This is a genomic window from Staphylococcus sp. EG-SA-14 (assembly GCF_017151935.1).
Taxonomy (GTDB): domain Bacteria; phylum Bacillota; class Bacilli; order Staphylococcales; family Staphylococcaceae; genus Staphylococcus; species Staphylococcus aureus.
Map to the genome: position 1 here is coordinate 1 of NZ_JACVZM010000012.1, position 57,671 is coordinate 57,671.

59 protein-coding genes, 2 tRNA genes and 1 riboswitch (1 of these 62 running past the window's edge) are annotated in these 57,671 nt (G+C 31.2%); of the genes, 40 read left to right on the plus strand and 21 right to left on the minus strand.

Annotated features, from left to right (window positions below):
* Nucleotides 1–426 precede the first annotated feature (426 nt).
* The 3 genes from mecA to pepF all read left to right on the plus strand — a co-directional run bounded on the left by mecA (nt 427) and on the right by pepF (nt 4,109).
* A complete protein-coding gene (mecA, locus tag IDG63_RS08260) occupies nt 427–1,146 on the plus strand; it encodes an adaptor protein MecA (RefSeq protein ID WP_001217728.1) in 720 nt (239 codons plus the stop codon).
* Nucleotides 1,147–1,266: 120 nt separating this feature from the next.
* The gene (locus IDG63_RS08265) at nt 1,267–2,253 is read left to right on the plus strand and encodes a competence protein CoiA (protein ID WP_000959289.1); all 987 of its coding nucleotides are present in this window, start codon (nt 1,267–1,269) and stop codon (nt 2,251–2,253) included.
* 47 nt (nt 2,254–2,300) lie between these two features.
* The gene (pepF, locus tag IDG63_RS08270; RefSeq protein WP_000082725.1) at nt 2,301–4,109 is read left to right on the plus strand and encodes an oligoendopeptidase F; all 1,809 of its coding nucleotides are present in this window, start codon (nt 2,301–2,303) and stop codon (nt 4,107–4,109) included.
* 459 nt (nt 4,110–4,568) lie between these two features.
* On the opposite strand, the gene yjbH is transcribed toward pepF, so the two are convergent.
* From yjbH to IDG63_RS08285, 3 genes are all read right to left on the minus strand, one after another.
* Entirely contained in the window at nt 4,569–5,375 is an 807-nt protein-coding gene (yjbH, locus tag IDG63_RS08275) for a protease adaptor protein YjbH (protein WP_000896697.1), read from the minus strand.
* 22 nt (nt 5,376–5,397) lie between these two features.
* Complete coding sequence (locus IDG63_RS08280; protein WP_000214069.1) at nt 5,398–5,763, minus strand: truncated hemoglobin YjbI; 366 nt, start codon at nt 5,761–5,763, stop codon at nt 5,398–5,400.
* Nucleotides 5,764–5,866: 103 nt separating this feature from the next.
* Nucleotides 5,867–6,460, minus strand: coding sequence for a CYTH domain-containing protein (locus IDG63_RS08285; protein WP_000224619.1), 594 nt, complete (start codon nt 6,458–6,460; stop codon nt 5,867–5,869).
* A gap of 185 nt (nt 6,461–6,645) precedes the next feature.
* Between IDG63_RS08285 and IDG63_RS08290 the strand changes: the two genes are divergently transcribed.
* The 7 genes from IDG63_RS08290 (at nt 6,646) to fabI (ending at nt 13,630) form a co-directional block, all read left to right on the plus strand.
* A complete protein-coding gene (locus IDG63_RS08290; protein ID WP_001242102.1) occupies nt 6,646–6,993 on the plus strand; it encodes a UPF0738 family protein in 348 nt (115 codons plus the stop codon).
* 16 nt (nt 6,994–7,009) lie between these two features.
* Nucleotides 7,010–7,645: a GTP diphosphokinase gene (gene yjbM / locus IDG63_RS08295; RefSeq protein WP_001077683.1), complete on the plus strand. Its 636-nt coding sequence runs from the start codon at nt 7,010–7,012 to the stop codon at nt 7,643–7,645.
* Between the two features lie 16 nt (nt 7,646–7,661).
* Nucleotides 7,662–8,471 (plus strand): NAD kinase, encoded by an 810-nt coding sequence (locus IDG63_RS08300; RefSeq protein ID WP_001270834.1) that lies wholly within the window; start codon nt 7,662–7,664, stop codon nt 8,469–8,471.
* The gene (locus tag IDG63_RS08305; RefSeq protein WP_000669923.1) at nt 8,468–9,322 is read left to right on the plus strand and encodes an RluA family pseudouridine synthase; all 855 of its coding nucleotides are present in this window, start codon (nt 8,468–8,470) and stop codon (nt 9,320–9,322) included. Before IDG63_RS08300 ends, IDG63_RS08305 begins: the two co-directional genes overlap by 4 nt.
* Before the next feature lie 20 nt (nt 9,323–9,342).
* Nucleotides 9,343–10,728 carry a magnesium transporter gene (gene mgtE / locus IDG63_RS08310; protein WP_000062407.1) on the plus strand — a complete coding sequence of 462 codons (1,386 nt, stop codon included), beginning with the start codon at nt 9,343–9,345 and terminating at the stop codon, nt 10,726–10,728.
* Nucleotides 10,729–10,737: 9 nt separating this feature from the next.
* On the plus strand, nt 10,738–12,582 hold the full coding sequence (locus IDG63_RS08315) for a monovalent cation:proton antiporter family protein (RefSeq protein WP_000395152.1): 1,845 nt from the start codon (nt 10,738–10,740) through the stop codon (nt 12,580–12,582).
* A 277-nt stretch (nt 12,583–12,859) separates the two neighbouring features.
* Nucleotides 12,860–13,630, plus strand: a complete 771-nt coding sequence (gene fabI, locus IDG63_RS08320; protein WP_000933195.1) for an enoyl-ACP reductase FabI — start codon at nt 12,860–12,862, stop codon at nt 13,628–13,630.
* A 195-nt stretch (nt 13,631–13,825) separates the two neighbouring features.
* On the opposite strand, the gene cozEa is transcribed toward fabI, so the two are convergent.
* Entirely contained in the window at nt 13,826–14,911 is a 1,086-nt protein-coding gene (gene cozEa / locus IDG63_RS08325) for a lipoteichoic acid biosynthesis protein CozEa (protein WP_000933105.1), read from the minus strand.
* Nucleotides 14,912–15,251: 340 nt separating this feature from the next.
* Between cozEa and IDG63_RS08330 the strand changes: the two genes are divergently transcribed.
* The 3 genes from IDG63_RS08330 to IDG63_RS08340 all read left to right on the plus strand — a co-directional run bounded on the left by IDG63_RS08330 (nt 15,252) and on the right by IDG63_RS08340 (nt 18,426).
* Nucleotides 15,252–16,820, plus strand: coding sequence for an alanine/glycine:cation symporter family protein (locus tag IDG63_RS08330; RefSeq protein WP_000570700.1), 1,569 nt, complete (start codon nt 15,252–15,254; stop codon nt 16,818–16,820).
* Nucleotides 16,821–16,964: 144 nt separating this feature from the next.
* Nucleotides 16,965–17,723, plus strand: a complete 759-nt coding sequence (locus tag IDG63_RS08335) for an esterase family protein (RefSeq protein ID WP_000889191.1) — start codon at nt 16,965–16,967, stop codon at nt 17,721–17,723.
* Between the two features lie 193 nt (nt 17,724–17,916).
* Nucleotides 17,917–18,426: a YjcG family protein gene (locus IDG63_RS08340; RefSeq protein WP_000600387.1), complete on the plus strand. Its 510-nt coding sequence runs from the start codon at nt 17,917–17,919 to the stop codon at nt 18,424–18,426.
* 112 nt (nt 18,427–18,538) lie between these two features.
* On the opposite strand, the gene ltaA is transcribed toward IDG63_RS08340, so the two are convergent.
* A complete protein-coding gene (gene ltaA / locus IDG63_RS08345) occupies nt 18,539–19,729 on the minus strand; it encodes a lipoteichoic acid biosynthesis MFS flippase LtaA (RefSeq protein WP_001154224.1) in 1,191 nt (396 codons plus the stop codon).
* On the minus strand, nt 19,707–20,882 hold the full coding sequence (locus IDG63_RS08350; RefSeq protein WP_000258650.1) for a diglucosyl diacylglycerol synthase: 1,176 nt from the start codon (nt 20,880–20,882) through the stop codon (nt 19,707–19,709). Before IDG63_RS08350 ends, ltaA begins: the two co-directional genes overlap by 23 nt.
* Before the next feature lie 432 nt (nt 20,883–21,314).
* On the opposite strand from IDG63_RS08350, the gene IDG63_RS08355 reads away from it, so the two are divergent.
* From IDG63_RS08355 to IDG63_RS08385, 7 genes are all read left to right on the plus strand, one after another.
* Nucleotides 21,315–22,799 carry a UDP-N-acetylmuramoyl-L-alanyl-D-glutamate--L-lysine ligase gene (locus tag IDG63_RS08355; RefSeq protein WP_000340119.1) on the plus strand — a complete coding sequence of 495 codons (1,485 nt, stop codon included), beginning with the start codon at nt 21,315–21,317 and terminating at the stop codon, nt 22,797–22,799.
* A complete protein-coding gene (locus IDG63_RS08360) occupies nt 22,789–23,040 on the plus strand; it encodes a YueH family protein (RefSeq protein WP_000608862.1) in 252 nt (83 codons plus the stop codon). The genes IDG63_RS08355 and IDG63_RS08360 overlap by 11 nt, the downstream gene beginning before the upstream one ends.
* Nucleotides 23,040–24,602 carry a peptide chain release factor 3 gene (locus tag IDG63_RS08365; protein ID WP_001049951.1) on the plus strand — a complete coding sequence of 521 codons (1,563 nt, stop codon included), beginning with the start codon at nt 23,040–23,042 and terminating at the stop codon, nt 24,600–24,602. Before IDG63_RS08360 ends, IDG63_RS08365 begins: the two co-directional genes overlap by 1 nt.
* Before the next feature lie 119 nt (nt 24,603–24,721).
* Nucleotides 24,722–24,829, plus strand: a riboswitch (yybP-ykoY riboswitch).
* Between the two features lie 74 nt (nt 24,830–24,903).
* Nucleotides 24,904–25,707, plus strand: a complete 804-nt coding sequence (locus tag IDG63_RS08370) for a TerC family protein (RefSeq protein WP_000928413.1) — start codon at nt 24,904–24,906, stop codon at nt 25,705–25,707.
* A 218-nt stretch (nt 25,708–25,925) separates the two neighbouring features.
* Nucleotides 25,926–28,250 carry a S1C family serine protease gene (locus IDG63_RS08375; RefSeq protein ID WP_000455278.1) on the plus strand — a complete coding sequence of 775 codons (2,325 nt, stop codon included), beginning with the start codon at nt 25,926–25,928 and terminating at the stop codon, nt 28,248–28,250.
* Between the two features lie 16 nt (nt 28,251–28,266).
* Nucleotides 28,267–29,625 (plus strand): TrkH family potassium uptake protein, encoded by a 1,359-nt coding sequence (locus IDG63_RS08380; protein ID WP_000021865.1) that lies wholly within the window; start codon nt 28,267–28,269, stop codon nt 29,623–29,625.
* A gap of 138 nt (nt 29,626–29,763) precedes the next feature.
* Nucleotides 29,764–31,275: a bifunctional metallophosphatase/5'-nucleotidase gene (locus IDG63_RS08385; RefSeq protein WP_000414185.1), complete on the plus strand. Its 1,512-nt coding sequence runs from the start codon at nt 29,764–29,766 to the stop codon at nt 31,273–31,275.
* Nucleotides 31,276–31,454: 179 nt separating this feature from the next.
* On the opposite strand, the gene IDG63_RS08390 is transcribed toward IDG63_RS08385, so the two are convergent.
* From IDG63_RS08390 to IDG63_RS08400, 3 genes are all read right to left on the minus strand, one after another.
* Nucleotides 31,455–31,543: transfer RNA gene (locus tag IDG63_RS08390), tRNA-Ser, on the minus strand.
* A 2-nt stretch (nt 31,544–31,545) separates the two neighbouring features.
* Nucleotides 31,546–31,620: transfer RNA gene (locus IDG63_RS08395), tRNA-Asn, on the minus strand.
* A gap of 141 nt (nt 31,621–31,761) precedes the next feature.
* Nucleotides 31,762–32,331 carry a competence protein ComK gene (locus IDG63_RS08400; RefSeq protein ID WP_000287265.1) on the minus strand — a complete coding sequence of 190 codons (570 nt, stop codon included), beginning with the start codon at nt 32,329–32,331 and terminating at the stop codon, nt 31,762–31,764.
* A 209-nt stretch (nt 32,332–32,540) separates the two neighbouring features.
* On the opposite strand from IDG63_RS08400, the gene IDG63_RS08405 reads away from it, so the two are divergent.
* Entirely contained in the window at nt 32,541–32,759 is a 219-nt protein-coding gene (locus tag IDG63_RS08405) for an IDEAL domain-containing protein (RefSeq protein ID WP_000876826.1), read from the plus strand.
* An 80-nt stretch (nt 32,760–32,839) separates the two neighbouring features.
* Here IDG63_RS08405 and lplA read toward each other — a convergent pair whose 3' ends face one another.
* Nucleotides 32,840–33,826, minus strand: a complete 987-nt coding sequence (gene lplA, locus IDG63_RS08410) for a lipoate--protein ligase (protein ID WP_000668818.1) — start codon at nt 33,824–33,826, stop codon at nt 32,840–32,842.
* A gap of 198 nt (nt 33,827–34,024) precedes the next feature.
* On the opposite strand from lplA, the gene IDG63_RS08415 reads away from it, so the two are divergent.
* From IDG63_RS08415 to IDG63_RS08450, 8 genes are all read left to right on the plus strand, one after another.
* Nucleotides 34,025–34,201 (plus strand): YkvS family protein, encoded by a 177-nt coding sequence (locus IDG63_RS08415; protein WP_000214898.1) that lies wholly within the window; start codon nt 34,025–34,027, stop codon nt 34,199–34,201.
* Nucleotides 34,202–34,215: 14 nt separating this feature from the next.
* A complete protein-coding gene (locus IDG63_RS08420) occupies nt 34,216–34,818 on the plus strand; it encodes a CPBP family glutamic-type intramembrane protease (RefSeq protein WP_001033865.1) in 603 nt (200 codons plus the stop codon).
* A 314-nt stretch (nt 34,819–35,132) separates the two neighbouring features.
* A complete protein-coding gene (locus IDG63_RS14705) occupies nt 35,133–35,195 on the plus strand; it encodes a hypothetical protein (RefSeq protein ID WP_228764722.1) in 63 nt (20 codons plus the stop codon).
* Between the two features lie 538 nt (nt 35,196–35,733).
* Nucleotides 35,734–35,835, plus strand: a complete 102-nt coding sequence (locus IDG63_RS08430) for a hypothetical protein (protein ID WP_031763719.1) — start codon at nt 35,734–35,736, stop codon at nt 35,833–35,835.
* 9 nt (nt 35,836–35,844) lie between these two features.
* Nucleotides 35,845–36,117, plus strand: coding sequence for a lactococcin 972 family bacteriocin (locus tag IDG63_RS08435; protein WP_001797239.1), 273 nt, complete (start codon nt 35,845–35,847; stop codon nt 36,115–36,117).
* A gap of 43 nt (nt 36,118–36,160) precedes the next feature.
* Nucleotides 36,161–38,125 (plus strand): bacteriocin-associated integral membrane family protein, encoded by a 1,965-nt coding sequence (locus IDG63_RS08440; RefSeq protein WP_000870832.1) that lies wholly within the window; start codon nt 36,161–36,163, stop codon nt 38,123–38,125.
* Between the two features lie 2 nt (nt 38,126–38,127).
* Nucleotides 38,128–38,448: a YxeA family protein gene (locus IDG63_RS08445; protein ID WP_000668627.1), complete on the plus strand. Its 321-nt coding sequence runs from the start codon at nt 38,128–38,130 to the stop codon at nt 38,446–38,448.
* The gene (locus tag IDG63_RS08450) at nt 38,445–39,086 is read left to right on the plus strand and encodes an ABC transporter ATP-binding protein (protein ID WP_000571167.1); all 642 of its coding nucleotides are present in this window, start codon (nt 38,445–38,447) and stop codon (nt 39,084–39,086) included. The genes IDG63_RS08445 and IDG63_RS08450 overlap by 4 nt, the downstream gene beginning before the upstream one ends.
* Nucleotides 39,087–39,173: 87 nt before the next feature.
* Here IDG63_RS08450 and IDG63_RS08455 read toward each other — a convergent pair whose 3' ends face one another.
* Nucleotides 39,174–39,464 (minus strand): hypothetical protein, encoded by a 291-nt coding sequence (locus tag IDG63_RS08455; RefSeq protein ID WP_072361064.1) that lies wholly within the window; start codon nt 39,462–39,464, stop codon nt 39,174–39,176.
* Nucleotides 39,465–39,742: 278 nt separating this feature from the next.
* Here IDG63_RS08455 and IDG63_RS08460 point away from each other — a divergent pair, with 278 nt between their 5' ends.
* Entirely contained in the window at nt 39,743–40,030 is a 288-nt protein-coding gene (locus IDG63_RS08460) for a hypothetical protein (protein WP_000410720.1), read from the plus strand.
* A 5-nt stretch (nt 40,031–40,035) separates the two neighbouring features.
* The gene (locus IDG63_RS08465; RefSeq protein ID WP_000719184.1) at nt 40,036–41,517 is read left to right on the plus strand and encodes a glycosyltransferase; all 1,482 of its coding nucleotides are present in this window, start codon (nt 40,036–40,038) and stop codon (nt 41,515–41,517) included.
* Between the two features lie 88 nt (nt 41,518–41,605).
* Here IDG63_RS08465 and IDG63_RS08470 read toward each other — a convergent pair whose 3' ends face one another.
* Entirely contained in the window at nt 41,606–41,962 is a 357-nt protein-coding gene (locus tag IDG63_RS08470; protein ID WP_000766009.1) for a DoxX family protein, read from the minus strand.
* 487 nt (nt 41,963–42,449) lie between these two features.
* On the opposite strand from IDG63_RS08470, the gene IDG63_RS08475 reads away from it, so the two are divergent.
* Nucleotides 42,450–43,409 carry an ABC transporter substrate-binding protein gene (locus IDG63_RS08475; protein ID WP_001081344.1) on the plus strand — a complete coding sequence of 320 codons (960 nt, stop codon included), beginning with the start codon at nt 42,450–42,452 and terminating at the stop codon, nt 43,407–43,409.
* Nucleotides 43,410–43,454: 45 nt separating this feature from the next.
* On the opposite strand, the gene IDG63_RS08480 is transcribed toward IDG63_RS08475, so the two are convergent.
* On the minus strand, nt 43,455–43,586 hold the full coding sequence (locus tag IDG63_RS08480; protein ID WP_020978112.1) for an SAR1012 family small protein: 132 nt from the start codon (nt 43,584–43,586) through the stop codon (nt 43,455–43,457).
* Nucleotides 43,587–43,649: 63 nt separating this feature from the next.
* Complete coding sequence (locus tag IDG63_RS08485; protein ID WP_000867357.1) at nt 43,650–43,865, minus strand: TM2 domain-containing protein; 216 nt, start codon at nt 43,863–43,865, stop codon at nt 43,650–43,652.
* Between the two features lie 164 nt (nt 43,866–44,029).
* Between IDG63_RS08485 and IDG63_RS08490 the strand changes: the two genes are divergently transcribed.
* Nucleotides 44,030–44,581 (plus strand): GNAT family N-acetyltransferase, encoded by a 552-nt coding sequence (locus IDG63_RS08490; protein ID WP_000620949.1) that lies wholly within the window; start codon nt 44,030–44,032, stop codon nt 44,579–44,581.
* Nucleotides 44,582–44,632: 51 nt separating this feature from the next.
* On the opposite strand, the gene IDG63_RS08495 is transcribed toward IDG63_RS08490, so the two are convergent.
* Nucleotides 44,633–45,571 (minus strand): 1,4-dihydroxy-2-naphthoate polyprenyltransferase, encoded by a 939-nt coding sequence (locus IDG63_RS08495; protein ID WP_000070966.1) that lies wholly within the window; start codon nt 45,569–45,571, stop codon nt 44,633–44,635.
* A 150-nt stretch (nt 45,572–45,721) separates the two neighbouring features.
* On the opposite strand from IDG63_RS08495, the gene IDG63_RS14710 reads away from it, so the two are divergent.
* The 5 genes from IDG63_RS14710 to menB are packed head-to-tail and all read left to right on the plus strand — an operon-like array spanning nt 45,722 to nt 50,378.
* A complete protein-coding gene (locus IDG63_RS14710) occupies nt 45,722–45,826 on the plus strand; it encodes a hypothetical protein (protein ID WP_001791731.1) in 105 nt (34 codons plus the stop codon).
* The gene (locus IDG63_RS08500; RefSeq protein ID WP_223200593.1) at nt 45,792–47,114 is read left to right on the plus strand and encodes an isochorismate synthase; all 1,323 of its coding nucleotides are present in this window, start codon (nt 45,792–45,794) and stop codon (nt 47,112–47,114) included. Before IDG63_RS14710 ends, IDG63_RS08500 begins: the two co-directional genes overlap by 35 nt.
* Nucleotides 47,101–48,774 (plus strand): 2-succinyl-5-enolpyruvyl-6-hydroxy-3-cyclohexene-1-carboxylic-acid synthase, encoded by a 1,674-nt coding sequence (menD, locus tag IDG63_RS08505; protein WP_000526685.1) that lies wholly within the window; start codon nt 47,101–47,103, stop codon nt 48,772–48,774. Before IDG63_RS08500 ends, menD begins: the two co-directional genes overlap by 14 nt.
* Nucleotides 48,761–49,564 (plus strand): 2-succinyl-6-hydroxy-2,4-cyclohexadiene-1-carboxylate synthase, encoded by an 804-nt coding sequence (gene menH / locus IDG63_RS08510; protein WP_000150223.1) that lies wholly within the window; start codon nt 48,761–48,763, stop codon nt 49,562–49,564. The genes menD and menH overlap by 14 nt, the downstream gene beginning before the upstream one ends.
* The gene (gene menB / locus IDG63_RS08515) at nt 49,557–50,378 is read left to right on the plus strand and encodes a 1,4-dihydroxy-2-naphthoyl-CoA synthase (RefSeq protein WP_000184947.1); all 822 of its coding nucleotides are present in this window, start codon (nt 49,557–49,559) and stop codon (nt 50,376–50,378) included. The genes menH and menB overlap by 8 nt, the downstream gene beginning before the upstream one ends.
* A gap of 237 nt (nt 50,379–50,615) precedes the next feature.
* Here menB and sspC read toward each other — a convergent pair whose 3' ends face one another.
* From sspC to IDG63_RS08540, 5 genes are all read right to left on the minus strand, one after another.
* Complete coding sequence (sspC, locus tag IDG63_RS08520) at nt 50,616–50,945, minus strand: staphostatin B (RefSeq protein ID WP_000284457.1); 330 nt, start codon at nt 50,943–50,945, stop codon at nt 50,616–50,618.
* A 37-nt stretch (nt 50,946–50,982) separates the two neighbouring features.
* The gene (sspB, locus tag IDG63_RS08525) at nt 50,983–52,164 is read right to left on the minus strand and encodes a cysteine protease staphopain B (protein ID WP_001089097.1); all 1,182 of its coding nucleotides are present in this window, start codon (nt 52,162–52,164) and stop codon (nt 50,983–50,985) included.
* A gap of 81 nt (nt 52,165–52,245) precedes the next feature.
* Nucleotides 52,246–53,211 carry a Glu-specific serine endopeptidase SspA gene (sspA, locus tag IDG63_RS08530; RefSeq protein ID WP_000676551.1) on the minus strand — a complete coding sequence of 322 codons (966 nt, stop codon included), beginning with the start codon at nt 53,209–53,211 and terminating at the stop codon, nt 52,246–52,248.
* A 527-nt stretch (nt 53,212–53,738) separates the two neighbouring features.
* Nucleotides 53,739–54,893 (minus strand): aminotransferase class I/II-fold pyridoxal phosphate-dependent enzyme, encoded by a 1,155-nt coding sequence (locus IDG63_RS08535; protein WP_000777577.1) that lies wholly within the window; start codon nt 54,891–54,893, stop codon nt 53,739–53,741.
* 195 nt (nt 54,894–55,088) lie between these two features.
* Nucleotides 55,089–56,099, minus strand: a complete 1,011-nt coding sequence (locus tag IDG63_RS08540) for an acyltransferase family protein (RefSeq protein ID WP_000202439.1) — start codon at nt 56,097–56,099, stop codon at nt 55,089–55,091.
* 152 nt (nt 56,100–56,251) lie between these two features.
* On the opposite strand from IDG63_RS08540, the gene IDG63_RS08545 reads away from it, so the two are divergent.
* Both IDG63_RS08545 and IDG63_RS08550 read left to right on the plus strand, forming a co-directional pair.
* Entirely contained in the window at nt 56,252–56,671 is a 420-nt protein-coding gene (locus IDG63_RS08545) for a MarR family transcriptional regulator (protein WP_000278015.1), read from the plus strand.
* Nucleotides 56,672–56,697: 26 nt separating this feature from the next.
* On the plus strand, nt 56,698–56,808 hold the full coding sequence (locus IDG63_RS08550; protein ID WP_001788579.1) for a hypothetical protein: 111 nt from the start codon (nt 56,698–56,700) through the stop codon (nt 56,806–56,808).
* A 69-nt stretch (nt 56,809–56,877) separates the two neighbouring features.
* Here the strand turns inward: IDG63_RS08550 and atl are convergent, their stop codons facing one another.
* On the minus strand, nt 56,878–57,671 hold the end of the coding sequence (atl, locus tag IDG63_RS08555; protein WP_086095873.1) for a bifunctional autolysin. It continues 2,977 nt past the right edge of the window; only the last 794 of its 3,771 coding nucleotides appear in the window; its start codon lies off the right edge, out of view; its stop codon occupies nt 56,878–56,880.

The window sequence follows — 57,671 nt, forward strand, 5'->3', positions numbered from 1 at the left end:
ACGGCACCCTAGGAAAGCGAAGCCATTCAATACGAAGTATTGTATAAATAGAGAACAGCAGTAAGATATTTTCTAATTGAAAATTATCTTACTGCTGTTTTTTTAGGGATTTATGTCCCAGCCTCTTTTTGGTTTTAATTTTACAATAATTGCTTAGTATCTTTTAAATCAAATGTGCAATTGTTAATATAGCTCTATATTAGAGTGTTTTGGATGAAACATTTGCTATGATAAGGTAAAATTAAATTAAGAAAGTGCTTTAATGCTTTAACTGTATAAATCATTTAAATAGTTTTGCTACAACGAATATGTTATTATAAGTTACCAAAATATTTTAGAGAAAGAAATCAAACAAATAAATTGTATTTTGTTTGATGCTTTAATACAATGTGGATACTATTCATCGACTGTAAGGAGTGAGATGATATGAGAATAGAACGAGTAGATGATACAACTGTAAAATTGTTTATAACATATAGCGATATCGAGGCCCGTGGATTTAGTCGTGAAGATTTATGGACAAATCGCAAACGTGGCGAAGAATTCTTTTGGTCAATGATGGATGAAATTAACGAAGAAGAAGATTTTGTTGTAGAAGGTCCATTATGGATTCAAGTACATGCCTTTGAAAAAGGTGTCGAAGTCACAATTTCTAAATCTAAAAATGAAGATATGATGAATATGTCTGATGATGATGCAACTGATCAATTTGATGAACAAGTTCAAGAATTGTTAGCTCAAACATTAGAAGGTGAAGATCAATTAGAAGAATTATTCGAGCAACGAACAAAAGAAAAAGAAGCTCAAGGTTCTAAACGTCAAAAGTCTTCAGCACGTAAAAATACAAGAACAATTATTGTGAAATTTAACGATTTAGAAGATGTTATTAATTATGCATATCATAGCAATCCAATAACTACAGAGTTTGAAGATTTGTTATATATGGTTGATGGTACTTATTATTATGCTGTACATTTTGATAGTCATGTTGATCAAGAAGTCATTAATGATAGTTACAGTCAATTGCTTGAATTTGCTTATCCAACAGACAGAACAGAAGTTTATTTAAATGACTATGCTAAAATAATTATGAGTCATAACGTAACAGCTCAAGTTCGACGTTATTTTCCAGAGACAACTGAATAACGATATTAATTAAGCAACGCACTATGAAAGGAGACTCTTTGGAGTCTCTTTTTTTATTGATTTCAAAAGCTGAAAAAGTAATAGTAGTTAAACTTACGTGTAATATTTTGAGGTGAAGATATGTTAGTAGCTTTAAATGAAGAAAAGGAACGTGTGTTAGCAACTACTGCATTGAGAAAGACACAATATTTTTGTCCGGTGTGTGGCAAGCAAGTTATTTTAAAGCGTGGGCTCAAAGTAATTAGTCATTTTGCACATAAACATTTAGCGGAACAAAAATGTTTTAATAATGAAACGATTAAACATTATAAAAGTAAATTGATTTTAGCACAGATGATACAGCAACAAGGATGTAAAGTAGAGATAGAGCCATTTTTAAAAGAAATAAAACAAATTCCGGATATTTTGATTAATAATAAATATGTTATTGAGCTACAGTATTCGCCAATTCCTTATAAACAGATTCTTCAACGAACGGAAGGTTTAAAGAAAATGGGATATAAAGTAAGTTGGTTATTAAATGATGTTGATTATTGTCATAATAAAGTGAAGTTCAATCATTTTCAAAGTATGTTTATTAATCCAATCACTCGAAAACTTCATACGTTCAATTTAGAGAAAAAACAAATAATGATGTTTCAACAAATACAATATTTAGGCGGGCACAAATATGTCGCTGAAAAAAGGAATGCCAAAATTAGTGAGTTGTTTAATGAGGCGCCTTGTGATTATCATGCTGTTTATAAATTATCAAAGTTCGCAATTAATCAATATATCAAATATTGTCGCTGGCAAAATTCTGTTTTAGAACCCACTTTAAGTGCAATATATCAATTACAGTTAACTGATCAAGAAGTAGTGCACAATTATGGTTATATTTTTCCAGAGCAAATTTATATTGAAAATCATCCAATTGAGTGGCAATTACAAGTTGATTTATGGTTAAAGAATGGAAAAAGCAAATTAGTAAGTGACAATCTTAATTATTTTAAACTGAAAAAGTTTATTGTTGGTCTAGAAAGTAAAACAGCAATTATAGAAAAACTTATTAACAATTATTTAAATATTTGTTCAGATAGAGGTAATGACGTGCAAATTTTGTTCTAAAATGAGAAAATTATATCAATTATATTTTATTAGGAGGTTTACTACATATGAGTCAACAATTATCTAGAGAAGAACAGGAACGTAAATATCCTGAATATACATGGGACTTAACAACAATTTTCAAAGATGATGAAGCTTTTGAGGCTGCATTTAAAGAAGTTGAAAATGAGTTAGGCAAAGAAGAACAATTTAAAGGACACATTGGTGATAGTGCTGAGACATTATACAATGCATTAGAATTAGAAGATACATTAGGTACTAAATTAGAAAAAGTATATGTATACGCGCACCTAAAACAAGACCAAGATACAACGAACGACAAGTATACTGGTATGGAGTCAAGAGCACATCAATTAATTATTAAATTTAGCTCGGCATGGAGTTTCTTAGTGCCAGAGATTTTACAAATTGATGAAGATAAAATTCAATCATTTGTAAATTCATATGATAAATTACAAAAATTCGCATTTGATTTGAAGTTGATTAATGAAAAACGTCCTCATATTTTAGATGCTGAAACTGAAAAATTACTAACAGAAGCACAAGACGCATTATCAACGCCATCAAATGTATACGGTATGTTTAGCAACGCTGATTTAGTATTTGAAGATGCGATTGATAAAGATGGAAATGCACACCCGTTAACACAAGGTACATTTATTAAGTATTTAGAATCAGATGATCGCAAACTAAGAGAAAGTGCTTTTAGAAATGTATATAAAGCATATGGTGCTCATAATAATACGCTTGGCGCTACGCTAGCAGGTGAAGTGAAGAAAAATGTATTTAATGCTCGTACACACAATTACAAAACTGCAAGAGAAAAAGCATTGAGTAATAATCATATTCCAGAAAATGTATATGACAATCTAGTAAAAACTGTACATAAATATTTACCATTGCTACATAGATATACTGAATTGCGCAAAGAATTGCTAGGTTTAGATGACTTGAAAATGTATGATTTATATACACCATTAATTAAAGATATTAAGTTTGAAATGCCTTATGAAGAAGCTAAAGAGTGGATGTTAAAAGCATTAGAACCAATGGGTGAAGAATATTTAAATGTAGTTAAAGAAGGCTTAAACAATCGTTGGGTCGATGTCTATGAGAATAAAGGTAAACGTTCAGGTGGCTATTCATCAGGTGCACATTTAACTAATCCATTTATTCTACTTAACTGGTCTAATACTATTTCAGACTTATACACATTAGTTCATGAATTTGGGCATTCAGCACATAGTTACTTCAGTAGAAAATTCCAACCGTCAAATTCTAGTGACTACACTATTTTTGTCGCTGAAGTTGCATCAACTTGTAACGAAGCACTTTTAAGTGATTATATGGATAAACATCTTGATGATGAAAAACGCTTATTATTATTAAACCAAGAATTAGAACGTTTCAGAGCTACATTATTCCGACAAACAATGTTCGCAGAATTTGAGCATAAAATTCATGCAATTGAAGAAGCAGGTGAACCATTAACGCCAACTAGAATGAATGAAGAATATGCCAAATTAAATAAATTATACTTCGGTGATTCTGTAGAAACTGATGAAGATATTAGTAAGGAATGGTCACGTATTCCACACTTCTATATGAATTATTATGTATATCAATACGCAACTGGATACAGTGCAGCTCAAAGCTTAAGTCATCAAATTTTAACAGAAGGTAAGCCAGCAGTAGATAGATATATTAATGAATTCTTGAAAAAAGGTAGCTCAAATTATCCAATTGAGATATTAAAAAATGCTGGTGTAGATATGACAACACCTGAACCAATTGAACAAGCTTGTGAAGTTTTTGAACAAAAATTGAACGCTTTTGAAAAATTAATGAAAGCTTAGTACTATTGTATTCGCTTACATTATGAACAGATTGTGACAATTTAAATTAAGTACTATTAAAAGGTTGAAATGGTAGAGATAGCATGTTATATTATGAACATGAAATTAATCACATAACAAACATACCCCTTTGTTTGAAGTGAAAAATTTCTCCCATCCCCTTTGTTTAGCGTCGTGTATTCAGACACGACGTTTTTTTATGTTCTTTTTTAATAAGAGGGAAGTGAAGTTGTATAAAAATGTATTAAATATGCACTTTTTATACATTAACGATTCATATATGTCTATTATGTACCAAATTTATAATTTGTATAATTTTCGAACTGGTTAAATTCGAAAAATATCACTAATATATTTAGATCGATGTGTAACATTACGTTCTAATAATTTAATGTTGCAAAATTAAGAGTCAGTAAAAAGACCTCGTTACATTTATGGTGTACGAGGTCTTTAATTTATTTATTTTGATTTGATTTTAGGCATTTTAGATTTCCAGAAATCGCCATCTGGATATTTAAGTTTTTCAATTTTTTGTTGAATGGCTAACTTCTTTAACTCTTTGTTTAAAAGTTTTTCTGGCCATTCATAAATAGTAAGTAATTCTTCCATCGTTACAAGTTGTTGTTGCTGTATATAAGTTTCTAATTTAGGAGGAAGATTCTTTTCGATAGGTTTACCCATCAATTCATTAATTATATAAGTATAGATGTGATATGGGTATAATCCTTCGACTTTTAAACCTTCTTCATGAACATCTTCACTAAAGAAAACGAGAGAAGGGGCTTGTTCGATTTCCATTTCTCTTGCAATATGCAAATCAATTTTCAAGCTTTCGGTTAGTTTACTTTTTTGTAAGTCGTCTTTAAATACTTCTAAATCAATACCTGCATTTTGAATACAGTCACAAATCATTGATTCTGTAATAATATCTCTTTTAGGTATGATTTCATTTTGCATTAAATGTATAAATCGTTCGGCACGTACACGACCTTGTAACTCAGCTGCTTTATAAGCTAGGGCGATGTTATCAAAGTTGGATGTACTTTGAGCTTGGCATTTCGTTAATACTTTTAACGAAGGATTTAATATATGTCTGATACGTATATATTGATTATATTCAATTCTTAATTTGGATAAGATTGCTGATAATTTGAAGCAATCGGAGCTAAATGGATCGAAAAATGAATAAATTTCGATTTTACTTACAGGTGATAGATTAATATCTTCACGACTCTTATTTTCCATTATTCGTAATTCTCCAGCCATGTTTATTCACCTACAATTAATTTTAGGAATTCACCATATGATTAGCAGTTAATCTTAAGCACTCAAATAAATAATCTCCAACACCTTGTGGAAACGCAGCGCGATTAATTGCTGTCTGCATATTTTCTAACCATGCATCTCTTTCAAATTCAGTGATTGTAAAATCCATATGTCTTTTTCTTAGCATAGGATGTCCGTGTTCTTCGGTATAAATGTTTGGACCGCCCAAAAACTGTGTTAAAAATTGTTTTTGTTTACGACTTGTTTCTGCAAAATCTCCTGGAAACAGGTGATTAAGTCGTTCATCTTTTTCTACAAGGGTGTAAAAATAATCAATCATATCGTATAACGCTTCTTTACCAATGATGTCATATGGTGTTGTTGTCATTTAATCACCCATTTTCAAAAATTTACTATTACGAACTTAAGTTAATATATAACTAATATAACATGATTTTAAACATTTGAAAGAAATATGCATATTTGCCAATTTAATTTATATTGTTTGAAAGTGTTTCTTTTTTCTTGAAAAAACGTTGAACTTTATTTAAAGGTTGATGATGTTCGAGGTTTAGTTCGTTTAATAAAGATTGGAACTTTTGTAAACCTTGATTATAGTCTTTAACTTCGAACTCTAACTCATAATCCGCAGTATCGAAATACTCACTTTTATCTAAAACGAGTAAATCACCTTTATATTTAGTTTCTTGGCGATATGTCGTTAATGCACCAAGTATTGATAAAGTTGTATCTTTTACACCAAACTGTTCAACTATAATTTGACGAATGTCATCTGGAAGATTGTCGTTTGAAATAATCAAGTTCATCTCTGGTTTAATGTCGACGATATAGTTGTATTCTAATAGACCAACCTTTGCTGGTGTCTTTAAAGTCATTTCATATTGATTGTCTTTAACTCTTATGCGTAGTGCAGAGCGATGTTCCTTTAATTTGAAATCGGGTGTATCAATATAGTAATTGACTTGCTTAAAAAGCACACTGTCTTTAAAATATTTCTCTTGCAATTTATTATAGATTGATGCAGTTATCATTTGTTTAAATTCTATTTCATGATTTGTTGCCATGATATGTATACACCTCGTATCAAATTCAATTTATCTTAACTATATTATGAATGACAAAGTTGAATTTTAAAAGTAATTTCCTTTATCTATTATCAATGTTAATTTGACCATTAAAAATAGTGTTCGTAAGTGTTTTGTATTATTGAATTGTGTTAAAATGTTATGGAATAAGAGGAGGATTAAGCATGCGTTTATATATTAATGAAATTAAAATTAAAGATGACATACTTTATTGTTATACAGAAGATTCTATTAAAGGATTATCTGAAGTAGGACAAATGCTCGTTGATAGTGATAATTATGCCTTTGCGTATACATTAGATGATGGTAAAGCGTATGCTTATCTCATTTTCGTACAAGAAACATGGACGATGTTGCATGAAAACATGACTAAAAAAATTATTATCAATGATGAACTAGAATTGACTGAATTCCACCAAGAACTTACTTATATTTTAGACAACATAAAAGGGAATAATAATTATGGTAAGGAATTTGTTGCAACCGTTGAAGAAACATTCGACATTGAATAAAGCGGGGTGAAGCACTATGAATCAATGGGATCAGTTCTTAACACCTTATAAGCAAGCGGTTGATGAGTTGAAAGTGAAACTTAAAGGCATGCGCAAACAATATGAAGTTGGTGAACAAGCGTCGCCAATAGAATTTGTTACTGGTCGTGTTAAACCGATCGCTAGTATTATAGATAAGGCAAACAAACGACAAATACCATTTGATAGGTTAAGAGAAGAAATGTACGATATCGCTGGTTTAAGAATGATGTGCCAATTTGTAGAAGATATTGATGTTGTCGTCAATATTTTAAGACAAAGAAAAGATTTTAAAGTAATTGAAGAACGAGATTATATTCGTAACACTAAAGAAAGTGGTTACCGCTCGTATCATGTCATTATTGAATATCCAATTGAAACATTACAAGGCCAAAAATTTATATTGGCTGAGATTCAGATTCGTACATTAGCAATGAATTTCTGGGCAACGATTGAACATACTTTACGATATAAATATGATGGTGCTTATCCGGATGAAATTCAACATCGTTTGGAAAGAGCGGCAGAAGCAGCGTATTTACTTGATGAAGAGATGTCTGAAATTAAAGATGAAATTCAGGAAGCTCAAAAATATTACACGCAAAAACGTTCTAAAAAACATGAAAATGATTAACGAGGTGTTATAAATCATGCGTTATACAATTTTAACTAAAGGTGACTCCAAGTCTAATGCCTTAAAGCATAAAATGATGAACTATATGAAAGATTTTCGCATGATTGAGGATAGTGAAAATCCTGAAATTGTTATTTCAGTTGGTGGTGATGGTACATTACTACAAGCATTCCATCAGTATAGCCACATGTTATCAAAAGTGGCATTTGTTGGAGTTCATACAGGTCATTTAGGATTTTATGCGGATTGGTTACCTCATGAAGTTGAAAAATTAATCATCGAAATTAATAATTCAGAGTTTCAGGTCATTGAATATCCATTGCTTGAAATTATTATGAGATACAACGACAACGGCTATGAAACAAGGTATTTAGCATTAAATGAAGCAACGATGAAAACTGAAAATGGCTCAACACTTGTTGTGGATGTTAACTTAAGAGGGAAACACTTTGAGCGATTTAGAGGCGATGGATTATGTGTATCAACACCTTCGGGTTCAACGGCTTATAACAAAGCGCTAGGTGGCGCACTGATACATCCTTCACTTGAAGCAATGCAAATTACAGAAATTGCCTCAATAAATAATCGTGTGTTTAGAACGGTAGGATCACCACTTGTATTACCAAAGCATCATACATGTTTAATATCACCAGTTAATCATGATACCATTAGAATGACGATAGATCATGTTAGTATCAAACATAAAAATGTTAATTCAATACAATACCGTGTAGCAAATGAAAAAGTGAGGTTTGCACGTTTTAGACCATTCCCGTTCTGGAAACGTGTACACGATTCTTTCATATCAAGTGATGAAGAACGATGAAATTTAAGTATCATATATCACAACAAGAAACTGTTAAAGCTTTTTTAGCACGACATGATTTTTCTAAGAAGACAGTGAGCGCCATTAAAAATAATGGCGCTTTAATTGTTAATGATGAACCAGTCACAGTACGTAAGCAATTAATGCCAAATGATATATTAGAAATTCATTTACCGCGAGAAATACCGAGTGTTAATTTAATACCTTATGCTCGTAAGCTAGAAGTATTGTATGAAGATGCTTTTATCATCATAGTTACTAAACCAAACAATCAAAATTGTACGCCTTCGAGAGAACATCCTCATGAAAGTTTAATCGAACAAGTACTATATCATTGTCAGGAACATGGTGAAAATATTAACCCACATATTGTTACGCGTCTAGATCGTAATACAACTGGTATTGTGATATTCGCTAAATATGGACATATCCATCATTTATTTTCTAAAGTAAACTTGAAAAAAATATATACTTGCCTTGTATATGGCAAAACCCATACATCTGGTATTATTGAAGCTAATATTAGACGGTCAAAGGATAGTATTATAACTAGAGAAGTTGCCTCGGATGGTAAATACGCTAAAACATCTTATGAAGTAATAAATCAAAATGATAAATACAGTTTATGCAAAGTTCATTTGCATACGGGACGTACACATCAAATTCGTGTACATTTTCAACATATTGGGCATCCAATTGTGGGAGATTCTTTGTATGATGGTTTTCATGACAAAATTCATGGTCAAGTACTGCAATGTACGCAAATATATTTTGTTCATCCAATCAATAAGAACAATATTTATATTACAATTGATTATAAGCAATTACTTAAATTATTCAATCAACTCTAATTCACACAGGGGGTGTAAGTATGTCAATGAACACAGATGAAAAAGAGCGTGTTCAAGAGGAATTATACGATGAGACATTATTAGATCAATACTTAGAAAATGATGATATTGATCAATTTAGAGATGAATTTCTAGCATTACACACATATGAACAAAGTGAGTATTTTGAAGATACTACCGATGAAAATAGACAAAAGATTTTTCAATATTTATCACCTGAAGAGGTTGCAAATTTCTTTGATCAATTAGATATTGATGACGATGAATATGAGTTGCTATTTGATAAAATGAATGCGACATACGCAAGTCACATATTAGAAGAAATGTCATACGATAATGCAGTAGATATTTTAAATGAGTTGACTAAACCAAAAGTTGCTAGTCTTTTAACATTGATGAATAAAGATGACGCGAATGAAATCAAAGCATTACTTCACTATGATGAGGATACGGCCGGCGGTATTATGACGACGGAGTATTTATCACTTAAAGCGCATACGCCTGTTAAAGAAGCGTTATTATTGGTCAAAGCGCAAGCGCCAGACGCAGAAACAATATATGTTATATTTGTCGTTGATGATGATGGTAAATTAGTAGGTGTTTTATCGCTAAGAGATTTAATTGTAGCTGAAAATGATGCTTATATTGAAGATATTATGAATGAACGTGTCATTAGTGTGAATGTAGCAGACGACCAAGAAGATGTTGCTCAAGTTATGAGAGACTATGATTTCATGGCTGTACCTGTTATAGATTACCAAGAACATTTGCTTGGTATCATCACGATTGATGATATTTTAGACGTTATGGATGAAGAGGCTAGTGAAGACTACTCTCGTTTAGCCGGGGTATCAGATATCGATTCGACTAATGATTCAATCATTAAAACAGCATTAAAACGTTTACCATGGTTGATTATTTTAACATTTTTAGGAATGATTACTGCGACAATTTTAGGGAGATTCGAAAAAACATTAGAAAATGTAGCGCTACTCGCAGCGTTTATTCCTATTATTAGTGGTATGTCAGGAAATTCAGGTACACAATCTTTAGCCGTTTCAGTTCGTAACATTACGACAGGGGAAATTAATGAGCAAAGTAAATTTAGAATTGCATTAAGAGAAGCAGGAAGTGGTGTATTATCGGGTGTTGTATGTTCAACAATATTATTTACAATTATTGTTGCAATATATCATCAGCCACTTTTAGCATTAATCGTTGCAGGAAGTTTAACTTGTGCGATGACGGTGGGGACGTTTGTAGGTTCGATGATTCCATTATTGATGAATAAATTAAATATCGATCCAGCAGTGGCTAGTGGACCATTTATTACAACAATTAATGATATTATTAGTATGTTGATTTATTTTGGTTTAGCTACATCATTTATGGCTTACTTAATTTAAGGAGGAGTTATGGAGTTTTTATCTTTAGTTATTGTTGTTTTAGCAGCGTTTTTAACTCCAATAATTGTCAATCGATTAAATATTAATTTCTTGCCAGTTGTTGTTGCAGAAATTTTGATGGGGATTGTGATTGGAAATTCATTTCTAAATATAGTAGAAAGGGATTCAATTCTAAATATTTTATCAACGTTAGGCTTTATCTTTTTAATGTTTTTAAGTGGTTTAGAAATTGATTTTAAAGCTTTTAAAAAAGATAAACGCGCACGTCAAGGACAAAATGATGATGAATCCTCAATTCCAGGGCATCTTAATCTAGCGTTAACTGTATTTGCATTTATTATGATTATTTCGATTCTTTTAGCTTATGTATTTAAATGGCTTGGATTAGTGGATGATGTGTTATTAATGGTCATTATCATTTCAACTATTTCCTTAGGCGTAGTTGTTCCAACTTTAAAAGAAATGAATATTATGAGAACAACTATAGGGCAATTTATCCTATTAGTAGCAGTACTTGCGGACTTAGTAACTATGATTTTATTAACGGTCTATGGCGCAATCAATGGTCAAGGTGGCAGTACAATATGGTTAATAGGTATATTAGTTGTTTTCACAGCAATTTCATATATTTTAGGTGTTCAATTTAAAAGAATGTCATTTTTACAAAAATTGATGGATGGTACGACGCAAATCGGTATTCGTGCGGTGTTTGCATTAATAATATTATTAGTAGCCCTAGCAGAGGGAGTTGGCGCAGAAAATATATTAGGTGCATTCTTAGCAGGTGTCGTTGTTTCATTATTAAATCCAGATGAAGAAATGGTTGAAAAGTTAGACTCATTTGGTTATGGGTTCTTTATTCCTATTTTCTTTATAATGGTTGGTGTAGATTTAAACATACCTTCATTAATTAAAGAACCGAAATTACTAATTATCATACCGATTTTAATCGTTGCATTTATCATTTCAAAATTAATTCCAGTCATGTTTATTCGACGTTGGTTTGATATGAAAACAACGATTGCATCAGCATTTTTATTAACATCAACATTATCGCTCGTGATAGCTGCAGCCAAAATTTCAGAAAGATTAAATGCTATTTCAGCTGAAACGTCAGGTATATTAATTTTAAGCGCAGTCATTACATGTGTATTCGTTCCGATTATTTTCAAAAAACTGTTTCCAGTTCCAGATGAGTTTAACCGTAAAATTGAAGTTAGTTTAATTGGTAAAAATCAATTAACGATTCCTATAGCGCAAAATTTAACATCTCAGTTATATGACGTGACATTATATTATCGCAAAGACTTGAGTGATCGTCGTCAATTGTCGGATGATATCACGATGATAGAAATTGCTGATTATGAACAAGATGTTTTAGAACGACTAGGTCTGTTTGACCGAGACATAGTTGTTTGTGCCACGAATGACGATGATATTAACCGAAAAGTTGCTAAATTAGCCAAAGCACATCAAGTTGAGCGTGTCATTTGCAGACTTGAAAGCACAACGGACGATACAGAGTTAGTTGATTCAGGTATTGAAATTTTCAGTAGCTACTTAAGTAATAAAATCTTATTAAAAGGTTTAATTGAAACACCTAACATGTTGAATATATTAAGTAATGTTGAAACGTCACTATATGAAATTCAAATGTTAAATTATAAATATGAAAATATTCAATTACGTAATTTCCCATTCGGAGGAGACATCATCTTCGTGCGTATTATCCGTAATAATGAGTCGATTGTTCCGCATGGAGATACACAATTGCGATATGGTGATCGCTTAATTGTTACCGGTGCTAAAGAATACGTTGATGAATTGAAGCAAGAGTTAGAATTTTATTTTTAACAATAATAATATTAAAATGCAGACGTATTTTAGTACGACGTAAAATTAATGATTTTAAAATGCTTGTATGTATATGATTTTGATAAATACATGCTTTTTACGTAAATCAAGTTTGATACAGAAAGGATTAAATCAAACATTTATCGTTGTAATACGTTTAAATAACTTTATTAAAAAGTCATAATAGTGTTAAAATGTATTGACGAATAAAAAGTTAGTTAAAACTGGGATTAGATATTCTATCCGTTAAATTAATTATTATAAGGAGTTATCTTACATGTTAAATCTTGAAAACAAAACATATGTCATCATGGGAATCGCTAATAAGCGTAGTATTGCTTTTGGTGTCGCTAAAGTTTTAGATCAATTAGGTGCTAAATTAGTATTTACTTACCGTAAAGAACGTAGCCGTAAAGAGCTTGAAAAATTATTAGAACAATTAAATCAACCAGAAGCGCACTTATATCAAATTGATGTTCAAAGCGATGAAGAGGTTATTAATGGTTTTGAGCAAATTGGTAAAGATGTTGGTAATATCGATGGTGTATATCATTCAATCGCATTTGCTAATATGGAAGACTTACGCGGACGCTTTTCTGAAACTTCACGTGAAGGTTTCTTGTTAGCTCAAGACATTAGTTCTTACTCACTAACTATCGTTGCTCATGAAGCTAAAAAATTAATGCCAGAAGGTGGTAGCATTGTTGCAACAACATATTTAGGTGGCGAATTCGCAGTTCAAAACTATAATGTGATGGGTGTTGCTAAAGCGAGCTTAGAAGCAAATGTTAAATATTTAGCATTAGACTTAGGTCCAGATAATATTCGCGTTAATGCAATTTCAGCTGGTCCAATCCGTACATTAAGTGCAAAAGGTGTGGGTGGTTTCAATACAATTCTTAAAGAAATCGAAGAGCGTGCACCTTTAAAACGTAACGTTGATCAAGTAGAAGTAGGTAAAACAGCGGCTTACTTATTAAGTGACTTATCAAGTGGCGTTACAGGTGAAAATATTCATGTAGATAGCGGATTCCACGCAATTAAATAATATCATTCAACAGCTTTGTTCACGTTATTATATATGTGAGCAAAGCTTTTTTGCTTTTATAATAATCGGACTGATGGAAAATTATTTGATATTTCATCTGACTGATTTTTTTATGCACAAAAAAATCGCTTCAAAAGCTGTAGTTTCAACTTTTGAGGCGATAGTATCTTATATTATTAAAAGACATCCACAGAATTAGTCCTTAACATTACTGTTTGCTTTATCAATAATGCGTTGGCGGTATTTGAAAATATTACTAACAACCGTTTTAAGTACAGCATATAATGGCACTGCAATCAGAACTAATGTAAAGCCACCTAAATCTCCTGCTGCTAAAATAACAACGATAATTGTTAAAGGATGGATACTTAAAGATTTACCCATTACATTTGGTGTAATGATATTACCTTCAAGTTGGTGTGCAATTAATGTAATGATACAAACCCATATAAATGTAGTAGGACTATCTATAATACCGAGTATTGCTGCAGGTGCAAATGATAACCATGAACCTAAGAAAGGAATTAAGTTTGCGACACCAGCAAATAGTACTAATAAAGGAATATATGGTAAGTCAATAATTGAATAACCGATATATAAGAATATACCTAAAATAACACTGACAGTTACTTGACCTTGAATGTAAGATTTTAATGTAAAGTTTAAATCAGTTAATAAATCTACGAAAAATACTTTACGTTCACCTTTGAAAAATTTAGCAACAGCTGGGATAAATTTTTCATGGTCTTTTAACATATAAATTAAGAAGAATGGAACCATAATCAATAAGAAGATGGTTGAAATTAATGATGTAATGTACTGTAATGAATTAGATAAAATATTAGTAACGCCATCACCCATTGATTTAACCATATTTGTAATTCTACTTGTTACATCTTCAGGTAATTTATCCATTTGAGCTAGTGCGAATTTAATAATTTGCTCTGCTTCTTTTTGTAGGGCAGGTGTCTGACTAATTAAATTGTTGATATTTGAAATGATGATTGGTGCAACAAACGCAACAATTAAGCCGATAATAGCAAACAAAGCTAACATGATTGTTGTTATACTAGCCCATCTTGGAAAACCGACTTTTTCAAGTAAGTTTTGAAAAGGTAGACAGATATAAAATAAAAAACCACTAATTAAAAATGGAAGAAATACAGAACCGATGATTGTAGCTATTGGAGTAAATACTTCGTGCACTTCCATAAATAGTTTGATGAGAATGAACAGCATAATCAGAGCGATGCCAGTTCGGAACCAAACCTTGTTTAACATAAACGATGTTCCTCCTATTTTTCTAAACTTAGTTATTATTTAGTATATCCTAAATAGCAGTGCTTAAAAAGGTTAATATTTTTTAATATACTTAAATTAACCATTCACTTTCTATTTTAAGATATTTACTTTCAATAGTTTGTGAGACTTTTCAATGACTCGTAAGTCTGCAATTGGATCAAACAGCACCAGTTTATATGAATAACTTATTTTAATATTAAACGTGTTTAAATAATGAAATGATCATATTATTATTTATAAGAATATTCTGAAAAATATATTGAAGTGTCTCGTGCTTAATCGTATAATATTTTTATGTTTAAACAATAGGGGGAATCTTATGATTGAAAAATTAGTAACCTTTTTAAATGAGGTTGTTTGGAGTAAGCCATTAGTTTATGGTTTGCTAATTACTGGTGTGCTATTTACATTGCGTATGCGATTTTTTCAAGTTAGACATTTTAAAGAAATGATTCGATTAATGTTTCAAGGAGAGAAGTCTCCTAATGGTATTTCAAGTTTTCAAGCGATAGCCATGTCTTTAGCAGGCAGGGTTGGTACAGGTAATATTGTCGGTGTATCTACTGCAATATTTATAGGAGGACCTGGTGCAGTATTTTGGATGTGGATTACTGCGTTTTTAGGTGCAAGTAGTGCTTTTATTGAATCTACACTTGGTCAAATATTCAAGAGAGTTGAAAATAATGAATACCGTGGTGGACCAGCGTATTATATTGAATATGGTATTGGTGGTAAATTTGGTAAAATTTACGGAATTATCTTTGCTATTGTTACGATTATCTCAGTAGGTCTATTGCTTCCTGGTGTGCAATCTAATGCTATAGCAAGTTCTATGCATAATGCGATTCATGTTCCACAATGGTTAATGGGTGGTATTGTTGTAGTTATTTTGGGATTAATTATTTTTGGTGGTGTACGTAGTATTGCCAATGTTGCAACAGCCGTTGTACCATTTATGGCAATTATTTACATACTGATGGCTGTCATTATCATTTGTATCAATATACAAGAAGTGCCAGCGTTATTTGCATTAATTTTCAAATCAGCATTTGGATTACAATCTGCTTTTGGTGGTATCGTTGGCGCAATGATAGAGATTGGTGTTAAACGTGGATTATACTCAAATGAGGCTGGTCAAGGTACAGGTCCACACGCAGCAGCGGCAGCAGAAGTATCACATCCAAGTAAACAAGGTCTAGTACAAGCATTTTCAGTTTATATTGATACATTATTTGTATGTACTGCAACTGCTCTGATTATACTTATTTCTGGTACATATAATGTGACTGATGGTACGGTTAATGCGAATGGCACACCGCATTTAATTAAAGACGGTGGGATTTATGTTGAAAATGCAACAGGTAAAGATTATTCAGGTACTGCGATGTATGCACAAGCCGGCATTGATAAAGCGTTCCATGGCAGTGGTTATCAATTTGATCCTACTTTCTCTGGCGTAGGTTCGTACTTTATTGCATTTGCTTTATTCTTCTTTGCATTTACTACAATTTTGTCGTACTACTACATTACAGAAACAAATGTTGCTTATTTAACGCGTAATCAAAATAATCAAGTTTCATCGGTATTTATTAATATTGCTCGTGTGATTATTTTGTTCGCTACATTTTACGGTGCAGTTAAAACAGCTGATGTAGCATGGGCATTCGGTGATTTAGGTGTAGGTCTAATGGCTTGGTTAAATATCATTGCGATTTGGATTTTACATAAGCCTGCCGTAAATGCTTTAAAAGATTATGAAATTCAAAAGAAACGTTTAGGAAACGGTTATAATGCAGTTTATCAACCTGATCCGAATAAATTACCTAATGCTGTCTTTTGGTTGAAGACATATCCAGAACGTTTAAAACAAGCACGTGCCAAAAAGTAATCTACTTTTGTTTATAGTATATGTAGTGATCATTTGATAAAAAAAGAAACAGCATTAATAATTTTAGGTGCTCAGAAATTTGAATTTTAAAAATATAGTGTCTCTTGGTACAATAACAATACAACTACTAGGGGGCACTTTTTTATGTTGGAATTTAAAACTGGTAAGATTAATAAACATGTTTTATATAGTAATATTTTAAATAGAGATGTCACGTTAAGTATTTATTTACCAGAATCTTATAATCAACTTGTTAAATATAATGTCATTCTTTGCTTTGACGGATTAGATTTTTTACGTTTCGGGAGAATACAACGTACATATGAATCGTTAATCAAAGAAGCGCGTATTGATGATGCGATCATTGTTGGATTCCATTATGAAGACGTTGATAAGCGTAGAGAGGAATTTCATCCACAAGGAAGTCGTTCTCATTTAACTATTCAATCAGTCGGTAAAGAAATATTGCCATTTATTGACTCGACGTTTTCTACACTGAAAGTAGGTAATGCAAGGTTATTAGTAGGGGATAGTTTAGCGGGTAGTATTACCTTATTAACGGCGTTGACCTATCCAACGATTTTTAGTCGTGTAGCAATGTTAAGTCCACATTCAGATGAAAAAGTATTAGATAAGCTAAATCAATGTGCTAATAAAGAACAATTGACAATTTGGCATGTCATTGGTCTAGATGAAAAAGATTTCACTTTACCAACAAATGGTAAGCGTGCCGATTTCTTAACACCGAATAGAGAATTAGCTGAACAAATTAAGAAATATAATATAACTTATTATTACGATGAATTTGAAGGTGGTCACCAATGGAAAGATTGGAAACCATTGCTGTCAGATATATTATTGTATTTTTTACGTAAAAACACAGATGATCAACATTATGAGTAATTTACATTAGTAGATTTAGTATGAATTGTCTTCATATAGTTTGGTCTATAATATAATTTATAAAAGATTTTACTGTTTGATTTAATTTAAATTTGTCGAAATTGCAAAAGATGTATAATGAATTATTTTTAATGTAACGGTTTTCAAAGAAATTTGATATAATAGCAATAGGTTAAACAAAGGAGGAATTCAGATGATTTTAGGATTAGCATTAATTCCATCAAAGTCATTTCAAGAAGCGGTGGATTCTTACCGTAAAAGATATGATAAACAGTATTCACGAATTAAACCACATGTGACAATTAAAGCGCCATTTGAAATTGAAGATGGTGATTTAGATTCTGTCATTGAACAGGTTAGAGCTCGTATTAATGGTATACCAGCAGTAGAAGTTCATGCTACAAAAGCTTCTAGCTTCAAACCAACGAACAATGTGATTTACTTTAAAGTTGCGAAGACGGACGACTTAGAAGAATTGTTTAATCGCTTTAATGGAGAAGATTTCTATGGAGAAGCTGAACATGTTTTTGTGCCACACTTTACAATAGCACAAGGACTATCTAGCCAAGAATTCGAAGATATTTTTGGTCAAGTAGCATTAGCTGGGGTAGACCATAAAGAAATTATCGATGAATTAACTTTGTTACGTTTTGACGATGACGAAGATAAATGGAAAGTTATTGAAACGTTTAAATTAGCTTAAGTAACATAATAGTATTGTTAATCGTAGTATGTTTGAATTAATAAGAAAATGGTCATTTTTATTGAATGTAATAAAAATGACCATTTTCTTTATTTTAAAATACGTTTTAACCTTACTTAGCTTTTTCTCTATTTGCTATAAAGTAGCTTCCATAAAATACAGCTAAGACTAAAAAGATTAATGCCGAGAAATAAAATGTATTGTTTAAATTGTTGGTAAATTGTGTAATTAATCCGCCAAATAATGGCCCTATCATTGAGCCGAATCCTTGGATACTATTAAAAACACCCCAAGTTTCTTCTTGTTCATCTGATTTGATAAATCGTGCCATAAAGGTATTCCATGCTGGTAATAAGATGCCATACATTAGACCGATAGCTAAAGCGATAATCCACACGATGTGAATATTAACAATCATAGATAGAGTAAAAATTAATATCATGTATAAAATAAATCCGCTTAGAATAACACCATACATAAAGTTTCTGCTGCGGTTATCTATTAGTTTCGATAAAAATAGCATCGAAACTGCACAGCCGATACCACCAATAATGATTGCAACAGTATATTCAATTGTGCTTACGTTAATAACCTTAGTAGCATATGTTGGTAATATAGGAACTAGGGCAGCAATTGCGGCACCTTGTAAAAGAATACCAGGGAACAACAATAAATGGCGCTTTGTCACATCAACAATTTGTCTCAATTGAGCTTTAACTGGACGAGTATTATAATTTGTTAACTTTACATCGACAAAATAATATAATATCCATGCAATTAAAACGACTAAAGACATCATGAAGGCAAAGCGTGTTGGGTGCACTTTGATAAGTAGATTCATAAAAACCATACCTACCAATAGGCCTAACAACCATGAAAAATAAACATAGCCCATTTGTTTGCCACGTTTATCTTCTTCAACACTGGATAACATAATGACCCAAATAGGACTAACTGCAATACCGAGCATCATAGCACTAAATATGATTACAAAAGGTGATGCTGGAAACCAAATAACTAAAAATAAACTTGTAAATGCTAAAATAAATCCAGTCGTTAAAACGATTTTTGTGCCGAATTTTTTCAGTAAAAATCCTATAACAAAGTTTGTAGATGCATCAGCAATAAAATGTATTGAAAATGCTAGAGACGTTATTGCTACAGCAATGGATGTAACTGTTGGCAAGAAATTAATATAGCTTAGGATATACATGCCTCTCGCAAATTCCATTAAAAATAAGATAATAAGCATTAAAATGAAATTTTTATGATTAGCGTAATTATTTAACGAAGAATCTTGCATATAAAGGAACCTTTCCATAAATCTCTTGTGGTTGTGATGAATGACCGATTAAATCAAGTAAGTCTCGACATATTGTCTGTGTAGCATACTTAATTTTATCTTGTTCCATTGTACTAATCATGTTAGTTAATTGCTCATTACCGTTAGTTAAACTTGCTACAATTTTTATTGCTTCTTCTGGAGTATCAGCGATTTTACCAAAACCTTTTTCTTCAAAGTAAAGGGCATTTTCAAGCTCTTGACCAGGTGCAGGATTTAGGAAAATCATTGGAATACAACGGGCGAAACCTTCAGTTATTGTGATACCACCAGGTTTCGTAATCATAAGTTGACTTGATGCCATCCATTCATTCATGTGTTTGGTATAACCTAGAATCAATACATTCTCGTTAGATTTAAACTTAGCTGTTAAAGAACGCTTTAGCTCTTTGCTCTTACCACAAATCATAACTACTTGTGCATTTGCACTTTTCGCTAATATATCAGTAATCATCGTGTCAAAACCTTTAGATACACCAAATGCACCAGCTGACATTAAAATAGTTTGCTTATCTGGATCTAAGTTGTTGTCTATTAACCACTGCTTTTGATTAATAGGCGTTTCAAATTTGTTATCAATAGGAATACCTGTCACTTTAACTGTTGAAGGATCAATACCTACGTCTATGAAGTCTTGTTTCGTTTCTTTTGTTGCCACATAATATCTTGTTGAATACGGCGTAATCCAGTTTTTATGTAAGCGATAGTCTGTCATCACTGTAGCAACTGGAATATTAATGTTAAATTGCTCAGTTAGTACCGACATAACTGGTGTAGGAAACGTTAATAATATTAAATCTGGCTTTTCTTTTATCAATAAATTAATTAACTTATTAAGTCCATAGTATTTGTAAAAACATTTGTCTAGTTTATCTGGGCGGCTGTAATAAAACCCTTTGTACATATTTCTAAAATATTTAAAGCTATTGATATACCATTTTTTACAAATAGAAGTCAAAATTGGATGAGCTTCCATAAATAAATCGTGCTCAATGACGCTTAAATGGTCTAGATTCATATCATTAAGTTGATTAACGATACTCTGTGTAACTTGCATATGACCGTTACCGAATGAGCCAGTAATAATCAATATCTTTTTATTTTGAGTAACCATTAATAGCCACCCTCCGTTAGTTTGAAAATTTTATTTAAGTGTAACTTATTTTACGGCATTATAAAAGAAATAAAGACGCAAAGTCGTTACATTTATAGCAATTTTAATCTATAGATGAATTGATACAAAATAAAACGTTATTTTATAAAGCAATTTATTGTTCTATGTTTTATTTGTATATTTAAAATTATCCAGTATACAATTATAGCATATTTTTGGAAACAATTATGATATTATACCATGTTACAAGATGGTTTTAATAATTTAAGATGAGCCATAATTGTAAAACTAATTCATAATACCGTATGTTTTATTTTTAATAGTAGAAATTAGAAAATGCTGATTAGTAGGATATAACAGTGAAATTATAAATTTATTAACATCAACAAAACGTGTATAATAAACATATTGTAGAAAAAGGAGCGGTTCAGTTTGGATGCAAGTACGTTGTTTAAGAAAGTAAAAGTAAAGCGTGTATTGGGTTCTTTAGAACAACAAATAGATGATATCACTACTGATTCACGTACAGCGAGAGAAGGTAGCATTTTTGTCGCTTCAGTTGGATATACTGTAGACAGTCATAAGTTCTGTCAAAATGTAGCTGATCAAGGGTGTAAGTTGGTAGTGGTCAATAAAGAACAATCATTACCAGCTAACGTAACACAAGTGGTTGTGCCGGACACATTAAGAGTAGCTAGTATTCTAGCACACACATTATATGATTATCCGAGTCATCAGTTAGTGACATTTGGTGTAACGGGTACAAATGGTAAAACTTCTATTGCGACGATGATTCATTTAATTCAAAGAAAGTTACAAAAAAATAGTGCATATTTAGGAACTAATGGTTTCCAAATTAATGAAACAAAGACAAAAGGTGCAAATACGACACCAGAAACAGTTTCTTTAACTAAGAAAATTAAAGAAGCAGTTGATGCAGGCGCTGAATCTATGACATTAGAAGTATCAAGCCATGGCTTAGTATTAGGACGACTGCGAGGCGTTGAATTTGACGTTGCAATATTTTCAAATTTAACACAAGACCATTTAGATTTTCATGGCACAATGGAAGCATACGGACACGCGAAGTCTTTATTGTTTAGTCAATTAGGTGAAGATTTGTCGAAAGAAAAGTATGTCGTGTTAAACAATGACGATTCATTTTCTGAGTATTTAAGAACAGTGACGCCTTATGAAGTATTTAGTTATGGAATTGATGAGGAAGCCCAATTTATGGCTAAAAATATTCAAGAATCTTTACAAGGTGTCAGCTTTGATTTTGTAACGCCTTTTGGAACTTACCCAGTAAAATCGCCTTATGTTGGTAAGTTTAATATTTCTAATATTATGGCGGCAATGATTGCGGTGTGGAGTAAAGGTACATCTTTAGAAACGATTATTAAAGCTGTTGAAAATTTAGAACCTGTTGAAGGGCGATTAGAAGTTTTAGATCCTTCGTTACCTATTGATTTAATTATCGATTATGCACATACAGCTGATGGTATGAACAAATTAATTGATGCAGTACAGCCTTTTGTAAAGCAAAAGTTGATATTTTTAGTTGGTATGGCAGGCGAACGTGATTTAACTAAAACGCCTGAAATGGGGCGAGTTGCCTGTCGTGCAGATTATGTCATTTTCACACCGGATAATCCGGCAAATGATGACCCGAAAATGTTAACGGCAGAATTAGCCAAAGGTGCAACACATCAAAACTATATTGAATTTGATGATCGTGCAGAAGGGATAAAACATGCAATTGACATAGCTGAGCCTGGGGATACTGTCGTTTTAGCATCAAAAGGAAGAGAACCATATCAAATCATGCCAGGGCATATTAAGGTGCCACATCGAGATGATTTAATTGGCCTTGAAGCAGCTTACAAAAAGTTCGGTGGTGGCCCTGTTGATCAATAAAAGATTTATTGATGAAGGTAAAACTATTGATGTTTATTTATTCGAAGCATTAAATAACCAGATAATCATTGCTATACCAGATTGGTTTTGGTCATATCAGATGGCAATGACATTAGATGAAGAAACTTGTTTTGAAGCAATACTCATGCAATTGTTTGTTTTTAAAGAAGAGGAAGAGGCAGAATCGATTGCATCACAACTAACAGATTGGATAGAAACATATAAAAAGGAGAAAGACTAATGAACTTAAAGCAAGAAGTTGAGTCTAGAAAGACTTTTGCGATTATTTCACATCCCGATGCAGGGAAAACAACGTTAACTGAAAAACTATTGTACTTCAGTGGTGCTATTCGTGAAGCGGGTACAGTTAAAGGGAAGAAGACTGGTAAATTTGCGACAAGTGACTGGATGAAAGTTGAACAAGAGCGTGGTATTTCTGTAACTAGTTCAGTAATGCAATTTGATTACGATGATTATAAAATCAATATCTTAGATACACCAGGACATGAAGACTTTTCAGAAGATACGTATAGAACATTAATGGCAGTTGACAGTGCTGTCATGGTCATAGACTGTGCAAAAGGTATTGAACCACAAACATTGAAGTTATTTAAAGTTTGTAAAATGCGTGGTATTCCAATCTTTACATTCATTAATAAATTAGACCGAGTAGGTAAAGAACCATTTGAATTATTAGATGAAATCGAAGAGACATTAAATATTGAAACATACCCTATGAATTGGCCAATTGGTATGGGACAAAGTTTCTTTGGCATCATTGATAGAAAGTCTAAAACAATTGAACCATTTAGAGATGAAGAAAATATATTACATTTGAATGATGATTTTGAGTTGGAAGAAGATCATGCAATTACAAATGATAGTGCTTTTGAACAAGCGATTGAAGAATTAATGTTGGTTGAAGAAGCGGGTGAAGCCTTTGATAATGACGCGCTGTTGAGTGGAGACTTAACACCTGTATTTTTCGGTTCAGCTTTAGCTAACTTTGGTGTACAAAATTTCTTAAATGCATATGTTGATTTTGCGCCAATGCCAAATGCGAGACAAACAAAAGAAGACGTTGAAGTAAGCCCGTTTGATGATTCATTTTCAGGATTTATCTTTAAAATTCAAGCCAACATGGACCCTAAACACCGTGATAGAATTGCCTTTATGCGTGTCGTTAGTGGTGCATTTGAACGTGGTATGGATGTTACTTTGCAACGTACTAATAAAAAGCAAAAGATCACACGTTCAACGTCATTTATGGCAGACGATAAAGAAACTGTGAATCATGCTGTAGCAGGCGATATCATTGGACTATATGATACTGGTAATTATCAAATTGGAGATACTTTAGTTGGTGGAAAACAAACCTACAGTTTCCAAGATTTACCACAATTTACGCCAGAAATTTTTATGAAAGTTTCTGCTAAAAACGTCATGAAACAGAAGCATTTCCATAAAGGTATTGAACAATTAGTACAAGAAGGTGCGATTCAATACTATAAAACATTACACACAAACCAAATTATTTTAGGTGCTGTTGGTCAGTTACAATTTGAAGTTTTCGAACATAGAATGAAAAACGAATATAATGTTGATGTTGTTATGGAGCCAGTAGGCCGTAAAATTGCACGTTGGATTGAAAATGAAGACCAAATTACAGATAAGATGAACACATCAAGATCGATTTTAGTGAAAGATAGATATGACGATTTAGTATTCTTATTTGAAAATGAATTTGCAACAAGATGGTTTGAAGAGAAATTCCCTGAAATTAAATTGTATAGTTTACTTTAACAGCTCAATTGTATAATCGAATTTGTTACATTAAAAATAATTGTTTCGTTGAAGAAAAATAAATTGTATATTTTAAAAGAAAAAGGTATACTATGATGTATCAAATGAATAACCTATGGCATTTTGTCAGAGGGGAGTAACTTAAGAATCATGACCGTATAAATGATTCGACACTTTATCGTCATTACGAAGATATCTTCCGGTAAAGTGGGCAATTTAAATTGCTTAGTGAGACCTTTGCTATTTATTTAGCATAGGTCTTTTTGTTTGTACTTAACTTATTTATTTAAAGGAGTTGTACATGTTAATGGATCCAAGTTTGATCTTACCTTATTTATGGGTACTTGTCGTTTTAGTATTTTTAGAAGGCTTATTAGCAGCAGATAACGCGATTGTTATGGCTGTAATGGTTAAGCACTTACCACCCGAACAACGTAAAAAAGCTTTGTTTTACGGTTTGTTAGGTGCATTTGTATTTAGATTTTTAGCATTATTCTTAATTAGTATTATCGCGAACTTTTGGTTTATTCAAGCTGCAGGAGCGGTTTACTTAATTTATATGTCAATCAAAAATCTGTGGCAGTTCTTTAAACACCCAGAAATTGAAAGTCCTGAAGCTGGAGATGATCATCATTATGATGAATCTGGTGAAGAGATTAAAGCAAGTAACAAATCATTCTGGGGAACTGTGTTGAAAATAGAATTTGCAGATATCGCATTTGCCATTGATTCTATGCTTGCTGCTTTAGCTATTGCTGTAACACTTCCTAAAGTTGGTATTCACTTTGGTGGTATGGACTTAGGTCAGTTCGTAGTCATGTTCCTAGGTGGAATGATTGGTGTTATTCTAATGCGTTATGCAGCAACATGGTTTGTAGAGCTATTAAACAAATATCCAGGACTTGAAGGTGCAGCCTTCGCGATCGTTGGTTGGGTAGGTGTTAAATTAGTTGTCATGGTATTAGCGCACCCAGACATCGCTGTATTGCCTGAGCACTTCCCACATGGCGTATTATGGCAATCTATTTTCTGGACAGTACTAATTGGATTAGTAATTATCGGTTGGTTAGGTTCAGTTGTTAAAAATAAAAAATCGCATAAATAATTGATGTGAAGCGGACAATCTTAATTTAGTTTAAGGTTGTCCTTTTTCATTTAATTGAGTGATTTATGAAAAATGGATTTTGAAGAATGTGAATCAAAAGATGCGATATAGTATTAAGAAAATGTGCCTTTTATATTTAGCATTTTTTCAATAGAAATTATATAGATTTTAAAGCAAATTAGGTGTTAATGTGTCATAATGATAAGTGATTTTATTGAATGGAGTGGACATTAGTGGATATTGGTAAAAAACATGTAATTCCTAAAAGTCAGTACCGACGTAAGCGTCGTGAATTCTTCCACAACGAAGACAGAGAAGAAAATTTAAATCAACATCAAGATAAACAAAATATAGATAATACAACATCAAAAAAAGCAGATAAGCAAATACATAAAGATTCAATTGATAAGCACGAACGTTTTAAAAATAGTTTATCATCGCATTTAGAACAGAGAAACCGTGATGTTAATGAGAATAAAGCTGAAGAAAGTAAAAGTAATCAGGATAGTAAGTCAGCATATAACAGAGATCATTATTTAACAGACGATGTATCTAAAAAACAAAATTCATTAGATTCAGTGGACCAAGATACAGAGAAATCAAAATATTATGAGCAAAATTCTGAAGCGACTTTATCAACTAAATCAACCGATAAAGTAGAATCAACTGAAATGAGAAAGCTAAGTTCAGATAAAAACAAAGTTGGTCATGAAGAGCAACATGTACTTTCTAAACCTTCAGAACATGATAAAGAGACTAGAATTGATTCTGAGTCTTCAAGAACTGATTCAGACAGCTCGATGCAGACAGAGAAAATAAAAAAAGACAGTTCAGATGGAAATAAAAGTAGTAATCTGAAATCTGAAGTAATATCAGACAAATCAAATACAGTACCAAAATTGTCGGAATCTGATGATGAAGTAAATAATCAGAAGCCATTAACTTTACCGGAAGAACAGAAATTGAAAAGACAGCAAAGTCAAAATGAGCAAACAAAAACCTATACATATGGTGATAGCGAACAAAATGACAAGTCTAATCATGAAAATGATTTAAGTCATCATATACCATCGATAAGTGATGATAAAGATAACGTCATGAGAGAAAATCATATTGTTGACGATAATCCTGATAATGATATCAATACACCATCATTATCAAAAACAGATGACGATCGAAAACTTGATGAAAAAATTCATGTTGAAGATAAACATAAACAAAATGCAGACTCGTCTGAAACGGTGGGATATCAAAGTCAGTCAACTGCATCTCATCGTAGCACTGAAAAAAGAAATATTTCTATTAATGACCATGATAAATTAAACGGTCAAAAAACAAATACAAAGACATCGGCAAATAATAATCAAAAAAAGGCTACATCAAAATTGAACAAAGGGCGCGCTACGAATAATAATTATAGTGACATTTTGAAAAAGTTTTGGATGATGTATTGGCCTAAATTAGTTATTCTAATGGGTATTATTATTCTAATTGTTATTTTGAATGCCATTTTTAATAATGTGAACAAAAATGATCGCATGAATGATAATAATGATGCAGATGCTCAAAAATATACGACAACGATGAAAAATGCCAATAACACAGTTAAATCGGTCGTTACAGTTGAAAATGAAACATCAAAAGATTCATCATTACCTAAAGATAAAGCATCTCAAGACGAAGTGGGATCAGGTGTTGTATATAAAAAATCTGGAGATACGTTATATATTGTTACGAATGCACACGTTGTCGGTGATAAAGAAAATCAAAAAATAACTTTCTCGAATAATAAAAGTGTTGTTGGGAAAGTGCTTGGTAAAGATAAATGGTCAGATTTAGCTGTTGTTAAAGCAACTTCTTCAGACAGTTCAGTGAAAGAGATAGCTATTGGAGATTCAAATAATTTAGTGTTAGGAGAGCCAATATTAGTCGTAGGTAATCCACTTGGTGTAGACTTTAAAGGCACTGTGACAGAAGGTATTATTTCAGGTCTGAACAGAAATGTTCCTATTGATTTCGATAAAGATAATAAATATGATATGTTGATGAAAGCTTTCCAAATTGATGCATCAGTAAATCCAGGTAACTCGGGTGGTGCTGTCGTCAATAGAGAAGGAAAATTAATAGGTGTAGTTGCAGCTAAAATTAGTATGCCAAACGTTGAAAATATGTCATTTGCAATACCTGTTAATGAAGTACAAAAGATTGTAAAAGATTTAGAAACAAAAGGTAAAATTGACTATCCCGATGTAGGTGTTAAAATGAAGAATATTGCCAGTCTAAATAGTTTTGAAAGACAAGCAGTTAAATTGCCAGGAAAAGTTAAGAACGGTGTTGTTGTAGATCAAGTTGACAACAATGGTTTAGCAGATCAATCTGGTCTGAAAAAAGGTGATGTAATTACTGAATTAGATGGCAAACTTTTAGAAGATGATTTACGCTTTAGGCAGATTATATTTAGTCATAAAGATGACTTGAAATCAATTACAGCGAAGATTTATAGAGATGGTAAAGAGAAAGAAATTAATATTAAACTAAAATAATGTTGAGGTGAACAACGTGTCAATTTTTAGCCAGTTTTTAAAAAGATCAAGCCCTCAACAAGGTATTGTATTGTACTATATCGTCGCAATTGTCATTGCATTTTTATTATTAAACTTACCGTATGTTCATAAACCAGGTGTAGAAGTAAATCCAATTGACACATTATTTGTTGCCGTATCCGGAATTAGTGTTACTGGATTGTCTCCGATAAGTATTGTCGATACCTATTCTACATTTGGACAATTAATTATCCTCGTGATATTAAATATTGGTGGAATTGGCGTCATGGCAATTGGTACGATGTTATGGGTGGTACTAGGTAAACATATTGGAATTAGAGAACGTCAGTTAATTATGTTAGATAATAACAAAAACACAATGAGTGGTACCGTCAAATTGATTATTGATATTGTAAAATCAATATTTGTAATCGAACTCGTAGGAGCCATGTTATTAGCATTTTACTTTTATCGAGATAATCCAGATTTAAAATATGCAATCATGCAAGGTGTTTTTGTTTCTATTTCTGCCACTACCAATGGTGGATTAGATATTACAGGTAAGTCATTAATTCCTTATGCACATGATTATTTTGTACAAGCGATAGTTATATTTTTAATAATTTTAGGATCAATCGGCTTCCCAGTATTATTAGAAGTTAAAGCTTATATTCAAAATAGGGTTACTAATTTTAGATTTTCATTATTTACTAAAATTACGACATCAACATATTTATTCCTATTTATTGTTGGGGTATTAGCCATTCTATTATTTGAACATAACCATGCGTTCAAAGGATTAAGTTGGCATCAATCGTTATTCTATTCGCTGTTTCAATCAGCGACTACAAGAAGTGCGGGTCTTCAAACAATTGATGTGACAACACTAAGTGACCCCACTAATATTATCATGGGTATTTTAATGTTTATAGGATCTTCGCCAAGTTCGGTTGGTGGCGGTATTCGTACAACAACTTTCGCTATTTTAATTTTGTTTTTAATTAACTTTAGTAATAATGCCGATAAAACATCCATTAAAGTTTACAATAGAGAAGTACACATTATGGATATTCAACGTTCATTTGCAGTATTTACAATGGCGACAATTTTAACATTTTTAGGAATGCTAATTATATCAGCTACTGAAAATGGTAAGCTTACATTTTTACAAGTATTTTTTGAAGTCATGTCTGCATTTGGAACTTGTGGACTATCGCTTGGTGTCACAAGTGATATTAGTGATATTTCTAAGGTCGTACTAATGGTACTCATGTTTATAGGACGTGTTGGCTTAATATCATTTATCATTATGATAGCAGGACGTCGAGAACCAGATAAATTCCATTATCCAAAAGAACGTATTCAAATAGGATAATATAATAGCAATCTAAGTTTAGTTAATGTAGATTTTAACTGGAACTTAGATTGCTTTTTTAGTTTGTATTTTTAACTTATTTTATAAGACGATTGGTTTCGAAAATGGTAAACTAGTAACAATGAGAGGTGTAACATGATGGAAAAAAATGAAAACATTAATGTAGAGATTTTAACTACGTCAGATATGCATAGTCATTTCTTAAATGGTGATTATGGTTCAAATATTTATAGAGCTGGTACTTATGTTAACCAAGTAAGAGCACAAAATCATCGCGTCATTTTATTAGATAGTGGCGGAAGTTTAGCTGGCTCGTTAGCGGCCTATTATTATGCTATTGTTGCACCTTATAAACGACATCCAATGATAAAGTTGATGAACAGAATGCATTATGATGCTAGCGGTGTGAGTCCAAGTGAATTCAAGTTTGGTTTATCATTTTTAACTCGTTCAATTGCTTTGGCACGTTTTCCATGGTTATCAGCAAATATTGAATACAATGTTACTAAGGAGCCTTATTTTTCAACTCCATATTGTATTAAACATTTTGGTGACTTAAAAATTGCTATCGTAGGCGTCACAGCAGATGGTTTAATGGAAAATGAGTATTCTGAAATGGAGCAAGATGTATCTATTGAAAAGACATTAGTGGCATCAAAACGTTGGATTAGATATATCCATGAAGTTGAAGAGCCAGATTTTTTGATTGTAATTTATCATGGTGGATTGAATAAAATTAGTAATAGCACGAAAAATAAAAAGGCAAGTTCGAATGAAGCTGAAAAATTAATGGAAGAACTCGGTGTTATAGATTTAATGATTACAGCTCATCAGCATCAAACAATAGTAGGTCAAGATCATGAAACGTATTATGTTCAGGCTGGTCAGGATGCCAAAGAGCTTGTACATCTTTCGATTAATTTTAAAAAGAGAACAACAACTTATGATGTTGAAAGCATTGATTCTAAAGTGATTGACTTAAATGAGTATGAAGAGGATCAAGAATTATTAGATTTAACATTCTATGATAGAAAAGCAGTGGCTTATTGGTCACAGGAAATCATAAGTGATAAAGGTTTGATGTTATCAGTGAATGGGTTACAAGATTTAGTCTGTCAAACACATCCATTTTCGCAATTATTACATGATGCAATTCAGCTTGCATTTGATAATGATATAACATGTGTCCACGTGCCTATGAACGGAGAGAAGGGGTTGAGTGGACAGATTCGAAATGAAGATTTGTATCATGCATACCCATATCCAGATAAGCCAATGGATATGACAATTAGTGGTCAAAATATCAAAGATATATTGGAGTATAGTTATTCACATTTAGATTTTGTTAACGAGCAATTAAGCTTAACAATTATTGATGAAACGTTATGTACAATGTGGCAAGGATTCAATTATGAGATTGATATGAATCAAGAACCTGGGCAACGAGTAATGTTAGATCAAATTGATTTGACTAAGAGTTATAGAGTTACAATGACTGACTATTGTTATCGTAACTACAAGAATTATTTAAAAAATGCTATTATACATGAATCGTACGATGAAACAATGAGTACATTAATTGCAGAGAAGTTAAGAGATCCGAATTATCGTATTTCATGTAGTGATAATTTTGTAGTTAAAAACAGGTAAATATTGCTATGTAATAAATTAATTATAAGTTCAACAAGTATAAAAACCTTTCTTAGAGAAGATTATCTAGGAAAGGTTTTTAGAATTTTAAAATTGATATAAAAGAACAGTGAAATTCTCATTCATTATATATAAGTAAACAAAAAAGCTAAAATGGTATATACCATTTTAGCAAGTAACGGAAACGGAGGGATTCGAACCCTCGCGCCGCTTTCGCGACCTACACCCTTAGCAGGGGCGCCTCTTCAGCCAACTTGAGTACGTTTCCAATGGCTCCACAGGTAGGACTCGAACCTACGACCGATCGGTTAACAGCCGATAGCTCTACCACTGAGCTACTGTGGATTAATTTGTATGTGTTTGAATATCAAGCACAAATATTATTATAACAAGATTAAGTTAATTTGCAATAGATACCTTAAAAAAATATGCAGAACATTTACACTATATTTATAAAACATTCCGCATATTTTAAAAATAAACAATTTATTTATCTTCAAATAAAGAATAGCGTGTCAATGCTTCAAACACATTCAATGTGGCTTTATTATAATCTATTGGTTGGTCGGGATTTTTTGATATCATGCGAGATTGTTTATCTACCATGTAATAGTAAAAAATGGAATTGTTATATTGATGCCATAAACTGTGGTATGAAACATGAAGAATGATAGATTCATTATTAATAAATGTCACTTTACATTTACGATTTTTTAATTCTTTAATACTTTCGATATAATGCATATTTAACCAAATATTTTCATTTTGTCTGTCAGAATGTGTTGGGAAAAAATAAGTTGGAAATAATGGTGTTAGTAAAATAGGTGGTTTACTAGAAATGCCAGTAATGCGGTTTGTCTCTGCTTTCTTGCCAAGATAAGTATTACCATAAAATTTGCAAGAGCGTTCAATGATTTTCTGGACTTTAAAAGGATTTTGAATACGCGTTTTGTCAAACCGAATTATTTCACTACCGTTTCTTTGATCGTCATCATCAAATGCTGGTCGAATAACCATGTCTCCTTTGCGTATCACATAAATATTTTGAGAATACATAAGCAAAACCTCGCTTTATTAAGTTTTAAACCATTAATATAAAAATACAATTAATGATATAAAGATATTTTATAATAAAATTCTGAGTTGTCAAGTTATTATTTTGGTGAAAATGTACAATAATTTTTAACTAATAGTCAGAATATTCATTGATTTCAAAATTAGAAAAATGTATACTTATTATAAATTAAAGAAAGGTAGTGGTTTCTATGAAATACAATACTAATGTTAAACATACAACTTTAGAAGCGTTTGTCACAACTGTCAATGATTTGGGTATTGAATTAATTATCAATGAAGCACTTCGAGAGGTAAGAAAACGACAGCTCATAGAACTTATAGATGACGCACTCGTCAATAAAGATGAAGCAGCATTTAATCAATATACGGCAGAATACAAAAATTTGGAGGCATTTCTCGGTGAATAACATTGATTCGAATTCCATAACGCAATCATAAAAGGACTATTCTTAACATCTCATACATGTAAGAATAGTCCTTTAATCGTTTATGACATTAATCTAATTAATTCATGTCTATCTATGTCACCGAAATAATGATATAAATCATATTCTGATAGTGCTTCTTCTATGTGCTCAAAGTCGTGTAGACAGCCAACTAATGCATTTTCAAGATCAGTGACATCTCCGACACCAAAGAAATCACCGAAAATTTTTGCATGTTCGATTTTACCTCGTTTAACATCAAACTTAATTTGTACAAATCCTTTTTCAAATTTTTCCTCGCGTTCAAAGTTATATTTAGGGTTTCTACCATAATTCCATGCCCAAGTTCTATATTTGTCGTTACTTAACTTTTCAATATTTTCCCAATCTTCATCCGTTAATTTATATTCTTCTACTTCAGTTTCTCCAAAGATAGTTTTCAAGATGATTTTTTTAAATTCTTCAATTTCTAAAGGGTCATTTAAAAATTCTTGAATGTTTGCTACTCGTTTACGAACAGATTTAATACCTTTTGATTTAATCTTAGCTGGATTAACTTTTAGTGCATTCTGAACTTCGTCTAAATCACTATTTAACATCAACGTACCATGACTAAACATTCTATTTTTAACTTTAACCATAGCATTCCCTGAGATTTTCGCTTGTCCAACTTGAATATCGTTACGACCAGTTAATTCAGCATTTACGCCTAAAGATTGTAATGCTTGAACAATTGGTTCAGTGAATTTTTGGAAATTGTGGAAACTGTTACCATCATCATCTGTTATAAAACTAAAGTTTAAATTGCCAGTATCATGATAAACAGCGCCACCACCAGAAATTCTTCTAACTACATCGATGTTATGAGCATCTATATATGTCTGATTTACTTCCTCTATCGTATTTTGATTCTTTCCAACAATGATAGATGGTCTATTTATGTAAAATAAAAAGTAACTTTCTTCTGCTGGTAAATTTTTTAAAACATATTCTTCCATTGCTAAGTTTAAAGTTGGATCTGTAATATTATTATTACTAATGAATTTCATTACAATCTCTCCCTTATATCTATATATATTCTCTACTTATTTATGCCTTAACTTTGCTCAAAATGCCAATTATATACTCACAAATTATTCTAAATATCGGCTTAAAGTTACATTTTATTATTTTTGATTGTTAATAGTTTATTTGTTAAGTGAATTTTAGTACAATATAATTTAGTTATGATTTAAGGAGGACTTAAAATGACTGTTGCAGAAGTGGGTAACATTGTTGAGTTTATGGATGGATTAAGAGGTCGTGTTGAAAAAATCAACGATAACTCTGTTATTGTTGACTTAACAATTATGGAAAATTTTAATGACCTTGATTTACCGGAAAAAACTGTTATCAATCATAAACGATATAAGATTGTTGAATAAGAAGGTAAGTTATAATGAATAAAATCTCGAAGGCTTTAACTTGGTTTATTATAAGTTTCATTATATTTCATCTCATATTATTTATTATGTGGGGCGAACACCAAGAATACTGGTATTTATATACAGGTATAATGCTAATTGCTGGTATCAGTTATGTATTTTATCAAAGAGATATTGAATCTAAGCGGTTGCTTACATCAATTGGTGTTGGTATTATTACGGCAATTATTTTAATTATGCTTCAACTTTTATTCTCACTTATAACTTCTAATTTAAGTTATAGTTCATTAATTAAAGAATTAGCAAGAACAGGTGTCAATTGGAAGTGGCAAATGTTAGTAACTTTACTTTTTGTCATTCCATGTCACGAGTTATATATGAGAACTGTTTTACAAAAAGAATTAACACATTTTTCAATACCGAAATGGATAGCTATATTAATAACTGCAATTTGTTCTAGTTCATTATTTATTTATTTAGATAATTGGTGGATAGTAACATTTATATTTGTTGCACAAGTGATATTATCATTAAGTTATGAGTATACTCGACGCATAGCAACAACATCCGTTGCGCAAATTGTTGCTATTATATTGTTATTAATTTTTAATGCTTAAATAAGCTTTTCTTAGACGTCTGTGTTCTAAGAAAAGCTTTTTGCTTTAGAAAAGCAATACGAAGATTCAAGGCATGCTTTATTATAGTGTATACATTTTTAACGGCAAGCAGTTATTATTGAGGTTATATTTTAGTCAGTTTTTATTACTAAATATTTTATAAAAATAGTATAATATTTTGTGGGCAAGTTGAATTGATGGTGGCTATCTGAGTAAAGGGGGGTGGTGCCTATGGCATTACTTAACACTTTTGAAAGGAAAAGCCTATTGTGATATCTATTGCAAACGCATTACATTTAATGTTAAGTTTCGGTATGTTTATCGTCACTTTCATTGGTATAGTAGTAGCAATAATAAATTTAAGCAATAAAAAATAACCATCATTTCAAAACTTTGACATAGAATGATGGTTAAAGAAAATCTCATTTAGTCACCGTCTTTTTAACGGGCTCATTAGGCGACATGTTCCTGCATGTCGTCTTTTTACATTTTTATAGTAACATATCTTTTATTTAATTGTCTATTTTTATTAGATGTGTAACAAAATTTTGAAGTATTTTCCGTATATTGCCTGCTAAACATGTCAGATTTGAAAGGAAAATCATACTGTGGTAGAAATCAATTATGATTATATGGTAGTACTTATAAATAAGTGATTTCTATTGAATATGTAATGAAGTTCATATATTAATATAACTTTCATTGATATAGAAGTCGCAATGATTAATTTAAACAATAAAAAACAACCATCATTTCAAAACTTTGACAACGAATGATGGTTAAAGAAAATCTCATTTAGTCACCGTCTTTTTAACGGGTTCAATAGGGGACATGTTCCTGCATGTCGTCTATTTATGCACTGCGCAATTTAACAATAATACAATTATACTTTGATGTCCATTTAACATAAAGTGGTTGAAATTTGTAGCAAATAAATTAACCTTGACTATTTTCAGAAAATTCTGTATAAATAACGAAAAAGAGATATGGATTAAATATGAAGAGGTGTTTTTATAGAAGAATAAAATTTTTGGCACTATATTATATTTAACTTTAGCACTTGGATTATCAACAGCAGCTTATGCATCTACAGAATACGCAGAAGGAGGCACTTGGAGTCACGGTGTCGGCAGTAAGTATGTTTGGTCTTATTATTATCATGGTCATAAAGGACATGGTGCAACAGCTATTGGAAAATATAGATCATTTAGTGGTTATACAAGAGCTGGTGTAAAAGCAAAAGCATCAGCTACTAAACATAATTGCTGGGTCAATAGAGCGTATTATAACATTTATTAAATACTAAAAAATCATAGAAAATAAACAACGCAAGAGGTACAACATGAAATGGTTCAAATTAATACTTGATGTTACAACCTTCATTCTGATTGCTATATTGTTATTTGTTTATACATATAAAGAAAACGAAGAAATATTGCCTGATACTAAATACCCTATAGCGGTAACTGACTGGAATAAAAAATATAGTAAAAATGAGATTTATAAACGTATAAATCAATTCGCTAAAAATGAGAACGTAGCAATCTATAAATCAACTTCAAATTATACAAACAAAAACGTAGATAAAGATATATATGTATTTAATAAATCAAAAGCAACAACTATCACTCCTTTTAACGCTAAATATAACATTCATTATTTAAGTGACGACGAATTATTAAAAAAAGATATCAAAGGAAGTTATTTTGTAAAAGACAAAAATTTTGACGTATCTAAATTCATAAATTTTTTAAAAGAATATGGTGTTACTGCTGAATCATACAAAATAGATCATATGATGATTGCCGTTGGTGTCATTAAACAAATGAATATAGAAGTTCCGTTATCCGCACTTTTAATCGTTTATTTTATTTATTATATTTTCGAAAAGAACATTAATTTCAAAGCGTATGCGATTAAGTATTTAAATGGTTTTACATTAAGAAAAATAATTTTTGAAAATTTTTCAAAAAAATGCACGTATTGGGTAACGTTAATCATAACTCAAATTCTTTTAACTACAAGTGTACTTTGGATATTAAATTACACGGGTAATTTAGATTTATTCATATTAAGATTAGTTCTGCTTTCATGTCTTTTCATTTTAACGATTAGTGTTATTAATTTATGGACTTTCTTAATGTTACTAAATTTAAATATTGCTAATATGATTAAAGGTAAGCAGCACTTTAAAACAATTCGTTTTATTAATACAGTTTGTAAAAGTATTCTCTTAGTACTAATAGCTAGTGTAATGATAGAAAATACTAGTGTTATTAAAGATTTGAATAAAATAAAGGAAACTGAGAAATATTGGAATGTATTAGATGATTATTACACGATTGAATTTGCACCTTATCACGAAACGAAACAAAGTTTGATTGATAATATGCTGCGATCAGAACAATTAGTAAAGGCTAGTGAAGCAGAAAATAATGCGATTTTATTCAAACCAAAGGGTGACTCCGTTGACAATGACAACTTTTCGCCTGATGAGGGGAATGTAATATTAGTAAATAATCAGTTCTGGTCGATTTATTACAAGCAGTTTCAACCTGATATTCCGATAAAAAATCAAAAAAATAATGTCGAAGTAATTATTCCACAAAAGTTTCATGCAATGCGTAATGAAATCAATCAAGCATATCATTCATGGTTTGAATTTGTACAAAATAAAAATAATAAAGAGAATAAGTTATCTATACAGTTTATCAACAAAAATGATTATCGAATTTTTTCATTTGATGCACGAGATAGTCGCCATTTGTCATTTATAGAGGCGCCAATCATTGTGAATGTTCAGGCATCAGATTTATCGAATGATTTTTATTATGCCATGATCAGTCAAGGCGGGTATTTATTCAAAAATTATGACGCGCTAGTAAAAAATATTGAAAAGTATCATCTTGATGGGGAAATCAGTGGAATAACCAATTATAAAGATAGCGTGATGGAAATGTATCATGAAAACAATTTGAAATTAACAGTACTCAACTTTTCACAAATCATTATCGCAATCATTTTAATAATTATTATTTTATTTGATGTGAAATATTATTTTGAACAGCATCGAAAATTACTCGTAATCAAAAAGCTATATGGTTATTCAACATTAAGAGCCAATTACCAATACTTATTAATAAATAATATAGTTGTTGTTTTTATTGGAATATTGACGAATGTAATTTTACATTCTCAGTATATAATGATGATATTTGCAACGATTCTTGTCGTTCAAATATTATTGCAGATTTGCAGCCTATACTATCATGGCCGACGTTTTAATGAAGTTATCAAGGAGTTTTAACTATGAAATTTATCATTGCAATATTATTAGGATTAATCGTATCCATTACTATTGCTTTTACAATCATACATCATCCTATACTTGATCGTTTTAATCCTTTCTTAAAAACGGAGTATAGTTATGCCAAAGTGCCAAAAGGTACGCAACAATATGTTAATATTACGGCTTATAGTGAAAGAGGGGAAAAGCTTGATTATAAATTAACATTTAATGGATTTTCACCTAGTAGAACGTATGTCGAAATAAAGCATAAAGGGCAATATGTCATATCGATCACATATGTTGAAAAAGAGGATATACCAAAAGAGGTAAGACAAGAATGATAGAATTAAAAGATTTAACCATACAAAAAGGTAATATACATATTTTGAAGAAACTTAATTTGAAATTTCAATGTGGAAAATCATATGCACTTATTGGTAAAAGTGGATGCGGTAAATCTACATTATTAAATACTATTGCTGGACTTGAAAAAACGGGGAAACAATATGTCTATTTTAATGGTCAATTAGAACAATTTAAATCTAATTTTTACAGAGATAAATTAGGATATTTATTTCAAAATTATGGATTAATCGATAATTTGACAGTAAATGAAAATTTAGATATTGGATTAGCATATAAAAAAATAAGTAAGAAAGAAAAAGAACAATTAAAGATACGTTATATAGAACAGTTTGGTCTGTCAAACAGTTTAAAAAGAAAAGTTCATACGCTAAGTGGAGGTGAACAACAACGTGTCGCTTTAATTAGAATGATGTTAAAAGATCCGATTGTTATGTTAGCTGATGAACCAACGGGTGCGTTAGATCCTAAAACAGGACAGATGATTATTCAATCATTATTTGATTTGGTCGATGAAAATAAAGTGCTGATTTTAGCAACACATGATATGGCTATTGCAAATCAATGTGACGAAATAATAGATTTAGAACAGTATAGTAAAGTAGCATCTATGTGATATCCAAAAGATAAAATTAAAAGCCAATCAATGGGAAATGTTGACTTCAACACTCCGTTTGATTGGCTTTTATACTGTGTTACTAAGTTATGAAAGTAACAACGGCAAACTGAAAAAAAGCAATATAATAATATTTAATACGATTAGTAATAAATGTAATTGATTTTTCGTTTTAATATAGCAAAAAACAATGACTAAAGATAACAACAATATCATGATTGCACCTGGGAAGAACCATAATGCTGAAGCTGTGTACCAAATCATTGGTAACGCCATAATAATAAAAGATATAAGACAAGAAAGGATACCAATAATATTATAAGTTCTAGTCAAAATTACACCTCCAATTTTCATTTTAAAATGATATGCGTAAAACAATCATTTTAAATACATCATACAATAAAATTAAATTGTGCGGTAGAAGAATTTGAAATTAAATTGAATTGTTTTTGGTAGTTGGTATATTTATAACACTCTGCAAAAGAATGTAGCAAAATTAGATAAATTAGATTATTTAAAATTATGCGTGATATTATTATTTTTATCATGCAAATAATTATAATAACAATATTTAATTATTGTATTTACAGTTGATTAATAGCGTTGTGAAGTATAAAATTATTTTGTAAAACAATTTTGTTATTAAGAGGTGCGCTATGGAAAAGGGGATTTTCAATTACGATAATGCGAATGTATTAAAATTAGATACTAATCAGTTAAATGAAAACATAAAAGTCATTGACGATATATTTAAAAATTATGAGCAGATAGAGCCAACTATAGAAGTCGAAAATGGAAATACAAAATTAAAATTAAATGGATATTTTATTGCGTCAATTATAAGCCCATTAAATTTAAATAAACTTAATAATTTATATGTTGAAGAAGAATTTTATCATACATATAACGAATTAATTGTTAAATATACTGAGGTAAAGGAATAATTATAATGAAAAAAATATTTATGATGGTACATGAGTTAGATGTGAATAAAGGTGGTATGACCTCTTCGATGTTCAATAGAAGTAAAGAGTTTTATGATGCGGACATACCTGCTGATATTGTTACTTTCGATTACAAAGGAAACTATGATGAAATTATTAAAGCTTTGAAAAAACAAGGTAAAATGGATCGAAGAACGAAAATGTATAATGTATTTGAGTATTTTAAACAAATTTCAAATAATAAACATTTTAAGTCTAATAAATTGTTATATAAACATATTTCAGAAAGACTAAAAAATACGATTGAAATTGAAGAGAGTAAAGGTATTTCAAGATATTTTGATATAACGACTGGTACATATATTGCCTACATTAGAAAAAGTAAATCTGAAAAAGTGATTGATTTCTTTAAAGATAATAAACGAATTGAACGGTTTAGTTTTATAGATAATAAAGTGCATATGAAGGAAACATTTAATGTAGATAATAAAGTTTGTTATCAAGTATTTTATGATGAAAAGGGATACCCATATATTTCAAGGAATATTAATGCTAATAATGGTGCTGTAGGTAAAACTTATGTGTTAGTTAATAAAAAAGAATTTAAAAACAATTTAGCACTGTGTGTTTACTATTTAGAAAAACTAATAAAAGATTCTAAAGATAGTATTATGATTTGTGATGGACCAGGGAGTTTTCCAAAAATGTTTAATACAAATCATAAAAATGCTCAGAAATATGGCGTTATTCATGTTAATCATCATGAAAATTTCGATGATACGGGTGCATTTAAAAAAAGTGAGAAATATATTATTGAGAATGCGAATAAAATTAACGGTGTAATTGTATTAACAGAGGCACAAAGATTAGATATTCTTAATCAATTTGATGTAGAAAATATTTTCACTATTAGCAATTTTGTTAAGATACATAATGCTCCAAAACATTTTCAAACTGAAAAAATCGTAGGTCATATTTCTAGAATGGTACCAACGAAGCGAATTGATTTGCTTATTGAAGTGGCTGAGTTAGTCGTAAAAAAAGATAATGCTGTTAAATTTCATATATATGGAGAAGGATCTGTCAAAGATAAAATAGCTAAAATGATTGAAGATAAAAATTTAGAAAGAAATGTTTTTCTTAAAGGATATACAACAACTCCACAAAAATGCTTGGAAGATTTTAAATTAGTCGTTTCTACATCTCAATATGAAGGTCAAGGGTTAAGTATGATAGAAGCAATGATTTCTAAAAGGCCTGTTGTTGCCTTTGACATCAAATACGGACCAAGTGATTTTATAGAAGATAATAAAAATGGTTATTTAATAGAAAACCATAATATTAACGACATGGCTGATAAAATACTTCAGCTTGTTAATAATGATGTATTAGCAGCGGAGTTTGGTTCGAAAGCGAGAGAAAACATTATAGAAAAATATTCAACGGAATCAATATTAGAAAAATGGTTAAATCTTTTCAATAGCTAAATGAAAAAATCCTAGGTATTCATGAGTACCTAGGATTTTTACGCATGATATATACAAAAAAAGAGAGGATAGTCCTCTCAAATAATAGTTAATAAAATTGTAGCCATTTCTTCCAGCTGTAACTACTAATACAAGCTAAGTTCATTACGATATGTATGATTTCAAATTCATAACCACTTACATATCCTCTTGTAAGTTTAAGTGTGAAGATTGAGCCTAACATAACACAAATATAAAAAACATTAACATAAGGCGTTAAAAAGCCGATAATAAGTGCTAAACCTCCAACAACTTCACCAATTGACATCAATACTGCGATGGTAGGTGGTAAACCTAAAGAGCCTAAGAAGTGAATTGTTCCATCTAAATCAACAAATTTCAAAGTACCATGCACTAAGAATGATGTTGCTAACATCCATCTAATTAAAAGCATACCTAATTTCATCATGTCACCTCCAACATACGTATTTTTAAAACATAGTCCAAATTATATTTGTAAAGATGTGGAAAGTAAAGATTATTTATAAAAATAATTATTAAATATTTATTAAATGTTCTATTGTATTGAACAATTGTTGTAGAAAGACGTTTAAGTCATCAGTTACATTTTGTATTTATAAATAAAGATTAGCACAGCATAGTACAAAGTTTAGAGGTAAATGAATTAATTATTGCATCGCTATTTATGAATCGTAAACACTATTATGAAATTGCAAGAGTAGTATGGCTAATTAGTATGATGGTTTGAGATAAATGCGTGTTATTAACCAGTGAGTCATCTTCAAAATTAGAGGCCATTTGCTGTTTATAATAAGATGATTTGATAATCAACTATGATAAGAAAAAATAATAACCTCTTAAATATATCATAAACAAATTAAATGATAAAATAATAATATAGTTTTCTACTAAAGTTGTTTGGAGGTATATGTGTGAATAGGAATATCGTTAAACTAGTTGTGTTTATGCTAATCTTAGTTGTAGCAGTAGCGGGTTGTGGTCAAAAAGATACTGAAGAGAAAACTGAAATGACGACAATAAAAGATGAATTAGGAACTGAAAAAATTAAGAAAAATCCTAAACGTGTTGTTGTATTAGAATATAGTTTTGCTGATTATTTAGCAGCATTAGATATGAAACCTGTTGGTATTGCAGATGATGGCAGCAGTAAAAATATAACAAAGTCAGTAAGAGATAAGATTGGGGCATATGAATCGGTTGGATCTAGACCGCAACCGAATATGGAAGTGATAAGTAAATTAAAACCGGATTTGATCATTGCAGATGTTAGCAGACATAAGAAAATCAAATCAGAATTGAGCAAAATTGCTCCGACAATCATGTTAGTTAGCGGTACGGGAGATTATAATGCAAATATTGAAGCATTTAAAACAGTCGCTAAAGCAGTAGGCAAAGAGAAAGAAGGCGAGAAGCGTCTGGAAAAGCATGATAAAATATTAGCGAAGATTAGAAAGAAAATTGAACAGAGTACGTTAAAATCTGCATTTGCATTCGGTATCTCAAGAGCAGGTATGTTTATTAATAATGAAGATACATTTATGGGACAATTCTTAATTAAAATGGGTATTCAACCTGAAGTCACAAAAGACAAAACTACGCATGTTGGTGAACGCAAGGGTGGTCCTTATATATATTTAAATAATGAAGAACTTGCCAATATCAATCCAAAAGTTATGATTTTAGCCACTGACGGAAAAACGGACAAAAATAGAACGAAATTCATTGATCCTGCAGTTTGGAAATCATTAAAAGCTGTGAAAGATAACAAAGTTTATGACGTTGACCGAAATAAGTGGTTGAAATCAAGGGGGATTATCGCAAGTGAAAGTATGGCAGAAGATTTAGAAAAAATTGCAGAAAAAGCAAAATAAAAATACAGCGCTACTCGTAAATCATATAAGAGTGGCGCTGTATTTTTAATTATGTTTATTATCTGTCGGATGTGATGATTTACCTGAAAGTTTATTTCGAATAAATTTAATTACATAACCGACAAGGATTGTTTTAACAATTCTTTTAATGAATTGGCGCATCGTTACATACCTCATTTCTCTATATCTTACGAACTATATACCCATTCATATATGCTTTTTAAACGTCATTGTCACAATTTAATTTTTAGGGAATATAATATAACCATCTTTATCTGCTTTTTTAGTAAAAATGACAAAAATTGCATGTATTATTGAGATGATGGTAGGGATACCTGTCCAGAAAAATAATAAGTGAAAAAGACCTTGTCCAAATTTATCAGCATAAAATTTATGAATACCTAAACCTCCAAGAAATAATGCAACAATAACATAAATGGCTTTATTGACTTTCATTTGTAAATCCTCCTTAACTATAATTCTACTTAAATTCGTTGTGAAAACCAATATTTCTAACTTTAGAATTTTCAAACTTTCTAAAATTATAAGTATATCTTTTTAAAATAAGCTAGAATTTCTATATAATAAATGTTAATAACGTAAAAGGGAATGATGACATAGTGATACGTCAAGCACGTCCAGAGGACCGATTTGATATTGCGAAGTTAGTTTATATGGTTTGGGATGATATGGAATTAGAATTGGTAAAGCATCTACCTAAAGACATGGTATTAGATGCAATTGAAAAAAGCTGTGTTGATGCAACATATCGAACTTTTTATCAGCATATTTTAGTTTATGAAGTAGAAAATAAAGTAGCAGGTTGTATTATTAGCTATAGTGGTGAAAATGAATTGAAATACGAAAAAGCATGGGAACTACTTGACTTGCCAGAAGAAATAAAACAATATGGCACGCCATTACCTGTAAAAGAAGCTAAAGACGATGAGTATTATATAGAAACAATTGCGACATTTGCAGCATATAGAGGTAGAGGCATCGCGACAAAGTTATTAACGTCATTACTTGAATCAAATACACATGTTAAATGGAGTTTGAATTGCGATATTAATAATGAAGCAGCATTAAAGTTATATAAAAAAGTAGGCTTTATATCTGATGGACAGATTGAATTATACAAGCACATGTATCATCATTTAATTGTTAAATAAAAAAACTCGACAGTTCGATGTAAGTCGATTGCCGAGTAGTATCATTTTCTATTAAATGCCTGCAAATAATGCACTAATATAAATACCTAATGCATATAATAAACCGAAAAATGTATTTGTTTTACCAGCAGCAGCCATTGCTGGCATCATTGTAGGCGGTGTATCATTCTTCTTGAAACGTCTGATAACTTTAACAGGCATTGGGAATGATAACAACGCAAGTAAGTAAAATAATGAGCCACCAGGTTTAATAATGATCGTAAGTACAATAAAGGCATAAGCGATAAAGTACATGATTGCCATAAATGTTAAAGAAGCATTTTTACCTAATAGAATGGGTAAAGTTTTGCGACCACTTGCTTTATCTTTGACACGGTCGCGAATATTGTTAGCCATATTAATTAAACCGATAGTGATTACTATAGGTACACTTAACCAAATTACATAACTTTGAATATTGCCAGTTTGAATAAAGAATGCAATAACGATAATAAACATACCCATAAATACGCCTGAGAATAATTCACCGAAAGGCGTCCATGAAATAGGGAAAGGGCCACCTGTATATAGGTAACCAACAGCCATACATACTAATCCAACTGGTAATAACCAAAATGAAGAGTTAGCAGCTAAAAACAAACCTAATATTGCTGCTAAGATGTAAAATGCAATGGCTAATCGTAGCACAAGCTCTGGGCTCATACCGTTGCGAACAATGGCACCACCAATGCCTACAGATTCATGATCATCAAGGCCTTTTTTATAATCATAGTATTCATTAAACATATTAGTTGCTGCTTGAATAAGTAAGCATGCTAGTAACATGGCAATGAATAGGCTGATTTTAATATGATCTTCGCTACCAAGAAAATATATTTTAGATGCTGCTGTACCAACTAAAACGGGTACTACGGAAGCAGTTAATGTATGAGGACGCATTAAATGCCAATATTTCTTAACTGTAGAATATTGCTGATATTGATTACTCATTGAATACAAAACCTCTTTAAATCATATTTTTTATAACAAAGATATTTTAATAGAAAGTAGCATAAAGGTCAATTGACGTGAAAAATTGCAAGATAAGTTTAAGCAATTCTTGTAACACAATTATCCAAAAATGATACAATATAATAATGAGTGAAAAAAGACGAAGAAAGAAGTGAAATGGATGGCTACGGGCGTATTAGAGGACGATATTGTCAAAGAGATATATGGCAGCTCAAAGGAATGGGTTTCAGTTGAAGTGAAATTATCACAGTCACTAGACCCGAGCACATTATTTCATCTCACTGACAATGAGGCAGGAGATCGCTTTTATATGCGTTTGAATGATAATCGAACGTCATATTTTGGCTACAAAGCAATTCAATTATTCAAAAATAATTCTAAAAATAAACAATCTATTTTTAAAGACTGGGAAAAATTAAAACATAACATCACATTTATACATCCGCAATCTGAGAAACATCATCTTCGAGTTGTTGGAGGGTTCCAATTTTCAAGTCATAAATCAGATGATGAATGGCGAGAGTTTGGACTAAATCATTTTGTATTACCTGAAGTTTTAATTTCAACTGATAAAAATGGGACATTTTTAACTTATACAGTTAAAAGGGAAAGTTTTACTGTTGAGGCATTGAACGATTTAATGGATTTGTTCAACAATATATCGGACATAGATGTGGACGAGCAAATTGGGGAAATTACTAGAAATGAAGATATTTATAAAGATGACTGGCGTCAACTTGTAGTAGAAGCTATAGAATCTATTAATAATGAAGAAAAAATTGTACTAGCACGTAGACGGTTAATAAAGTTCGATAAAGATATCAGTATTCCATATATTCTAAAGCAAGCATATTCTAAAGAAAAAAACAGTTATATATTCTTGTTAGAATCACAAGATTCTATATTCTTTTCACAAACACCTGAACAATTAATAAAGGTCAATAATAAAATACTATCGACTAAAGCTGTAGCAGGTACAATTAAACGTTCACAAGATGAGGACGAAGATACAAAAAATGTTGAAGCATTTTTAAAAGATAATAAAAACTTAATCGAACATCGATTTGTTGTTGACAGTATTTTACATGATATTAAACCTTATATCACTGAATTACATTATGATAAGACGCCTAAAATTCTAAAAAATGATCATTTATATCACTTGTACACTGAAATAAAGGCGCCACTGAAGGATGATTCGTATATTAGTTTAATTGATAATTTACATCCAACACCTGCTTTAGGTGGCTATCCAAAAGAATTTGCGATGGATTTTATTGAACAGAAAGAATTTGGTACACGAGGATTATATGGTGCGCCGGTTGGCTATATAGATATATATGATGATTGTGAATTTATTGTTGCAATTCGTTCGATGCTTATTAAGAAAGCACAAGCAACTTTATTTGCTGGGTGTGGCATTGTTAAAGATTCTGATCCAGATAGTGAATTGGCAGAAACGAACCTTAAGTTCACACCTATGATGAATGCATTAGGAGTCGATATGAATGGGAAATCATAAAGCAGCTTTAACGAAGCAAGTTTTTACATTTGCATCTGAGTTATATGCGTACGGCGTAAGGGAAGTAGTTATCAGTCCGGGATCACGCTCAACGCCACTTGCACTTGCATTTGAAGCACATCCAAATATTAAAACATGGATACACCCCGATGAGCGAAGTGCAGCGTTTTTTGCAGTTGGGTTAATTAAAGGCAGTGAAAGACCTGTCGCTATATTATGTACGTCAGGTACAGCAGCAGCGAATTATACGCCTGCAATTGCTGAAAGCCAAATTAGTAGAATTCCATTAATCGTTTTAACAAGTGACCGTCCGCATGAATTAAGAAGTGTAGGCGCACCACAAGCGATTAATCAAGTAAATATGTTTAATAATTATGTAAGTTATGAGTTCGATATGCCTATTGCGGATGATAGTAAAGAGACCATTGATGCAATTTATTATCAAATGCAAATTGCTAGTCAATATTTATATGGACCACATAAAGGGCCGATTCATTTTAACTTGCCATTTAGAGATCCGTTAACACCTGATTTGAATGCAACAGAATTGTTAACTTCTGAGATGAAGATTTTACCGCACTATCAAAAAAGTATAGATGCATCGGCATTAAGACACATTTTAAATAAGAAAAAAGGTTTAATTATTGTAGGGGATATGCAGCACCAAGAAGTTGATCAAATACTGACGTATTCAACGATATATGATTTGCCTATTTTAGCTGATCCTTTAAGTCATTTAAGAAAATTTGATCATCCGAATGTTATCTGTACATATGATTTGCTGTTTAGAAGCGGCTTAGACTTAAATGTGGATTTCGTAATTCGTGTTGGGAAACCAGTGATTTCTAAAAAGTTGAATCAATGGTTAAAGAAAACTGATGCATTTCAAATATTAGTGCAAAACAATGATAAGATTGATGTCTTTCCGATAGCACCAGATATTTCATATGAGATTTCTGCGAATGATTTCTTTAGGTCATTAATGGAAGACACGACCATCAATCGCGTAAGTTGGTTAGAAAAATGGCAACGCTTAGAGAAAAAAGGGCGTAAAGAAATTAAATGTTATTTGGAACAAGCTACAGATGAGAGTGCATTCGTTGGTGAATTGATTAAGAAAACATCTGAAAAAGATGCATTATTTATTAGTAATAGTATGCCTATCAGAGATGTAGATAACTTGTTATTGAATAAAAATATAGATGTCTATGCGAATCGTGGTGCGAATGGTATTGATGGTATCGTTTCAACTGCACTGGGTATGGCTGTGCATAAACGAATAACATTATTGATAGGTGATTTATCATTTTATCATGATATGAATGGACTATTAATGTCAAAATTAAATAATATTCAGATGAATATTGTATTATTGAACAACGATGGTGGCGGTATTTTTTCATATTTACCACAAAAAGAAAGTGCAACTGACTATTTTGAACGGTTGTTTGGCACACCGACGGGATTGGATTTCGAGTATACAGCTAAGTTATATCAATTCGATTTTAAACGTTTTAACAGTGTTTCAGAATTTAAAAATGCCACATTGTTATCTGAAACTTCGACGATTTATGAATTGATAACGAATCGCGAAGATAACTTTAAACAGCATCAAATTTTATATCAGAAATTGAGTGAAATGATTCATGACACATTATAATTACTATGAAGCAAACGTTGAGACCAATCAAGTTTTAGTATTACTGCATGGTTTTCTTAGCGACAGTCGTACTTATTATAATCACATCGATAAATATACTGATATCTGTCATGTCATCACTATAGACTTACCAGGACATGGCGAAGATCAGTCTTCAATGGATGAAACGTGGAATTTTGATTATATTACGACGTTGTTAGACCGAATTTTAGATAAATATAAAGATAAATCAATAACATTGTTTGGATATTCAATGGGTGGACGTGTTGCATTATATTATGCAATTAATGGTCACATCCCTATATCTAATTTGATATTAGAAAGTACGTCACCAGGTATTAAAGAAGAAGCAAATCAATTGGAACGCCGTCTTGTTGATGATGCACGTGCTAAAGTATTAGACATAGCAGGTATTGAATTATTTGTTAATGATTGGGAAAAGTTGCCATTATTTCAATCGCAACTAGAATTACCAGTTGAAATACAACATCAAATAAGACAACAACGATTGTCCCAATCGCCACATAAAATGGCCAAAGCATTAAGAGATTATGGTACAGGTCAAATGCCAAACTTATGGCCGCGCCTGAAAGAAATTAAAGTACCAACATTAATATTAGCTGGAGAATATGATGAAAAATTTGTACAGATTGCGAAAAAAATGGCAAATTTAATTCCTAATAGTAAATGTAAATTAATTTCTGCTACAGGTCATACAATTCATGTGGAAGATAGTGATGAATTTGATACAATGATATTAGGATTTTTAAAGGAGGAGCAAAATGACTAACAGACAATGGGAAACACTTAGAGAATATGATGAAATCAAATATGAATTTTATGAAGGGATTGCTAAGGTAACAATAAATCGCCCTGAAGTACGCAATGCGTTTACACCTAAAACAGTTGCTGAAATGATTGACGCATTTTCACGTGCACGTGATGATCAAAACGTTTCAGTTATCGTATTAACTGGTGAAGGTGATTTAGCATTCTGTTCTGGTGGTGACCAGAAGAAACGTGGACATGGTGGTTATGTAGGTGAAGACCAAATCCCTCGCTTAAATGTATTAGATTTACAGCGTTTAATTCGTATTATTCCAAAACCGGTTATCGCGATGGTAAAAGGTTATGCTGTAGGTGGCGGTAATGTACTAAATGTTGTTTGTGACTTAACGATTGCTGCTGATAATGCTATTTTTGGACAAACTGGTCCTAAAGTAGGTTCATTTGATGCGGGTTATGGTTCAGGATATTTAGCACGTATCGTTGGACATAAGAAAGCACGTGAAATTTGGTACTTATGTCGTCAATACAATGCACAAGAAGCTTTAGATATGGGTCTAGTAAATACAGTAGTACCTTTAGAGAAAGTTGAAGATGAAACTGTGCAATGGTGTAAAGAGATTATGAAACACTCACCAACAGCGTTACGATTCCTTAAAGCAGCTATGAATGCTGACACAGATGGTTTAGCTGGTTTACAACAAATGGCTGGGGATGCAACACTGCTTTATTACACAACTGATGAAGCGAAAGAAGGCCGTGATGCGTTTAAAGAAAAACGTGATCCTGACTTCGATCAATTCCCTAAATTCCCATAAGTTATTTTGAATATGATATTAAGTCACTTGCGTCGTTTATTAGCGACGATAGGTGGCTTTTTTATTTTATAAGAATTTAAAAGGGGCTTTTAATTAATTATCATAAATATAAGATAGTTTGAGAAAATTAATAGAGAAAAAATAAATGTTAAAGATTATTATTACAATCAAAAAACGAGCTGGTGAGAAATTGAATTCTCGCCAACCCGCTTTATGAAGTGAAATCATTTAAATTAGTTATACTAAGCGCTCATAAACGATTGGGCGCGAAGTGCCAATACCTTGTTTGGATGACGTTTGCATGAGGATATGCTGTGTATCATCATAATCAAGAATATAAATGATTTCTTCATTATCAATAGATGAAAATTTAATGCGTTGATGTGCCGTATCTATAAAAAGAATATGATATTGATTGTGACTTGTATCATCGCCATGACGTATACAAATTGATTTTTGTAATTGATGATTACTCCAATTACCAATGAATAAATTGATATTGGTTTGTTCTAGATGTGTGAGTTTGGTTGTGTCGTAAACTAAATTTATAAATTGTAGTTGATACATAGTTTTACCTGCCTTTAATCAATATCTATATTACTTTTTAGTAACCTATCATTGAACCATACCAGTTATAATCACGATTGAATGATAAATGTAATAGGCTTGAATCTGCATCTTGGATTGATAATTCTGTATCCCAAGGATTCCAGTAAATAAGTTTTTCTTGGTCATTAATTTTAGCATTACCAACAACTGCTAGGGCATGTCCTAAATGTGGATCATTAGGGTTTTGAGATACACTTTGTGCAAGAATCATAATTCCTACATTATCTTTTGTAAGTTGATCAACTTGTTCATATGATGGTACGCCTTCTTGATAATGAATATCTCTGCCTTGTGATTTACCGTATTCAATCATTTGATTAGGGAATGTTGAGCAATTAGGAAGGTCTTGCTCACTTACTTCAGGGTATAATGTACGCATAATATCATGTGCATTATAAGTGTCTGTATTTTTAGTTGCATTTAATAATGCTGCCATACTAAATCCTGCACACCATGAGTTATCGAATTGTTGTTCTCTAATTTTGAAGTTTTTTAATGTATTTTCATATTGAACTTGATCTTCTTGTATCGCTTCGTTTTCTTCAACTTTAGTAGGTGTTACTGTATTTTTTAACTCTTGTTTCAATTTTGATGAAACTGTTTTAGCACTTTCTTTTTCTTTTACATTACCAGGTAGTGGCGTAGCTTTTACTAATCTAACTTTGCCATCTTCTTCAAAATAAAATCCTTTTTCATCAGTAAGAACAGTGATATTTGAATTTTTATCTTTAATTTGGTCTAAATCTTTAGCGATGAAGTTTGAAATTTTAACACTGTAATTCATGTCTTCTTTTGATTTGTTTAAATCATCTTTATTTTTAGGGCTAAGTGTTAAAGTATAAACAATTTTACCGTCTTTTATAACTGGATAATAGTAACTATTATCTTCTTCACCATTAAATTTATAAATTTTAAAAGCTTCGCCAAGTTCATATTTACCAGTTTTTGCATTACTTTGTTTATCTAATGCTTTAGCATAACCAGCAAATTGTTGTTGTGCTAGATCTTTTACTTTTTGAGGTACTTTGTCACTCTTAACATTAATTTCTAGCTGTTTAGAGTGTGAATCGGCTTTGGCTTTATTGTTATTAGCAAATGCGCCTAGTGATAAAATAAGCATTGAAACCATTATGATGCTTATAATATTGAATACTCTAGATTTATATGAACTATTCATATAATACCCTCCATTTAAATCAAAATATTTTGCGTTGCTAAGACTTTGCTTCTATTTACTAAATCTAAATTAAGATGAAGTTTATGCAGCGTCAGGGTTGTCTGAATTATTGTTATCGCCATTGTCTGGATTATCAGGGTTGTTAGGGTTGTTAGGGTTATCAGGATTATCTGGGTTATTAGGTTGGTCATCGTTGGCAAAATGGATATCTTCAATATTTTGTTTTAAGAAGTTGCGTACATTTTCATTAATAAATACCGCACCATTAAATTCATTTGGTACACCGCCCCAATGAATTCCGATCACTTCATTTTTTTCATTAAATACAGGTGAACCTGAGTTACCACCAGTTGTACTTAAATCATATTGCATAGCTTCGCCTTTGAGGTAAGTGATTTTTCCTTTACTTTCCCACATTGTTGCTACAGGTTTATCACCAGGATATCCTGTTACAGTAATATTTTGGTTAACTTGTGTTTCAGCATTATTACTCATTGTTGCTGGTTTAACTACTTCACCAATATGTTTGTTTTGCTCATTAGGGGAGAATTTAACTATTGCTAAATCACCTTCGCCTGAATATTTAGTGATTTGTTCAGCAGTGAAACCACCATTTGGATAATTGTCTTGGTTAATTGCAGAAGGGAATGCTTTTAAAGCATGAGGATCACCGTGCGTAGCATCTACGACGTGTTTATTTGTTAAAAGAGTATCTTTACCTACAACTACACCGGAAGCAATAAATGTACCAGTAGGTGCTTCAACTTGAATATAAGTTACGGGTGCATAATGACCATTCGTTGTATCTGTGATTTGGTGACGATCGTTATTTGGTAATATAACATTTGCGTGTTCACGTTGTTCTAATGGTTTAAGGTTACCGCCTTTTTGAATCTTAGGTGTTTGCTGTTTGCTTGACTGCGTTTGTTGTGGATGATTGTCCATAGCCTTTGAAGATAACGCGTTTGCTGCTGGAGAACTCACAAGTGTCGCTGTTGTCAAAGTTGCAACGAATAAAGAACTAACTTTTAAAAATTTACCTTTCATCTAAAAACCTCCAAAAAATTTATTTACAAGTTAAATATAACACTAAAAATTTTTAAGTCAATAATAATATATAAATAAATTAAAAAGTTTTTGTAAAGATTAGAGTTTACAAAAACATTAAGGGGATTAAAATTGAATTGTATTATACTTTATTCAATTGAGTTAAATTGATAAGATCGTCAATTGTTTGCATTTATCTAAAAGAATAAATAAGAAAGGAATTGAGAGCGAATGGAAAGTATTTGTTTATAATAATAAATAGTAACTTTTGAATAATAATTGTTTGGCCAAAGGTAGATTAATATGAATGGTGATATATTATTTGAGTGCTTAAGTTTCGAAGAACAATTATAAGTTAGCATATTAAAACCTTTTGATAGAATCATTTTGAGTGAGGTGTTTAAAGGAGAGGAATATAACTCGGTAGTATTTACAGTCTCTATAGAGTATTATTTAAAACTTATAGAATATAAAAAACTGAACGTACTATGAATTTAGTTCACGACGTCCAGTTCAACATATCATTTTTATTTAGTATTTAAATATTTAGCAAGTCTCTTCATACCTTCTTTTAAAACATCCATTTCATAAGCATAGGAAATCCTTACAAATCCTTTACCGAATTCTGTAAAGGATGAGCCTGGAACGATTGCTAAATGTGTTGATTCAAGTAAATCGACACAAAATTCGAAATCGTCATCGGTGATATGTTTAATACTTGGGAAAATATAAAACGCGCCTTCAGGTTGAGCGGTAATCTCAAAACCTAATTTAGTTAATTCAGATACTAAATAATTTCTTCGTTCTACATAAGCTTCGTTCATATATTTAGGAGCTTCTAATCCTTCGTTAAGTGCTGTTATACATGCTATTTGAGCTGGAACATTGGCACAAATACAATTATAGGCGTGCATAAATGTTAATTTATCAATCAAATATTGAGGTCCTAATAGAAAACCAATTCTTATTCCGGTTGCTGAGTGTGATTTACTTAAACCACCAATTAATATTAATTGATCACGAATGTCTTCAAATTCAGCGAAGGATACATGTTTACCACTAAATGTATTTTCAGCATAAATCTCATCGCTAATAATAAATATCGGATATTTTTTTAATACATTTACGATATTTAAAACTTCATTTCTTTTTAAAACTACGCCAGTTGGATTAGTCGGATAATTTAACAAGACAGCTTTTGTCTTTGGAGAAATATGACTTTCTAATGCATCAGGTGTAATTTTAAATTGTGTTGCTGTTGTATCAATATAAATTGGTTTACCACCTAGTACTTCGATGAGTGGTATGTAGCCTGCATAAATTGGTCCCGGTATTATAATTTCATCTCCAGGCTCTATGATAGAACGTAACGTTGTGTCTATTGCTTCACTTGCTCCATTTGTCACAATAATTTCTTCAGGATCATAGGAAAAATGATAACGATTTTTGAAGTATTGACTAATTGCTTCGCGAGTTTCTAATAACCCTTTATTGTGAGAGTATGATGTCTTGTCATTGTTAATAGCATCAATATATGCCTTTTTCACAACATCAGGCATCGGGAAGTCTGGTTGGCCAATAGTTAAATTAACACAATCATCCAAATTATTCATACGATTTGAAAATTGGCGAATACTTGGTGCTCTTAAATATTTAGAATTAGAATTTAAAGAAAGTTTCATTTGTGACACCTCAAATATAAATCAAATATTGTCTAAAAATTTAGAAATTAATAATATCATAACATACTTTTAAAGCAAAAAAGGGTAAATTACTTAAGCTTTATTTGAAAAACGAAAAATGTCTAAATACACTGTAGTAACTACTTTTCAAAATGAATAAAGTGGTTACAGTTAATGTACTTAGACAGTATAAAATTATGAATCTTTAAACTGTGATGGTCTTTGTAAATTAATTATTGGATTTGTCCATTTACAAACAAAGTTTGTAGATAATACATATACGATGATTACAGATATACTTATTAAATAAAGATAAGTCATTAATGATATAGGATTATCGAATGGGTACCATTCAAATCCTCTAACAATGCCAATAATTAAACCATGTAATAAATATACGTATAGCGTACGACTACCAATATAAGTATATAATTTTTTCTTTGTTGACATTAAATTTAGAAACGCAGTCATTGCGATTAATATAATTCCATATAATATAAGTCGTTTAAAAGGACTGAATATACTCTGTCCTTCATTTTCAAGTGAAGTATATGGTGAACTTCCCAATAACCAATCTGCATTGATAGGATGAATCACGTAAACGATAAAAAACAAAATAAAGGTAATGATAGATACTGGTATTAGTTTTTTATTTTTAAAAATAGCCGTATGTTTTTTGGTGAAAATGTAACCTAGATAAAATATTGGGAAAAATACGATTGTCCTTGAAATGCTTAAGTAGCTATCGATGTTATCTGAAAAACCTGCTCCAATAGATATAATAATTGAAACTGATAGCACTTTATATGGATTAAATCTTCTAACTATTACTAAAATGACATGAAAGAAAAATAGCGTGATCAAAAACCATAACGCAAATACTGGGTTAAAAGGATCAAGTTGTAATTCGTCACTTTTACCTGTTAAGAAATAATAAATTGAAAAGAATGCAAAAAATATCATATAAGGTACTATCAAACGTTTTGAAATTTTTTCTAAATAGTATGGTTTATCAATATTTTTCGCGAAATAACCAGATATAAACAAAAATGTTGGCATATGGAAACTATAAATAACTAGGTATAATGCTGATAAATATTTATCGCCACTCGTGTAGGGTTGTAACATATGTCCAAATACGACTAATAATATTAAAATTGCTCTTGCGTTGTCAAAAAAATAATCTCTCTCTTTTAATGAAGTCATATTTTATCTCCTTTATGTCCATAAGACTCTTACTAATTTATTATATTTTGTATTAGTTATGCAACAAATTTGTCTATTGTGTCGAATAGTATTGTAAAAATTATAAAAAAAGCATATAATATTATAAATAATATGTAGTGGAGTAGAACAACATGTATAAACAACTTGAAAAACTTATTACACTGACTAATAATGACTTAAACTTAGTGAATAGAAGATTTGGACAACGCACGGATATCACATCTGAACAGCTAGAACTTCTCCGTATTTTATTTAATTACGATCGCTTATCACAGTATGATTTGACGATGAAGATTAGCAGGGAACAATCTATAGTTTCAAGATGGATTAAGAAATTAGTTTTGAAAGGGTACATCACAAGTCAACAATCTAGCGAAGATTTAAGATGTAAAGAATTAATTTTGACTGATCAAGCACGTACATTAATTTCACAAATAAATAATGCACGTTGCGAATTGATTGAAGCAAGATGTCAATGTTTATCGGAAGTCGAATTAGACAATTTAAATCAATTACTTGATAAGTTAAATCAACGACGCATATCGTTGTAACACGACAATAGCAAACACATAATTTAGTGTCATTGTGCACACAACAAAAATTGAATCATGAATTACAAGCAAAAGTAGCGGTGATTGTTAAAATTGATGGTAAACAATCACCGCTATTTTTGCTTGTGTATGTATAAAAAAGGGATCAAAGGTCATCCCCCATGATTGATAGTGGGGGATGACTTTTGATCCTATGTTCATGTTGCTTATTTATATTGTGGGATGTCGAAGTATTTGCCGACTTCGCCAATTTTATCATAGTAGCCTTTGATGATTTTAGCATTGATGTTAGCCCAATCTATATCTGTAGCATATTGGTGTGTTCCTGGATGTGCAGGATTCCATCTCATTTTGTAAAGCGTATTTTGACCAGCTTTTACATATGAGTTGCCGATGAATTTAGCACCACCAACGATTGCTTTTGATACTGTGTCCCAACCAGCTTGTTTAGCATATTTAATACCTTCACGTAAAGGATCGTTATCATATGCAGCAATACCAAATACGTTATGGTATTTCGTGTTTGAGTTAGTTACAACTTTGTTGTTCACTACATCTGCACCTTTCGCTAATTGAGAAGTACCGTTACCTGTTTCTAATAGGGCATGTGAGATAAGATAAACTTCATTAATGCCATACATTTGAGCAGCTTTGTTAAATGCAGCACCTTGGTTTTCTAATACACCTTTACCTTTTAAGAATTGATTAATTTTATCAATAGAAATATTTTGTGGTTGGTCTAAGCGTAAGAATTGATATTTTAATGCTGGATCTTGAGCTAAACGCTTCGTATCCATTGCATGCTTAACATCATTAAAGTTAGCATCTGTCCACTTACCTGGTACACGTTGTACTTGTGGTTTATATTGTAAACCAGCTTGTATTTGAGCAACTTGGTTTAATGTCATACCTGTTTGATTATACTTAATTAATTCTTTAGCTAAATCAGTTGATTTAATCCATGCTAATTTACCGTTAGATAATTTACCATAGTACCAAG

What these genes read in the sequence shown, in the direction of transcription:
- mecA (WP_001217728.1), top strand. Translation starts at nt 427, where the DNA reads ATGAGAATAGAACGAGTAGATGATACAACTGTAAAATTGTTTATAACA.
- IDG63_RS08265 (WP_000959289.1), top strand. Translation starts at nt 1,267, where the DNA reads ATGTTAGTAGCTTTAAATGAAGAAAAGGAACGTGTGTTAGCAACTACT.
- pepF (WP_000082725.1), top strand. Translation starts at nt 2,301, where the DNA reads ATGAGTCAACAATTATCTAGAGAAGAACAGGAACGTAAATATCCTGAA.
- yjbH (WP_000896697.1), bottom strand. Translation starts at nt 5,375, where the DNA reads ATGGCTGGAGAATTACGAATAATGGAAAATAAGAGTCGTGAAGATATT.
- IDG63_RS08280 (WP_000214069.1), bottom strand. Translation starts at nt 5,763, where the DNA reads ATGACAACAACACCATATGACATCATTGGTAAAGAAGCGTTATACGAT.
- IDG63_RS08285 (WP_000224619.1), bottom strand. Translation starts at nt 6,460, where the DNA reads ATGGCAACAAATCATGAAATAGAATTTAAACAAATGATAACTGCATCA.
- IDG63_RS08290 (WP_001242102.1), top strand. Translation starts at nt 6,646, where the DNA reads ATGCGTTTATATATTAATGAAATTAAAATTAAAGATGACATACTTTAT.
- yjbM (WP_001077683.1), top strand. Translation starts at nt 7,010, where the DNA reads ATGAATCAATGGGATCAGTTCTTAACACCTTATAAGCAAGCGGTTGAT.
- IDG63_RS08300 (WP_001270834.1), top strand. Translation starts at nt 7,662, where the DNA reads ATGCGTTATACAATTTTAACTAAAGGTGACTCCAAGTCTAATGCCTTA.
- IDG63_RS08305 (WP_000669923.1), top strand. Translation starts at nt 8,468, where the DNA reads ATGAAATTTAAGTATCATATATCACAACAAGAAACTGTTAAAGCTTTT.
- mgtE (WP_000062407.1), top strand. Translation starts at nt 9,343, where the DNA reads ATGTCAATGAACACAGATGAAAAAGAGCGTGTTCAAGAGGAATTATAC.
- IDG63_RS08315 (WP_000395152.1), top strand. Translation starts at nt 10,738, where the DNA reads ATGGAGTTTTTATCTTTAGTTATTGTTGTTTTAGCAGCGTTTTTAACT.
- fabI (WP_000933195.1), top strand. Translation starts at nt 12,860, where the DNA reads ATGTTAAATCTTGAAAACAAAACATATGTCATCATGGGAATCGCTAAT.
- cozEa (WP_000933105.1), bottom strand. Translation starts at nt 14,911, where the DNA reads ATGTTAAACAAGGTTTGGTTCCGAACTGGCATCGCTCTGATTATGCTG.
- IDG63_RS08330 (WP_000570700.1), top strand. Translation starts at nt 15,252, where the DNA reads ATGATTGAAAAATTAGTAACCTTTTTAAATGAGGTTGTTTGGAGTAAG.
- IDG63_RS08335 (WP_000889191.1), top strand. Translation starts at nt 16,965, where the DNA reads ATGTTGGAATTTAAAACTGGTAAGATTAATAAACATGTTTTATATAGT.
- IDG63_RS08340 (WP_000600387.1), top strand. Translation starts at nt 17,917, where the DNA reads ATGATTTTAGGATTAGCATTAATTCCATCAAAGTCATTTCAAGAAGCG.
- ltaA (WP_001154224.1), bottom strand. Translation starts at nt 19,729, where the DNA reads ATGCAAGATTCTTCGTTAAATAATTACGCTAATCATAAAAATTTCATT.
- IDG63_RS08350 (WP_000258650.1), bottom strand. Translation starts at nt 20,882, where the DNA reads ATGGTTACTCAAAATAAAAAGATATTGATTATTACTGGCTCATTCGGT.
- IDG63_RS08365 (WP_001049951.1), top strand. Translation starts at nt 23,040, where the DNA reads ATGAACTTAAAGCAAGAAGTTGAGTCTAGAAAGACTTTTGCGATTATT.
- IDG63_RS08370 (WP_000928413.1), top strand. Translation starts at nt 24,904, where the DNA reads ATGTTAATGGATCCAAGTTTGATCTTACCTTATTTATGGGTACTTGTC.
- IDG63_RS08375 (WP_000455278.1), top strand. Translation starts at nt 25,926, where the DNA reads ATGGAGTGGACATTAGTGGATATTGGTAAAAAACATGTAATTCCTAAA.
- IDG63_RS08385 (WP_000414185.1), top strand. Translation starts at nt 29,764, where the DNA reads ATGGAAAAAAATGAAAACATTAATGTAGAGATTTTAACTACGTCAGAT.
- IDG63_RS08400 (WP_000287265.1), bottom strand. Translation starts at nt 32,331, where the DNA reads ATGTATTCTCAAAATATTTATGTGATACGCAAAGGAGACATGGTTATT.
- IDG63_RS08405 (WP_000876826.1), top strand. Translation starts at nt 32,541, where the DNA reads ATGAAATACAATACTAATGTTAAACATACAACTTTAGAAGCGTTTGTC.
- lplA (WP_000668818.1), bottom strand. Translation starts at nt 33,826, where the DNA reads ATGAAATTCATTAGTAATAATAATATTACAGATCCAACTTTAAACTTA.
- IDG63_RS08415 (WP_000214898.1), top strand. Translation starts at nt 34,025, where the DNA reads ATGACTGTTGCAGAAGTGGGTAACATTGTTGAGTTTATGGATGGATTA.
- IDG63_RS08420 (WP_001033865.1), top strand. Translation starts at nt 34,216, where the DNA reads ATGAATAAAATCTCGAAGGCTTTAACTTGGTTTATTATAAGTTTCATT.
- IDG63_RS08440 (WP_000870832.1), top strand. Translation starts at nt 36,161, where the DNA reads ATGAAATGGTTCAAATTAATACTTGATGTTACAACCTTCATTCTGATT.
- IDG63_RS08445 (WP_000668627.1), top strand. Translation starts at nt 38,128, where the DNA reads ATGAAATTTATCATTGCAATATTATTAGGATTAATCGTATCCATTACT.
- IDG63_RS08450 (WP_000571167.1), top strand. Translation starts at nt 38,445, where the DNA reads ATGATAGAATTAAAAGATTTAACCATACAAAAAGGTAATATACATATT.
- IDG63_RS08460 (WP_000410720.1), top strand. Translation starts at nt 39,743, where the DNA reads ATGGAAAAGGGGATTTTCAATTACGATAATGCGAATGTATTAAAATTA.
- IDG63_RS08465 (WP_000719184.1), top strand. Translation starts at nt 40,036, where the DNA reads ATGAAAAAAATATTTATGATGGTACATGAGTTAGATGTGAATAAAGGT.
- IDG63_RS08470 (WP_000766009.1), bottom strand. Translation starts at nt 41,962, where the DNA reads ATGAAATTAGGTATGCTTTTAATTAGATGGATGTTAGCAACATCATTC.
- IDG63_RS08480 (WP_020978112.1), bottom strand. Translation starts at nt 43,586, where the DNA reads ATGAGGTATGTAACGATGCGCCAATTCATTAAAAGAATTGTTAAAACA.
- IDG63_RS08485 (WP_000867357.1), bottom strand. Translation starts at nt 43,865, where the DNA reads ATGAAAGTCAATAAAGCCATTTATGTTATTGTTGCATTATTTCTTGGA.
- IDG63_RS08495 (WP_000070966.1), bottom strand. Translation starts at nt 45,571, where the DNA reads ATGAGTAATCAATATCAGCAATATTCTACAGTTAAGAAATATTGGCAT.
- menD (WP_000526685.1), top strand. Translation starts at nt 47,101, where the DNA reads ATGGGAAATCATAAAGCAGCTTTAACGAAGCAAGTTTTTACATTTGCA.
- menH (WP_000150223.1), top strand. Translation starts at nt 48,761, where the DNA reads ATGACACATTATAATTACTATGAAGCAAACGTTGAGACCAATCAAGTT.
- menB (WP_000184947.1), top strand. Translation starts at nt 49,557, where the DNA reads ATGACTAACAGACAATGGGAAACACTTAGAGAATATGATGAAATCAAA.
- sspC (WP_000284457.1), bottom strand. Translation starts at nt 50,945, where the DNA reads ATGTATCAACTACAATTTATAAATTTAGTTTACGACACAACCAAACTC.
- sspB (WP_001089097.1), bottom strand. Translation starts at nt 52,164, where the DNA reads ATGAATAGTTCATATAAATCTAGAGTATTCAATATTATAAGCATCATA.
- sspA (WP_000676551.1), bottom strand. Translation starts at nt 53,211, where the DNA reads ATGAAAGGTAAATTTTTAAAAGTTAGTTCTTTATTCGTTGCAACTTTG.
- IDG63_RS08535 (WP_000777577.1), bottom strand. Translation starts at nt 54,893, where the DNA reads ATGAAACTTTCTTTAAATTCTAATTCTAAATATTTAAGAGCACCAAGT.
- IDG63_RS08540 (WP_000202439.1), bottom strand. Translation starts at nt 56,099, where the DNA reads ATGACTTCATTAAAAGAGAGAGATTATTTTTTTGACAACGCAAGAGCA.
- IDG63_RS08545 (WP_000278015.1), top strand. Translation starts at nt 56,252, where the DNA reads ATGTATAAACAACTTGAAAAACTTATTACACTGACTAATAATGACTTA.